Annotated in this window: 58 protein-coding genes and 1 other RNA gene (2 of these 59 only partly in view); 8 read left to right on the forward strand and 51 right to left on the reverse strand. The window is 37.1% G+C overall.

Annotation, left to right across the window (positions count from 1 at the left end; all coding sequences use genetic code 11):
- Positions 1-963, reverse strand: partial view of a F0F1 ATP synthase subunit beta gene (gene atpD / locus BW964_RS01375; RefSeq protein ID WP_034745036.1) — the 5' portion only. 546 nt of this gene lie to the left of the window's left edge; 963 of the gene's 1,509 nt are visible here — the first part of the coding sequence; the start codon lies at positions 961-963; the stop codon falls past the left edge of the window.
- 213 nt (positions 964-1,176) lie between these two features.
- Here atpD and BW964_RS01380 point away from each other — a divergent pair, with 213 nt between their 5' ends.
- The gene (locus BW964_RS01380; RefSeq protein WP_076504104.1) at positions 1,177-2,097 is read left to right on the forward strand and encodes a bifunctional riboflavin kinase/FAD synthetase; all 921 of its coding nucleotides are present in this window, start codon (positions 1,177-1,179) and stop codon (positions 2,095-2,097) included.
- On the opposite strand, the gene BW964_RS01385 is transcribed toward BW964_RS01380, so the two are convergent.
- A complete protein-coding gene (locus BW964_RS01385; RefSeq protein ID WP_076504105.1) occupies positions 2,094-2,447 on the reverse strand; it encodes an MmcQ/YjbR family DNA-binding protein in 354 nt (117 codons plus the stop codon). The two genes, BW964_RS01380 and BW964_RS01385, sit on opposite strands and share 4 nt — an antisense overlap.
- A 158-nt stretch (positions 2,448-2,605) precedes the next feature.
- Here BW964_RS01385 and BW964_RS01390 point away from each other — a divergent pair, with 158 nt between their 5' ends.
- Positions 2,606-3,262 carry an NAD(P)H-binding protein gene (locus BW964_RS01390; RefSeq protein WP_076504107.1) on the forward strand — a complete coding sequence of 219 codons (657 nt, stop codon included), beginning with the start codon at positions 2,606-2,608 and terminating at the stop codon, positions 3,260-3,262.
- Positions 3,263-3,469: 207 nt separating this feature from the next.
- Here the strand turns inward: BW964_RS01390 and BW964_RS01395 are convergent, their stop codons facing one another.
- From BW964_RS01395 to BW964_RS01460, 13 genes are all read right to left on the reverse strand, one after another.
- Positions 3,470-4,045, reverse strand: a complete 576-nt coding sequence (locus BW964_RS01395; protein WP_076504108.1) for a glutathione peroxidase — start codon at positions 4,043-4,045, stop codon at positions 3,470-3,472.
- 89 nt (positions 4,046-4,134) lie between these two features.
- On the reverse strand, positions 4,135-4,797 hold the full coding sequence (locus BW964_RS01400; RefSeq protein ID WP_076504110.1) for a histidine kinase: 663 nt from the start codon (positions 4,795-4,797) through the stop codon (positions 4,135-4,137).
- A 96-nt stretch (positions 4,798-4,893) separates the two neighbouring features.
- A complete protein-coding gene (gene kdsB / locus BW964_RS01405; RefSeq protein ID WP_076504111.1) occupies positions 4,894-5,616 on the reverse strand; it encodes a 3-deoxy-manno-octulosonate cytidylyltransferase in 723 nt (240 codons plus the stop codon).
- A gap of 33 nt (positions 5,617-5,649) precedes the next feature.
- On the reverse strand, positions 5,650-6,249 hold the full coding sequence (locus BW964_RS01410; protein ID WP_076504113.1) for a hypothetical protein: 600 nt from the start codon (positions 6,247-6,249) through the stop codon (positions 5,650-5,652).
- 122 nt (positions 6,250-6,371) lie between these two features.
- Positions 6,372-7,625 carry a pyridoxal phosphate-dependent aminotransferase gene (locus tag BW964_RS01415; RefSeq protein WP_076504115.1) on the reverse strand — a complete coding sequence of 418 codons (1,254 nt, stop codon included), beginning with the start codon at positions 7,623-7,625 and terminating at the stop codon, positions 6,372-6,374.
- A 26-nt stretch (positions 7,626-7,651) separates the two neighbouring features.
- Positions 7,652-8,527 carry a hypothetical protein gene (locus BW964_RS01420; protein WP_167369804.1) on the reverse strand — a complete coding sequence of 292 codons (876 nt, stop codon included), beginning with the start codon at positions 8,525-8,527 and terminating at the stop codon, positions 7,652-7,654.
- Between the two features lie 44 nt (positions 8,528-8,571).
- The gene (locus BW964_RS01425) at positions 8,572-10,287 is read right to left on the reverse strand and encodes a phospho-sugar mutase (RefSeq protein ID WP_076504119.1); all 1,716 of its coding nucleotides are present in this window, start codon (positions 10,285-10,287) and stop codon (positions 8,572-8,574) included.
- A gap of 202 nt (positions 10,288-10,489) precedes the next feature.
- Entirely contained in the window at positions 10,490-10,723 is a 234-nt protein-coding gene (locus BW964_RS01435; RefSeq protein WP_084175508.1) for a four helix bundle protein, read from the reverse strand.
- Positions 10,724-10,757: 34 nt separating this feature from the next.
- On the reverse strand, positions 10,758-11,459 hold the full coding sequence (locus BW964_RS01440; RefSeq protein ID WP_076504124.1) for a GIN domain-containing protein: 702 nt from the start codon (positions 11,457-11,459) through the stop codon (positions 10,758-10,760).
- A gap of 57 nt (positions 11,460-11,516) precedes the next feature.
- Positions 11,517-12,194 carry a DUF3667 domain-containing protein gene (locus tag BW964_RS01445; protein ID WP_076504125.1) on the reverse strand — a complete coding sequence of 226 codons (678 nt, stop codon included), beginning with the start codon at positions 12,192-12,194 and terminating at the stop codon, positions 11,517-11,519.
- An 18-nt stretch (positions 12,195-12,212) separates the two neighbouring features.
- Entirely contained in the window at positions 12,213-12,590 is a 378-nt protein-coding gene (locus BW964_RS01450; RefSeq protein WP_076504127.1) for a hypothetical protein, read from the reverse strand.
- 505 nt (positions 12,591-13,095) lie between these two features.
- Positions 13,096-14,046, reverse strand: a complete 951-nt coding sequence (locus BW964_RS01455) for a glycosyltransferase family 2 protein (protein ID WP_076504128.1) — start codon at positions 14,044-14,046, stop codon at positions 13,096-13,098.
- A 15-nt stretch (positions 14,047-14,061) separates the two neighbouring features.
- On the reverse strand, positions 14,062-14,661 hold the full coding sequence (locus tag BW964_RS01460) for a DUF4199 domain-containing protein (RefSeq protein ID WP_076504130.1): 600 nt from the start codon (positions 14,659-14,661) through the stop codon (positions 14,062-14,064).
- A 130-nt stretch (positions 14,662-14,791) separates the two neighbouring features.
- On the opposite strand from BW964_RS01460, the gene ffs reads away from it, so the two are divergent.
- An RNA gene (ffs, locus tag BW964_RS01465) (signal recognition particle sRNA small type) lies at positions 14,792-14,889 on the forward strand.
- A gap of 105 nt (positions 14,890-14,994) precedes the next feature.
- Here ffs and BW964_RS01470 read toward each other — a convergent pair.
- The 6 genes from BW964_RS01470 to gyrA form a co-directional block, all read right to left on the reverse strand.
- The gene (locus tag BW964_RS01470; protein WP_076505384.1) at positions 14,995-15,681 is read right to left on the reverse strand and encodes a metal-dependent hydrolase; all 687 of its coding nucleotides are present in this window, start codon (positions 15,679-15,681) and stop codon (positions 14,995-14,997) included.
- 315 nt (positions 15,682-15,996) lie between these two features.
- Positions 15,997-16,443 carry an SRPBCC family protein gene (locus BW964_RS01475; protein WP_076505386.1) on the reverse strand — a complete coding sequence of 149 codons (447 nt, stop codon included), beginning with the start codon at positions 16,441-16,443 and terminating at the stop codon, positions 15,997-15,999.
- Between the two features lie 10 nt (positions 16,444-16,453).
- Entirely contained in the window at positions 16,454-17,383 is a 930-nt protein-coding gene (gene menA, locus BW964_RS01480; protein ID WP_076504131.1) for a 1,4-dihydroxy-2-naphthoate octaprenyltransferase, read from the reverse strand.
- 90 nt (positions 17,384-17,473) lie between these two features.
- A complete protein-coding gene (locus tag BW964_RS01485; RefSeq protein WP_076504133.1) occupies positions 17,474-18,310 on the reverse strand; it encodes a 1,4-dihydroxy-2-naphthoyl-CoA synthase in 837 nt (278 codons plus the stop codon).
- Positions 18,311-18,469: 159 nt separating this feature from the next.
- On the reverse strand, positions 18,470-19,495 hold the full coding sequence (locus BW964_RS01490) for a tetratricopeptide repeat protein (RefSeq protein ID WP_076504134.1): 1,026 nt from the start codon (positions 19,493-19,495) through the stop codon (positions 18,470-18,472).
- Between the two features lie 28 nt (positions 19,496-19,523).
- On the reverse strand, positions 19,524-22,112 hold the full coding sequence (gene gyrA / locus BW964_RS01495) for a DNA gyrase subunit A (RefSeq protein ID WP_076504136.1): 2,589 nt from the start codon (positions 22,110-22,112) through the stop codon (positions 19,524-19,526).
- A 148-nt stretch (positions 22,113-22,260) separates the two neighbouring features.
- Between gyrA and BW964_RS01500 the strand changes: the two genes are divergently transcribed.
- Positions 22,261-22,575 (forward strand): DUF4286 family protein, encoded by a 315-nt coding sequence (locus BW964_RS01500; protein WP_076504137.1) that lies wholly within the window; start codon positions 22,261-22,263, stop codon positions 22,573-22,575.
- A 44-nt stretch (positions 22,576-22,619) separates the two neighbouring features.
- On the opposite strand, the gene BW964_RS01505 is transcribed toward BW964_RS01500, so the two are convergent.
- The 3 genes from BW964_RS01505 to BW964_RS01515 form a co-directional block, all read right to left on the reverse strand.
- Positions 22,620-22,853: a hypothetical protein gene (locus BW964_RS01505; protein WP_076504139.1), complete on the reverse strand. Its 234-nt coding sequence runs from the start codon at positions 22,851-22,853 to the stop codon at positions 22,620-22,622.
- 111 nt (positions 22,854-22,964) lie between these two features.
- The gene (locus BW964_RS01510; RefSeq protein WP_076504140.1) at positions 22,965-23,459 is read right to left on the reverse strand and encodes a GNAT family N-acetyltransferase; all 495 of its coding nucleotides are present in this window, start codon (positions 23,457-23,459) and stop codon (positions 22,965-22,967) included.
- Positions 23,460-23,464: 5 nt separating this feature from the next.
- Positions 23,465-23,977: a DUF421 domain-containing protein gene (locus BW964_RS01515; protein WP_076504142.1), complete on the reverse strand. Its 513-nt coding sequence runs from the start codon at positions 23,975-23,977 to the stop codon at positions 23,465-23,467.
- Positions 23,978-24,112: 135 nt separating this feature from the next.
- Here BW964_RS01515 and BW964_RS01520 point away from each other — a divergent pair, with 135 nt between their 5' ends.
- Positions 24,113-24,664: a hypothetical protein gene (locus tag BW964_RS01520; protein ID WP_076504144.1), complete on the forward strand. Its 552-nt coding sequence runs from the start codon at positions 24,113-24,115 to the stop codon at positions 24,662-24,664.
- 51 nt (positions 24,665-24,715) lie between these two features.
- Here the strand turns inward: BW964_RS01520 and BW964_RS01525 are convergent, their stop codons facing one another.
- Positions 24,716-24,850 (reverse strand): bacteriocin-like protein, encoded by a 135-nt coding sequence (locus BW964_RS01525; protein ID WP_076504145.1) that lies wholly within the window; start codon positions 24,848-24,850, stop codon positions 24,716-24,718.
- 206 nt (positions 24,851-25,056) lie between these two features.
- On the opposite strand from BW964_RS01525, the gene BW964_RS01530 reads away from it, so the two are divergent.
- Positions 25,057-25,566, forward strand: coding sequence for a hypothetical protein (locus BW964_RS01530; protein WP_076504147.1), 510 nt, complete (start codon positions 25,057-25,059; stop codon positions 25,564-25,566).
- A gap of 143 nt (positions 25,567-25,709) precedes the next feature.
- On the opposite strand, the gene uvrA is transcribed toward BW964_RS01530, so the two are convergent.
- The 5 genes from uvrA to BW964_RS01555 form a co-directional block, all read right to left on the reverse strand.
- Complete coding sequence (gene uvrA / locus BW964_RS01535; RefSeq protein WP_073336614.1) at positions 25,710-28,541, reverse strand: excinuclease ABC subunit UvrA; 2,832 nt, start codon at positions 28,539-28,541, stop codon at positions 25,710-25,712.
- 274 nt (positions 28,542-28,815) lie between these two features.
- Positions 28,816-29,748, reverse strand: coding sequence for a DUF3829 domain-containing protein (locus BW964_RS01540; RefSeq protein WP_076504148.1), 933 nt, complete (start codon positions 29,746-29,748; stop codon positions 28,816-28,818).
- Between the two features lie 21 nt (positions 29,749-29,769).
- Positions 29,770-31,653, reverse strand: coding sequence for a type VI secretion system baseplate subunit TssF (locus BW964_RS01545; RefSeq protein ID WP_076504150.1), 1,884 nt, complete (start codon positions 31,651-31,653; stop codon positions 29,770-29,772).
- Between the two features lie 25 nt (positions 31,654-31,678).
- A complete protein-coding gene (locus BW964_RS01550; protein ID WP_073336620.1) occupies positions 31,679-32,119 on the reverse strand; it encodes a GPW/gp25 family protein in 441 nt (146 codons plus the stop codon).
- 168 nt (positions 32,120-32,287) lie between these two features.
- The gene (locus BW964_RS01555) at positions 32,288-33,703 is read right to left on the reverse strand and encodes an APC family permease (RefSeq protein WP_076504151.1); all 1,416 of its coding nucleotides are present in this window, start codon (positions 33,701-33,703) and stop codon (positions 32,288-32,290) included.
- A gap of 143 nt (positions 33,704-33,846) precedes the next feature.
- Here BW964_RS01555 and BW964_RS01560 point away from each other — a divergent pair, with 143 nt between their 5' ends.
- Complete coding sequence (locus BW964_RS01560; protein WP_076504153.1) at positions 33,847-34,362, forward strand: DUF4920 domain-containing protein; 516 nt, start codon at positions 33,847-33,849, stop codon at positions 34,360-34,362.
- 74 nt (positions 34,363-34,436) lie between these two features.
- Here the strand turns inward: BW964_RS01560 and BW964_RS01565 are convergent, their stop codons facing one another.
- Complete coding sequence (locus BW964_RS01565; protein ID WP_076504154.1) at positions 34,437-35,546, reverse strand: M14 family zinc carboxypeptidase; 1,110 nt, start codon at positions 35,544-35,546, stop codon at positions 34,437-34,439.
- A gap of 840 nt (positions 35,547-36,386) precedes the next feature.
- Between BW964_RS01565 and BW964_RS01570 the strand changes: the two genes are divergently transcribed.
- Complete coding sequence (locus BW964_RS01570; RefSeq protein WP_076504156.1) at positions 36,387-36,923, forward strand: helix-turn-helix transcriptional regulator; 537 nt, start codon at positions 36,387-36,389, stop codon at positions 36,921-36,923.
- A 57-nt stretch (positions 36,924-36,980) separates the two neighbouring features.
- Here BW964_RS01570 and BW964_RS01575 read toward each other — a convergent pair whose 3' ends face one another.
- The 20 genes from BW964_RS01575 to BW964_RS01670 form a co-directional block, all read right to left on the reverse strand.
- Positions 36,981-38,000, reverse strand: a complete 1,020-nt coding sequence (locus tag BW964_RS01575) for a T9SS type A sorting domain-containing protein (protein ID WP_076504158.1) — start codon at positions 37,998-38,000, stop codon at positions 36,981-36,983.
- Positions 38,001-38,226: 226 nt separating this feature from the next.
- On the reverse strand, positions 38,227-39,393 hold the full coding sequence (locus tag BW964_RS01580) for a proline dehydrogenase family protein (protein ID WP_076504159.1): 1,167 nt from the start codon (positions 39,391-39,393) through the stop codon (positions 38,227-38,229).
- Between the two features lie 64 nt (positions 39,394-39,457).
- Positions 39,458-40,387 (reverse strand): UbiA family prenyltransferase, encoded by a 930-nt coding sequence (locus BW964_RS01585; RefSeq protein WP_076504161.1) that lies wholly within the window; start codon positions 40,385-40,387, stop codon positions 39,458-39,460.
- A 10-nt stretch (positions 40,388-40,397) separates the two neighbouring features.
- On the reverse strand, positions 40,398-41,324 hold the full coding sequence (locus BW964_RS01590; RefSeq protein ID WP_076505387.1) for a mevalonate kinase family protein: 927 nt from the start codon (positions 41,322-41,324) through the stop codon (positions 40,398-40,400).
- Between the two features lie 327 nt (positions 41,325-41,651).
- A complete protein-coding gene (locus tag BW964_RS01595; RefSeq protein ID WP_228432091.1) occupies positions 41,652-43,745 on the reverse strand; it encodes a T9SS type A sorting domain-containing protein in 2,094 nt (697 codons plus the stop codon).
- Between the two features lie 272 nt (positions 43,746-44,017).
- Entirely contained in the window at positions 44,018-44,401 is a 384-nt protein-coding gene (locus BW964_RS01600) for a DUF3060 domain-containing protein (RefSeq protein ID WP_165789198.1), read from the reverse strand.
- A gap of 207 nt (positions 44,402-44,608) precedes the next feature.
- Positions 44,609-46,099 carry an MFS transporter gene (locus BW964_RS01605; RefSeq protein WP_076504164.1) on the reverse strand — a complete coding sequence of 497 codons (1,491 nt, stop codon included), beginning with the start codon at positions 46,097-46,099 and terminating at the stop codon, positions 44,609-44,611.
- 106 nt (positions 46,100-46,205) lie between these two features.
- Positions 46,206-47,384, reverse strand: a complete 1,179-nt coding sequence (locus BW964_RS01610; RefSeq protein ID WP_076504166.1) for an acetyl-CoA C-acyltransferase — start codon at positions 47,382-47,384, stop codon at positions 46,206-46,208.
- A gap of 53 nt (positions 47,385-47,437) precedes the next feature.
- Entirely contained in the window at positions 47,438-47,854 is a 417-nt protein-coding gene (locus BW964_RS01615; RefSeq protein WP_123911998.1) for a hypothetical protein, read from the reverse strand.
- The gene (locus BW964_RS01620) at positions 47,851-48,255 is read right to left on the reverse strand and encodes a hypothetical protein (protein WP_076504169.1); all 405 of its coding nucleotides are present in this window, start codon (positions 48,253-48,255) and stop codon (positions 47,851-47,853) included. Before BW964_RS01620 ends, BW964_RS01615 begins: the two co-directional genes overlap by 4 nt.
- A gap of 149 nt (positions 48,256-48,404) precedes the next feature.
- Positions 48,405-49,502 (reverse strand): OmpH/Skp family outer membrane protein, encoded by a 1,098-nt coding sequence (locus tag BW964_RS01625; protein WP_076504171.1) that lies wholly within the window; start codon positions 49,500-49,502, stop codon positions 48,405-48,407.
- Between the two features lie 81 nt (positions 49,503-49,583).
- The gene (locus BW964_RS01630) at positions 49,584-50,273 is read right to left on the reverse strand and encodes a hypothetical protein (RefSeq protein WP_076504173.1); all 690 of its coding nucleotides are present in this window, start codon (positions 50,271-50,273) and stop codon (positions 49,584-49,586) included.
- Positions 50,239-50,793 (reverse strand): RNA polymerase sigma factor, encoded by a 555-nt coding sequence (locus BW964_RS01635; protein ID WP_076504174.1) that lies wholly within the window; start codon positions 50,791-50,793, stop codon positions 50,239-50,241. The genes BW964_RS01630 and BW964_RS01635 overlap by 35 nt, the downstream gene beginning before the upstream one ends.
- Before the next feature lie 116 nt (positions 50,794-50,909).
- A complete protein-coding gene (locus tag BW964_RS01640; RefSeq protein WP_076504176.1) occupies positions 50,910-52,292 on the reverse strand; it encodes a nucleoside permease in 1,383 nt (460 codons plus the stop codon).
- Between the two features lie 22 nt (positions 52,293-52,314).
- On the reverse strand, positions 52,315-52,914 hold the full coding sequence (locus tag BW964_RS01645; RefSeq protein ID WP_076504177.1) for a bifunctional nuclease family protein: 600 nt from the start codon (positions 52,912-52,914) through the stop codon (positions 52,315-52,317).
- 169 nt (positions 52,915-53,083) lie between these two features.
- On the reverse strand, positions 53,084-54,031 hold the full coding sequence (locus BW964_RS01650) for an electron transfer flavoprotein subunit alpha/FixB family protein (protein WP_076504179.1): 948 nt from the start codon (positions 54,029-54,031) through the stop codon (positions 53,084-53,086).
- Positions 54,032-54,073: 42 nt separating this feature from the next.
- Positions 54,074-54,820: an electron transfer flavoprotein subunit beta/FixA family protein gene (locus tag BW964_RS01655; protein WP_076504180.1), complete on the reverse strand. Its 747-nt coding sequence runs from the start codon at positions 54,818-54,820 to the stop codon at positions 54,074-54,076.
- Positions 54,821-54,971: 151 nt separating this feature from the next.
- Positions 54,972-55,679, reverse strand: coding sequence for an SDR family oxidoreductase (locus BW964_RS01660; protein ID WP_076504182.1), 708 nt, complete (start codon positions 55,677-55,679; stop codon positions 54,972-54,974).
- 77 nt (positions 55,680-55,756) lie between these two features.
- Positions 55,757-56,518, reverse strand: a complete 762-nt coding sequence (locus BW964_RS01665) for a T9SS type A sorting domain-containing protein (RefSeq protein WP_165789199.1) — start codon at positions 56,516-56,518, stop codon at positions 55,757-55,759.
- A gap of 280 nt (positions 56,519-56,798) precedes the next feature.
- Positions 56,799-57,671: the 3' portion of a T9SS type A sorting domain-containing protein gene (locus tag BW964_RS01670; protein WP_076504185.1), read on the reverse strand. The gene runs 45 nt beyond the window's last position; 873 of the gene's 918 nt are visible here — the last part of the coding sequence; its start codon lies off the right edge, out of view — the gene reads right to left on this strand; its stop codon occupies positions 56,799-56,801.

Raw genomic sequence — 57,671 nt, forward strand, 5'->3', positions numbered from 1 at the left:
AGTAATTCTTTCCTGCATCGCTCCCATTTCAGATGCCAATGTTGGTTGGTAACCTACCGCAGAAGGCATACGACCAAGAAGTGCAGATACCTCAGAACCAGCCTGTGTAAAACGGAAGATGTTGTCTACGAAGAAAAGTACGTCTCTACCTTGTCCGCTTTCACCACCATCTCTGTAGTACTCAGCTAATGTAAGACCAGAAAGTGCTACTCTAGCTCTTGCTCCTGGCGGCTCGTTCATCTGTCCGAAAACGAATGCAGCTTTAGATTCTTTCATCGCTTCCAAGTCTACTTTAGAAAGATCCCAACCTCCGTTTTCCATAGAGTGCATGAAATCATCACCATATTTGATAATTCCTGATTCAAGCATCTCTCTCAAAAGGTCATTTCCTTCTCTCGTTCTTTCACCTACACCGGCGAAAACTGAAAGACCTCCGTGTCCTTTTGCAATATTGTTAATCAACTCCTGGATCAATACTGTTTTACCTACACCGGCACCACCGAACAATCCAATCTTACCTCCTTTTGCATAAGGCTCGATAAGGTCGATTACTTTAATCCCTGTAAATAAAACTTCTGCAGAAGTTGAAAGTTGATCAAATTTTGGAGCTGGTCTGTGAATAGGTAGACCACCTTCTTTAGAAATATTTTGAAGTCCGTCGATAGCATCCCCAACAACGTTGAAAAGTCTTCCGTTTACAGCGTCACCGATTGGCATTGTAATAGGATTTCCGTATCCGATTACTTCCTGCCCTCTTTGAAGACCATCTGTAGCATCCATTGCGATACATCTTACTGTATCTTCACCTATATGTTGCTCTACTTCTAAGACTACCTTTTCACCGTTGCCTTTCGTAATTTCTAACGCGTCATAAATACTTGGAATTGCTTCCACATCTGTGAAGACAACGTCGATTACCGGACCAATAATTTGAGAAATTTTACCTTTAATTTGGTTTGCCATTGCTAAATTTTTTCTTGGTGCAAATATAATGATTCTTCATAAACCTACAATTGGTAAAAAAAAGATTTTTATCATACTTTTTTAAAAAAGTATCCATATAATAATATAGCAATTTACCAATACTCACTCAGTAAAGTAAGCAATTTTATTGTTATATGATTACATTGTTATATTGTTACATTATTTCTATATTTGCATTCAAATTTTTCCGTTTTGAAAGTTTTCAAGAATTTTAAAGATTATTCCTCTCAAAAGCCTTTAGCATTGTCTTTAGGAATGTTTGACGGAGTACATCTCGGGCACAAAAGTATCATCGACGAACTGATCAAAGTGGGGACAAAGAATAATCTGGAAACAGCGATCCTCACTTTCTGGCCCCATCCAAGGTTTGTTTTTAATCCGAATGAAGATCTGAAGCTTCTCAATACGGTAGACGAAAAGAGAGACCTGATTGAAAAATATCACATTGATCATCTGTTTCTGAAAGAATTTGATGAAGAATTCAGAAATCTTACGGGAGAAGAATTTGTACGTCAGATCCTGATTGACAAACTGAACGTAAAATACCTTATTATAGGCTACGATCATTCATTTGGAAAAAATAAAAGCGGAAATTTTGAGCTTCTTCAAAAGCTTTCCAAAGAACTGAATTTCGATGTAGAGCAAATGGAAGCCATTAATATTCATGAGAATAACATCAGTTCAACCAAAGTCCGCAATGCTCTTCTGACAGGAAATATCAAAGAAGCCAACGAAATGCTTGGTTATGCCTACTCGGTCTCAGGAACGGTAGTCCACGGAAAGAAGATTGGAAGGACCATTGGCTATCCCACTGCTAATATTGATACTGAATCTATTAAGCTCCTCCCTAAAAAAGGCGCTTACATCGTAGAAACCGAAGTGAAAGGCCAGCAGTATAAAGGAATGTTGAGCATCGGTACCAATCCTACTGTGAATGGTGAAAAATTAACTGTTGAAGTCTATATCCTTGATTTTGATGGTGATATCTATGATGAAAAGATCACGGTAAAATTCAGAGACTTTCTTCATGATGAAATTAAGTTTGAAGGTCTTGAAAAACTCATTGAACGATTGGATGAGGATAAAAGACTTACTCAGGAATTTCAATTCTAACTATTTACAATTTCCTCCCTCGCTTTTTTCGTTAATGAATTAAAAACCAATTCATAGGAGTGATCGATTAATTTAAAGATCAGATCTTTTTTTATACCCTCCAAACGTACTGAATTCCAATGGGTTTTGTTCATATGAAATGCCCCTGTGATCTGCGGATACTGTTCACGAAGCTCTGCGCTCCATTCGGGATCGGTCTTTACATTGATGCCTAAAGGCTGTCTTTCCAGTCCCATGAGCAAAAACATTTTTGTTCCTACTTTCATGACAAGAGTTTCATTATCAAAAGGAAAGGTTTCTGTAACTCCTTTTTTGGCAAGGCAATAGTCTAAAATTTCGTTAGCATCCATATCTTATGAGCAATAAGCAATTGGTAATAAATAATTTTTGGCAGTATCTATATGCTGAAGGAAATTGAAATATCTTTTCCTCCATTAAACCACTAAACTTTAATTCAAATGTAGTAAATTTAAGAAAGAAAATATAATTTATACAAATCACAACTATTATGAAAGCTTTAGTAATCGGCGCTACGGGCGCTACAGGGAAAGATCTGGTTAAGCAACTGCTTGATGATAAGGAGTTTGAGGAAGTCAATATCTTCGTAAGAAAGCCTGTGGATGTTCAGAACGATAAACTGAAAGTTCATGTAGTGAATTTTGAGAAACCGGAAGAATGGAAAGATCAAGTGCAGGGAGATGTTGCCTTTTCATGTTTAGGAACGACTTTAAAAGATGCAGGAAGTAAAGAGGCCCAAAGAAAAGTGGATTTCGGTTATCAGTATGAATTTGCCAAAGCCGCTAAAGAAAATAATGTGGACGACTATATCCTGGTTTCTTCTTACGGCGCAGATCCTGCATCAAAGATTTTCTATTCTAAAATGAAAGGTGAGCTGGAGGAAGCAGTAAAACAATTACATTTTACTAAGATCACTATTTTTAAACCGGGAATGCTTGAAAGAAAAGATTCCGGGAGAACCGGAGAAGTTTTAGGCAGCAGAATTATAAAATTTGCCAATAAACTGGGATTGCTGGAAAGTCAGAAACCTTTGCCTACAGATATTTTAGCTAAAGCAATGATCAATTCTTCCAAAATAAAAAGCAATGGCTATTCAAGCATTAAGCTGGGAAATATTTTCTGTTTTGCAGAGAAAAGTAATGAGTAACTGATTGTAACTCTAGTTAATTATTTACTTTCATCCTTATCCTTTAATCTGTATTGGATTTTCAGGAATAATCATTCAAATAATTGAAGAATATTAGTACCTATTGATCAGCCATAAACACTTCGACTCCGCTCAGTGTGACAATTCTCATTCTATTTTGAGCTGTCGCACTGAGCGGAGTTGAAATGTTATTTTATCCTTTTTATCTTATTTCAGATGTTTGATAATAGCGTCGGAGGTAGGTTTTGTTGTACTTACGAAAGTATCGACCAGTTTTCCGTTTTCATCGATCAGGAATTTGGTAAAGTTCCAAAGGATAGTGGTATTTTTTACTCCATTCAATTCTTTCTCGGTCAGGTATTTAAAAATAGGTGCTGTATCATCACCTTTTACGGATACTTTTGCGGCTAAAGGAAATGTTACCCCATAGTTTTTCTGGCAGAAAGCACCGATCTCTGTATTGGTTCCCGGTTCTTGTCCTCCAAAATTATTGGCAGGAAAACCTACAATGACCAACTTGTCTTTGTATTCTTCGTATACTTTCTCCAGGTCTGCATACTGCGGTGTAAATCCGCATTCAGATGCTGTGTTGACAATAAGGATCTTCTTTCCTTTAAAGTCAGCAAAGTTGATTTCGTTGCCGTCAAGGCCTTCTACTTTGAAATCATATATTGTTTTTCCCATAAGTTCGTTGGTTTTAGCTTGAGAAATTTCACTTTTCTGGTTGGTACAACTCTGTAAAAATGCTACAAACGAAAGCAGCAGTAAAAAAATATTTTTCATTTTTATCCATTTAGCCGGCAATTTTGCCGAAGTTATGTATTACTTGATGTAACGCACTAAACGTTTCATTAAGCCTCTGTTGAATTGAATTAAAACTTAAAAATATTAGGTGGAAATACTTTATTCACATCAATTCTGTTCAGAATCATTACATAATCACCATCTTTTTTGGAGGTTGAAGATTCAATTCTGAAAGACATGACAAGATTTCCTACTTTTTTATAATCTGAATAGATGAGTGTTTCATCTTTTTTGATTTCCTTTAAAAGCATATACGTTTTTACATCAAAATAATAGATGTTCTTATTCACGTTTTTGGTCAGTTCCACTTTGTGACAATAGATCTCTCCTACTTTTTCTTTTCCAAGGTATTTTGCATCAAAACCCTTATTCTCCCAATCGATAAAATCGTTATCAAAGCTCTCGGAAACATATTCTTTGTATTCCTGAAGTTTATTGGTAGCATAGTTCATCGCATAGCCTTTAGTTCCGTCAAAGCCTTCAATTGCCGTTTCTTTTCCATTAATACTGATAACAGTTTTAGTAAGATTGGGACGTTGCTGATAAATTTTTATCGGGTACTCATCTTTGATTCCCAAGATTACTTTTCCTTGCAGCAATACTGAATTCAGAAGCTTCCAATTCGTTAATCCTCCGGACAGTTCTATATTTTTGTCTATAATTTCTTTTGCGGTTTGGGCAAAAGACAACTGCGAGAGTATCAGTACGAATACTAAAAGTAATTTCTTCATTAATCTTATTTATAAATTCAAATATAGGGTGAATTGGGCGAAAAAGCAAAGAAAGCGGAGATCACCATCGGTCTTATTTACCTATTCGTATCATTTTCAAATTAGTTTTCTGGCTTTTTCAAGATCTTCCGGCGTATCGATTCCTACTCCGATGAAATTGGTTTCAATCAGTTTAATCTTCATTCCATATTCCAGATAACGGATGCATTCGATCTTTTCTGATATTTCCAATGGTTTCATTTCCAGTTTGAAGAACTGAAGTAACGCATGTTTTCTGAAAGCGTAGACTCCTATATGTTTGAAATAGCTAATATCGTAAGAAACCTCTCTATGGAAAGGAATCACAGAGCGGCTGAAATAAAGGGCAAATCCGTTGTTGTCCGTGATCACTTTTACGTTATTCGGATTTTCAATTTCTTCTTTTTCCGTGAGTTTTATTTTTAATGAGGCCAGTGAAATTTCCTGATTCTCATCTTCTTTAAAAACGCCGATAAGCTGTTTTAAAGGCTCTAATTTAAGGAACGGTTCGTCTCCCTGAACATTAATAACAATATCACATTCGATGTTCTGTACGGCCTCTGCGATGCGGTCGCTTCCCGTTTCATGCTGTCCGGTCATCACGGCTTTTCCTCCATTTTTCTCGATTTCGTCAAAAATAATTTCTGAATCCGTCGCGACAAATACTTCATCGAACAGTTCTGTTTCCACCACATTCTGATAGGTAGTTGTAATGACTGTTTTTTCGCCCAGCATCTGCATCAGCTTTGCCGGAAAACGGCTTGCTTCGTAACGTGCCGGAATGACAGCTATGATTTTCATGTAATATTTATTATTAAAATTATAAATTAAAAGTTAGGGATTAAGAGTTAAATAATTCGCTAAAAAGATAACTCCGTAAATCCATGAGATATACAAAAAGGAGTATAACAGTCCGAAAGTAAGACTTTTCAGTAAATTTCCTTTACATTTTCCGGAATTTTTAAAGACCAGACGTAAAGCTCTGAAAAAAATCCAGTACAGCATGGCGGCCAATAACAAAATTGCAGCCCAAAAGAAAACACCTAAAAAATAAAGTCCGAAAATAATAACAACTGAAAATAAGATCCACAATACAATGGAAATCAGAATACTGAAACATCCGTCATCTCCCAGATCAGCATCAAATTCAAGGGTATTAAATCCCGGCGAATTATCTGAAAAAGTTTTTATTTTTTTCCTGTTTAAAATACTTCCTACATTCTCTTTCAGTTTTAATCCATAATACAGCCCAGAACTGATAAACAAGAAAAATATACTTGCTAAAATGGACGTGGATAGGATCGAATTCTGAAATAAAGATCTGTGCGAATGTTCTCCTGAAAGCCATACACACAGAATAACCAAAATGATAATTCCTAATGTTGAATAACTCAACACCCTGGTTTCCAGAAACGGTCTTTTGGGAAATTTCACTAATATGACCCTATTTTATTTTATTTTTAATGTAACAATGTATCAATCTAACAGTTTACCAATATTGTAAATACAGGAATTGTTACATTGATACATCGTTATATTGTTACATTAGTTAAAAATTATTTAAGATTATTTAAAGCATTTTCAAGCTTTGGAAGCATTACTTTGATCTCATCAACCGCTAAACCTCCTACAGAAGCACGGAACCAAGGTTCAGATTTTGCTTCTCCAAAAGCAGAGAATGGTACCAATGCCACACCAGCATCATTAATCAGATAAAAAACCAAATCAGAAGAATTTTCAATGACAGATCCGTCCGGTTTTGTTTTTCCGATATAATCCAATCTGATCGTAAGATACAACGCTCCCATCGGCTCAATGCTCTCTACGGATAAACCTTTTCCTTTCAGATCCTGAATTCCACCGTGAAGAACTTTTAGGCTTTCTTCTAATTTTCCTTTGAAATCTTCCACAAAAACGTTCACATTTTCAGGGTTTTCATAGAATTTTGCGGTAGCTTCCTGTTCAGGTTTCGGTGCCCACGCTCCAACGTGTGTCAGAAGCGCTTTCATTTTATCCAGAATGTGAGCAGGACCAAATCCCCATCCAACACGTACACCTGTTGCCGCAAGGCATTTAGAGATCCCGTCGATATAAATGGTATATTCTTTCAATTCAGGGAAAAGAGAAACCGGATCTACGTGTTCTGCCCCGAATGTAAGGTTAGAATAGATCTGATCATACATCAAGTATAATGGTTTCTCATCTGCGCCTCTTTTTTTGTTTTCTTCAAGAACCAGTTCACAGATATCAGAAAGCTGCTCTCTGGTAAACATAGTTCCGGTAGGATTCAATGGTGAACATAATGCCAGCAAAACTGCTCCCCCTAAATGAGGTCTTAGATCGTCTGCTGTTGGCAGAAAGTTATTTTCAGGAGTTGTCTTTACTTCTACTGCGTCTGCGGAAGTAAGGTAAGCATAGTGATTGTTGTTCCAAGACGGTGTAGGATACACTACTTTATCCCCTTCGTCAACGATTGTTTTATACACTGCATAGATCAATGGTCTTGATCCGGCAGTAATTAAAATATCGTTCGGGGAATAATCAAGGTTCCATCTGTTTTTCAGGTCTTTGGAAACTTCTTTTCTTAAAGATAAAAGTCCGTTGGCTGGCGGATAATTCGTCAGATTATTCTGATATGCTTTCTGAATCTCTTCCTTCAGCAATGCCGGAATAGGATATAGATTAGAATTCAGGTCACCAATAGTAAGATTGGCTATCTCCGCTCCTTTTGCTTTTAAATCATTTACTTCATTACCAATTTTTACGATTTCGGAACCAATCAGGTTCGCCGCTAATTTTGAAACTTTCACTTTATTTTTATTTAAATTTACTAATATTATCTTCTGAAATTAATCTTGTCTTCTATTTGATCCACCGGTATATGCGCATCAAAAGCTGCTATCAGTTCTTTTGCTTTTTTTGCTGTCCGCGAATCCGGATATTTTTTGATGATCCTGTTGTATTCTTCCTTGGTGTCATCCAGCAATTTCCCTTCTGTTCTGTCATAAGTCGGGGAGCTGTCCATTCCAAGAATATAATCTAACAAATAATCATTATATTCTCCTTTCGCTTTCTTTATCAACGGGCTTTTAGGAAATTTATTCATAAAATTCTCCCAGGCAATCAATCGGTCCCCTAGTTCTTCCCAGGTTATCATCAGACCTCCGTTGATGGCGTAGTTCTCTTTGCGATCATTTGCCAACTGCAAAATATAACTTTCATAGTCAGGAGTCACTTTATTTTTAAAAACAGAATAATCATATCCGGGCAATGACTGAATTTCGGTAAGTCCTTCTCCCAATACACGAAATTCAAGCCCCACGGTGTTTAGTTTACCGGCAATTTTTTTCACATGATCCGGTAAATTATAAGTATCCGGTTCTCTGGTGTGATAATCAGTATATTGATCTAATATATCTGCATGTAAACCGTTTAAACAATCTGTATACTTTTTTCTTATTTTTATATAATCTTCGTACACTCTATTATTGTGTTCGGGACTGTTTTCTGCAATTTCTTTATCCGTTTTCTCCTTATACCATTGAAGGGCAGCAATATAATCCTCAGTTTTGTTAGCAGGTAAACAAACCGTATCAATCGGCTTAAACAGGTCTTCTTTAGCTCCTGCTTTTGTAATTGAATCTTTCGCTGTTTGGGCTTCCGATACTTTCTGTACTTCTTTTTTACAGGAAAAAACAAGTACAGAGAGCATACAGACTGCTAAAATATTTTTTATCATCTTCTGCAGATCCGCAATTAATCTAATTTCAAATCTTTTCTTACTTCTTCAATTTTAGCTTCTAATGATTTCAGTTTATCTGTAAAATCTGCTTCGGACGTTACCGTATCCTTTACAGAGATATAAAATTTAATTTTTGGTTCTGTTCCTGAAGGTCTTACACAAACTTTGGTTCCATCCTGAGTGTAATAAATCAGTACATTCGATTTCGGAATTTCGTTCATTCCTTTTGTTTCATTTTTTGAAACGATGAAGCTGGTTTGTTCTTTGAAGTCCTTCACTTCTTCTACTAATGATCCAGCCAGTTCTTTTGGTGGATTTTCGCGGAAGTTTTTCATCATATTCTGAATTTCTTCTGCGCCTTCTTTTCCTTTTCTGACGATGTTGACCAGTCCTTCATAGTACATTCCAAGATCTTCATAGATTTCGATCATGTACTGATACATCGTTCTTCCGTTAGCTTTACACCATGCAGCAATTTCGCATGCAATAAGGATACTTCCACATGAGTCTTTATCACGAACGAAATCCCCGGTCATAAAGCCGAAGCTTTCCTCCCCACCACAAATGAATTTTTGTTTACCTTCAGCTTCACGGATCATTTTTCCGATCCATTTGAATCCTGTTAATCCTGATTTGCATTCTACACCGAATTTCTGAGCGATGTCAAAGAAAATATCAGAGGTTACAATCGTAGAACCGATGAACTCATTTCCGGTGATTCTTCCCTGCTTTCTCCATTCATTTAAAATGTAATAAGTCAGGATTGTATTGGTCTGATTACCATTCAGAAGCTGCATTTCACCTTCCAGGTTTCTTACGGCAATTCCCAGTCGGTCACCATCCGGATCTGTTCCGATCACGATGTCTGCGTTGGTAATTCTCGCCAGATCCATTGCCATTTCCAAAGCAGCAGGTTCTTCAGGATTTGGAGATTCTACTGTGGTAAAATTACCGCTTGGAATCATTTGTTCTTTCACCAGATCCACTTTTTTAAATCCTGCTTTTTCTAAAGCCTTTGGAATCGTTGTATAGGTGGTTCCGTGGATAGATGTGAAAACTATATTTAGATTTTCTTTTCCTACATTCTGATAGGTTGAATTTTCAATACAGGCATCGATATAAACGTCATCCTGCTCCTCTCCGATCCATTCGATCAGATCATCATTTCCGTTGAATTTGATTTCTTCAAATTTCACAGAATATACTTCATTGATAATCGCTTCATCATGTGGTGGAACGATCTGTGCTCCATCATTCCAGTATACTTTATAACCGTTGTATTCAGGTGGATTGTGCGACGCTGTCAATACAATTCCTCCGTTACATTTTTTGTCTCTTACGGTAAAAGACAATTCAGGAGTGGGTCTGTGATCTTTGAAAAGCAACACTTTAATTCCGTTTGCTGTTAAAACATCAGCTACGAGTTTCCCGAATTCTTTTGAATTATGGCGTACGTCATAAGCAATCGCTACTTTGATTTCCTCTCCCTTAAACTGCTGGAGCATATAATTGGCCAATCCTTGTGTAGCCTGTCCTAATGTATATTTATTTAAGCGATTGGTTCCTACTCCCATGACCCCTCTCATTCCTCCTGTTCCGAATTCAAGTTCTCTGTAAAAAGAATCTTCCAGATCCGGGGAGTTGCTGTCAATCAATGTTTGTACGGCATCTCTTGTTTCTTTATCGAATGTATCACTTAACCAAAGTTTCGCTTTTTCTAATGTTGTCATATGTGTATTTAAGTTTGGAAGCGGGAAGCTTGAAGATGGAAGGAATTCAATATCCAAATTCATCTATCCTGCTTTTGTTTTACTATTCTGTTTATTTTTGTTCGGAAGATGGAAGCTCGGAGATGGGAGATATTTTTGTCTCAACTTCAATGTTTCCACTTCTTATTTACTTTTATTTATCTGACTTCTAATCCTTAATCCTTTAACTGATTTCTAAAGCTATCATCGGATTCATTACATTATAACTCTCATCATAAAAGGTTTTGAATTCTTCTTCTGAAATATAATTTCGGTTTTTTGCCTTATACAGGCAGGTCACGGTTTCAGCTAAAGAACGGGTTGCATCTTTTGGAAAACTTTGTGACAATTTAAAAATAGTTTCTCCAAAATCCATAGATTTTTGCCAGATCATCAATTTCTCAAATTTGAAACTCAACCATTTCTTTTTTCCTATGATAACTTCCCTTCTACTATTGCAATTTCTTGTTCTCTACCCGGGTTGTTTTATCAATTTTAAAGGCACGAATCGGGTTGTCATAGTAGATCAATTTGGCTGTATTCTGAATATGTCCTCTTAAAGAATCTTTTACGTTAACTTCTGCATAATTCCCGTTTTTAGAATCGATATTCAGGTTTTCTATTTTCCAGTACGGAGCAATCAGACTGGCTGTGTCTGAGATCTTTATCACAGCGTTTTTGGTCAGTCCCAAAAAGTTGGCCCGGCTTTTATTCTGCATGTCCACTTCTGCTCTTCTCGTGTTCACTGAACCCATAAAAGTAGCATAATTTTTTAAATTAAGCCTAAAGTTATCGGTCTTAATTTCGCTGGAAATATTCATTTCTACAGAATCTGCTACCGCTACTTTTTCAAGATTATATTTTGAGTAGATCGTTACATTATAAAAATCTACTCCTTTTGTTCCTCTTTTTTCTTTGATAAAGAGGGTTTTATCTTTTACATCCACATCCAGATTCTTGGCTATGTTAGGATAGGTTTCAATTTCTACAAAATTTTTGTCTCCTCTGGCATAAAATACACGGAACTTTCCTTCCAGATCCAGATTCACAAACTCTGAAACATCCACGTCCTTTCTTTCAATATTTCCCTTCGGAGCAACTTTTCCGCAGGAAACCACCGCTAACAGCAGGGATGTGTATAATACTTTCTTCATATCTAATTTAAAATATTCTATATAAAATTGCAATTATGGCAAGACCTTCTATTCCCATCAAAACATACAGTACCGATACTCTCCAAAGCAAGCCAGGTTTGAGTATGAATTTTTAAATGCATTCCAATACGTAACTGCCGGAAAGAGAATGAAAAGAACGAATGAAGCCTTGTCTAAAATACCGAAAATCTCTGCTGCAGGTTTCCACAGACCGATAAGACTCACCATATCATTAAACAAAAATAGGATTAAAATTCCTAACAGACTTACTGTTCCTACGATAAAATGCTCGGCAATATTCAATTTCATTCTTTTGAAAATAAAAAAAGCATTGACTCCAAGCATCGGGATGATTACAAAAAGAATGGTTTTGGAATATTTAGAAAAAAATTGCAGGATTTTAGCACTGTCTTTCGGAATTTCTGCGGGGCTCAGATCCAAATAAAAATGCATGGTTAACACATTGAATCCGAATAGAATCAATACTAAGGAAAACAGATTGTAATATTTAATTCTTTTCCCGGAAATATAATCCATTGCCATTCTTCCGGGCCCGAACAAGACGTGTTTTAATGTCCGGAAAAACCTTTCTTCTAGATGCCAGATCGATCCCAGAAGATCACTTTTAATCAATGAATGAGGGGTGATTCTTGCTGTATCTGCTTTCTGCCCGCAATGAGGACAAAACTCACCGGAGATCTCATGACCGCAGTTCAAACAGCTTTTTGGGTTCATTGTAAAAATCTGTACATTTTATTTTTTCCTGTAAAACCAGGTTTTCGGATCTTTTCCTGCTGACAGTAATAAATAATCTTTGCTTACATAGGAAATATTCATCACAACAGGATCTACAGCAGCATATTTCATCTTCAGCGTTTTATTTTTTCTTTGATAACTCCCCGATTCTTCCATGGATGTAAAGGAATTATCTTTATTGAAAGTCAAAGTCCCTGTTCCATATTTAGAATCATTTTCCTTGGACTTCAAGGTGTCAATCTCAGTCACTACTCCATCATATAAATCTATGAATTCCCAGGATCCCAGAAGTTTGGATGATGTGCAGGAAGACAGAAAAAGAAAGGAAAAAATAATTAAAATAAATTTCGCCGGCTTGTATTGTTGTGTTACCAATTTTATAAATTACACACAAATATAAAGAAAAATCGCTTCGGAAATGGTTCTGTAATTACGTTTTCTGCTCATATTCTGTATTTTTTAATTTGTTGGATGAAGTTGGTTTAATGTGTTGGTTTTTCGCAAAGGCGCGAAGATTCTTACCTATTTTGCGTTGTTAAGGCGCTAGGATTTTATCCGCGATAAATTAATTACTGCTCAAATCTTTATACAGTAAACCTTGCTTAAATCTTGATTTTCTCAACCGTTAATAAAACCTATAAGGTTTATGGACAGAGCAGCTATATTCTATTCCTGTAAAAATATCAATTCAGTAAACCTTGCTGAAATCTTGATTTTCTTGCGTCTTAAAACAGCATCATTGTAAAACCTTTGCGCCTTCGCGATTACCAAAAAAAGCTATTTAAAATGCTATTCCAGCAAAGAAAATTGCATAAAAAATCCCCAAAAAGTTGAGAACTCTTTGGGGATTTTATCGTTTAATGATTATGGGCTTAACGTATTAAATCACTTCATCAATATTATAATTCTTATGTTCCCTGTTGGTTCTGATGATCATTTCACCTAAGAATCCGGCTATAAAGAGCAATGTTCCCATCAGCATCATGGTCAGAGCGATAAAAAACCATGGATTATTGGTGATCAGATGTCCGTAAATTCCTCTGGCCACATCAATGAGTTTTGAAACGCCCAGCCAAAGTGCAGAAAGGAAACCTACAATAAACATTACCGTTCCTACAGCTCCGAAAAAATGCATCGGTCTTCCTCCGAAGCGGCTTACAAACCAAAGCGTTACAAGATCGAGAAATCCTCTGATGAATCTTTCGGTTCCGAATTTTGAAGTTCCGTAAGGTCTTGCCTGATGTTGTACTTCTTTTTCAGTAATTCTTCTGAATCCCGCATTGGCAGCCAGTACAGGAATATATCGGTGCATATCTCCATACACATCTATTGATTTCACTACCTGCTTTTTATACGCTTTCAGGCCACAGTTGAAATCATGAAGTTCAACTCCTGACACTTTTCTTGCTGCTGCATTAAAGAGTTTTGAAGGAACATTTTTGGTCATGACATTGTCAAACCGTTTCTTTTTCCATCCCGAAACAATATCGAAGTTGTCTTCAATAACCATTTTATAGAGTTCAGGAATTTCTTCCGGAAAATCCTGTAAATCAGCATCCATGGTAATTACCACGTCCCCGTTTGTTCTTTCAAAAGCAGCGTGAAGAGCTTGTGATTTCCCGTAATTTCTGGAAAATTTTATGGCGTGGATCTGAGGGTGCTGCACCTTCATATTTTCGATAATACTCCACGACAGATCTGTACTTCCATCATCTACAAACCAAATTTCATAGGATAGCCTGTTCGAATAACAGACCTTATCAATCCTTGAAAAAAGCTCTTCTAAAGAGTCCTCTTCGTTCAATAACGGGATAACTATAGATAAATTCATTTAATTTTAATAAAATTATTCTTGATTTTCTGTTTCCTGGTACACTGATCTCGTTCTGAAAAACGCGCCAAAAAACACTGACAAAACTACGTAAAATATAAGAATTGCCGCAAAATATCCTGAAAAATGACTTGCCGTAAGCATATCTTTTCCTTTAATAGCTTCCGGAGAAAAGCTTGGCAGCCTCTCTTTGTATTTTTGATCTAATTCATCAATATCTTTCTGATGTTTCATGATCTTCCTTGCCGACTGATACTCAGAATCTAATTCCGTTTTTTGTCTCTGCACATACTGGTAGTTCAAAAGTTTTTTGGCATCCGGATCTACGAAATTCAGGAAAGCATAGATGCTGAAGATGGAAAGAATCCCTCCGATAAACATCGGAACAAATGCTCTTGAGAAGGCATCCTTAAAACGAACCACTCTATTTTTGTTCCAGAAAGTCTTCACAGACCAAAAAGCGCCTCCCGCATAGACAATTGGGAGAACAAATGCATTGATTTTCAAAGAGGTATCAAAATAGCTGATTCCCGAGAAAAAGTAATACGCTACAAAAAAGATGATCATTGTAGCGATAAAAAGTATAATTCCTAATGTTGATGGACTTTTCGTCATGTTAAATTTTTTAAAAAAAGTTGAAAAATTATTGATCTAAATTCCAGCTGTTTAGCTTTAATCCTGCTATTTTTCGACTAATTTTCTTTAATAATATTTTGAAGTTTATAAATTATTCCTACCTTTGCAACGGCAAGTCCTAAACAACCAGCTCCTGAGAACCCTCCAGGGTGGGAACGCAGCAAAGGTAATTGGTCGTAGCGGTGTGATTTAGGTAGCTTGCCATTTTTTTTTATTTTGAGTTGAAGTAAGGTAATTGGAAGATTATCTTTTTTTGTTTCTATACTTTTCAACATATTCAATCTAATTTTCAAATTACGCTTCATTCTTTATTTAAAATTCAAACTCCTCTCCTAATTCAGGAATAACAAGTTCTATGTCTTTATCAGCAAAATGCTTCAGTGCACTTTCATGATTGATCTCAATGGCAGGGAAAGTATCAAAATGACATCCGATCACTTTCGGGGTCTTCAATAATTCTGCTGCTGCAAAAGCGGCTTTTCTAGGGCACATGGTGTAGTGGCTTCCGATGGGAAGGATAGAAAGATCTATGTTTCCATAAAGCCTTGGAAACAGCTCCATATCAGCCATTACTCCTGTATCTCCGGCCATGTAGATATTCTTACCTTCAGGAAGTCTGAAAATATAGCCTACAGGAACCCCTCCATAGCTTCCGTCCGGGAACGAACTTGTATGATGAGCCGGTACCATGGAAATTTTAAGATCGTCGATTTTTGCCGATCCTCCTAAGTTGACATCATCTTTATTCTTTGCCGTTTTAAAGTAAGCACAGATCTCAGGAACTGCAATAACGGTTGCTTCCGGGTGAAACTGTAATACTTCTTCTACATCGGCAATATGATCTCCATGCGCGTGCGTCAACAAGATATAGTCAATCTTCTGCGCTGCGATATCAAAGCCTGATTCCGCTTTTTTGTAATTGTAAAAAGGATCACTTAAAATTGTTTTGTCTTTGTAAGTAAACAAAAAACAGTTTTGTCCTAAAAATTGTATTTTCATTTTTAATTGATTTTTTATTAAGTACATGAAACTGTTGAGTTGAATAACATCTGATACAACAGCAAGCATGTAGGTATTATGACAACGATCTGAAGAATTAATAAATGTTTTTGAGGCTTAATTTTTCCTATCAATAGCAAAAAAGCCAGCACTCCATTGGCAACAACTATCAAAGCGGTTAAAAACGGAAGAAAATCGATCTCAAGGACCGACATGCCTTCGCGTAATTCTCTAATCAAATCGTACATTAGAAATAAAGTTAAAATAACAGATAAACAAGAAGTTACCTTATACACTACATTCCTCATTCATCGTCTATTTCTGAGGAAATTTATCCTCAATCAGATTCAATTTGATTCCATGTTCAAGATAGGCTTTACATCCGTCTAAAACCGTTGTAAAGCCACCTGTATTATCATTAACTGTTCTCAGCAGATCTTCGCCTGATTGGGCGAAACCATAGCTTTTAATCGTAACGAGCGTTCCTTTCTCCATTGTTTTGAATTCATAGTCTACGTTAACAGCAGGGTTTCCCCATTCTGTTTTGATCTGGCGATTGGGAATGATCTGATGAACCTTTACATCGGATTTCACCCCGTACATTTCCCATTCCCAGGTCACCGTTTGCCCTTCTTCAAGTTTTCCGGTAGATCTGGTAAACCAGAACTGAGTGGTTATTTCAGGATGGGTAAATGCTTCAAAAACCTCTTCAATGGGTTTTCTGATAAGCATTTGAGCTTCAACGTAGATATTTGTACTCATACTGCTTTTTTTAGCTAAAAAAATTAAGTCCAAAAGCTGTAAGAACCGCCATTACAAAGGTCATAATCCCCACCTGTTTCAAGTACTGATCTAATTCTTTGGGCTCTCTTACCGTCATAATTTTTCTTCTCAGCTTCATTAGTGGCAACAGAAGGATCATCACAATGAAAACGTAATAATTCTGAGCCTGTATAAAGCCGTTTACTCCTAAAAACATAAGAATTAAGATCAACGGAAGCTGTAGCAGGATCATTTCGTAGATCATGGCATTTTTGAAACCTATTCTCAAGGCCAAACTCTTTTTCCCGGACAGCCTGTCGCTTTCAATATCTCTCATATTGTTAAGGTTCAGCACGGCCATACTCATCATTCCGATAGCGGTTCCGGGCAATAACATATCCCAACTGAAGGTCTTTGTAAACAGGAAATAACTTCCGCATACTGAAACCAGTCCGAAGAATACAAATACAAAAAGATCTCCCAATCCCATGTATCCGTAAGGTTTTTTTCCTACCGTATAACCAACTGCTGCTAAAATACAGGCAACACCCAATCCGATGAAAGTATAGAATTCTTTCATAAAATCAGGGAAAAATGCTACATATAAAAGTCCAACGGTAGCTATCAATGACAGTACCGAGAAAAGAATGACTGCATTTTTCATCTGCTTAGCCGTGATCTTTCCTGAAGCCACCGCTCTCGATTCTGCTTCATTGATCCTTTTGGCATCTGTTCCTTTCACGCCGTCTCCGTAGTCATTGGCATAATTTGATAAAATCTGATATAAAAGCGTCACTAAAAGTGCCAGAGCAAAAATTCTCCAGTCCCATATTCCACCCTCGCGATATAGCCTCCATTTTGCAATGAAAGCCCCCATAATAATTCCGCTTAAGGAAAGCGGTAAAGTTCTTAGCCTTGCGGCTTTTATCCAATCTGACATAATTTTTATAATGTAAAATGTACGATGTACAATGTAAAAGTGTAATGCATTATATCATTAATACATTTTACTTTGTACTTTAATACAGTCTTAAGAGATCCATTGATTTTCTCCGAAGTCGGGTTTTCTTTTTTCAAGGAATGCATTTCTTCCTTCCTGTGCTTCTTCTGTCATATAAGCCAAACGGGTTGCTTCTCCGGCAAACACTTGCTGCCCTACCATTCCGTCATCTGTAAGATTCATAGCGAATTTCAACATTCTGATAGACAATGGGGATTTCGCTAAAATTTCCTGAGCCCACTCATATGCTGTATCTTCTAATTCTGCATGGGGAATCACCGCATTCACCATTCCCATATCCATGGCTTCCTGCGCGGAATAGTTTCTTCCTAAAAAGAATATTTCACGGGCTTTTTTCTGTCCGACCATTTTAGCCAGGTAAGCAGAACCATAACCACCATCAAAACTTGTGACATCAGCATCTGTTTGCTTAAAAATAGCATGCTCTTTACTTGCTAAAGTAAGATCACAAACGACATGAAGTGAATGTCCGCCACCCACAGCCCATCCCGGAACCACTGCGATAACGGCTTTTGGCATGAAACGGATCAAACGCTGAACTTCCAGGATATTCAGACGGTGTCTTCCATCTTCTCCTACATATCCCTGATGTCCTCTTGCCTTCTGATCTCCTCCGCTACAAAAAGCCCAGCCTCCGTCCTTCGGACTTGGCCCTTCTCCGGTAAGCAAAACCACCCCTATTGAAGAATCTTCAGAGGCGTCATAAAAAGCATCATACAATTCGGAAGTCGTTTTGGGACGAAAAGCGTTTCTGAGTTCTGGTCTGTTGAAAGCAATTCTGGCTACACCATTACATTTTTTATAGGTAATATCTTCGTATTCTTTGACGGTTTTCCACTCTATCATATTGTAAAAAATTTTCCTCAAAGATACGGAATTGCAGAGAATTTTTACGGTGAAATTTCACGATAATCGCTGTAAAAAACAGAGTCGTATTTTATATTAAAAAAAACAAAAACCGGAACATTTCTGCTCCGGTTTGTTATCATATTGGATTAAAGAATACTATTTCACTTTTGCTTTAAGCTCAGCTTCTTTAGCTTTTAATTCTTTAATTTTATCCATATTTTTTGTTACGATATAGATTTCTTTTAATGCATTCAATGCATCAAGATTTTCAGGTGCTGCTTTGTACCAGCCTTCAGCATAGGGAAGAGCTTTGCTAAAACGTTCTCTTCTTGCATCGATAAGTTTAGTAGCTTCATCCGGCTTGTCTTTTCTTGTTGCATTAATCTGCGCTACTATTTTAGAATCGTCTCCTACCACTGCATAGACAAGGTTCTGATAAGCATTATCAAAATCTGGTTTGATCTCAATTGCTTTTTTAAATGACGCAATGGCATCTTCTACGGTAGCAGGGGTTTTAGACTGCATTACACCAAGATTATACCAGTTGGTAGCATCGTTCGGGTTTTTAGCTAGTTGTTCCTTAAGTGCTCCAATGAATTTTTCTGTATTTCCTGAATCGTAGTAAGCTGTAGCTTGCGCTTCCTTAAGTTTGGCATTATTTGGATATTTTGCCAGTCCTTTTTCAATGATCACTAATGCTTCATTAGATTTCTTTGCATTAAGAAGCAATGTAGTTAACGTTTCATATAGATCCGGCTCAACACTTGCAGTCTGCTCAGTTTTAAAATCTGAATAATCAGCATTCTTTTTCATCAACTCCCATGTAGCCTTATCTAAAGGTACTATTTGTCCGGTCTTTTTCTCTTTTGCAGTATAATTTGTCTGAACACCTGTAAAACCGGAATTAATAAGATCCGTGTATATTTTGATGGATTCGTCTGTGTTATTTGCCAGAGCATAACTTAATCCTGCATAATACATGTATATCTTATCATCCTGACCACTTGTTTTCAGCAAGTTATAAACTTCTAAAAACTTAGGCGCTGCAACAGTGTAGTTTTTTGCATTATATGCATCCATTGCTGCTTTATTGACTTCCTGCAATTTGGCATTCACATCACCCTTCTGACCGAAAACCAGAGCAGAAGCCACGATTGCTATACCTAAAATGAGTTTCTTCATAATAACTATATTATATTAATTGTACATTTTATTCTTCAGAATCAGAACCTTCATTTTCTTCTGCCGGAGTTTCATTTTCAGCCTGAGGCAGTGTATTGCCTTCCTGGCTATCCGTTACAATTACTGTTCCTTCTTCATTGTCTTCAGAATCTTCCTCTACTACATCTTTATCCATTTCTACTTTTGCAATGGCTGCAATTTCGTCATTTTTCTTAAGGTTGATCATTTTTACCCCCTGGGTATTTCTTCCCATTACTCTCATTTCGTCCATATTCATTCTGATGGCAACCCCGGACTTATTGATGATCATCAATCCGTCTTCGTCTGTTACATTCTGAATGGCGATCAGATTTCCTGTTTTTTCGGTAATGTTCAGAGTAATCACTCCTTTTCCACCTCTGTTGGTAATTCTGTAGTCTTCTACAGCAGTTCTCTTACCGTATCCTTTTTCAGAAACAACAAGTACCGTTTCTTTGTCCACATCATTCACAACAATCATACCAATTGCCTCATCATTGTCATCCATCGCAATACCACGTACCCCAATAGATCCTCTCCCTACTTCTCTTACTTTTTCTTCAGGGAAACGGATACATTTACCATTTTTAGTAGCAATCATGATCTGAGAAGTTCCGTTGGTAAGGTAAGCTCCTAACAACTGGTCATTATCTCGGATCTCAATAGCATTTACCCCATTAACCCTAGGTCTTGAGTATGCTTCAAGAGAAGTTTTCTTGATAGTACCATTCTTAGTAACCATCACTACACTCATCTGGTTTACATATTCAGCATCCTTCAGGTTGTTGGTTCTGATGTACGCTTTGATCTTGTCATCCTGTTCGATATTGATCAGGTTTTGTACGGCCCTTCCTTTTGAAGTCTTGGATCCTTCAGGAATCTCAAATACTCTTAACCAATAACATCTTCCTTTTTCTGTGAAGAACAACATATATTGATGGTTGGTTGCCGATACGATATATTCAAGGAAATCTTCATCCCTTGTCGTTGCTGCTCTGTTTCCAACCCCTCCTCTGCTCTGAATTTTGTATTCAGAAAGTGAAGTTCTTTTAACATATCCTGCGTGTGAAATCGTAAGAACTACTGCTTCATTCGGGATAATATCCTCGATGGACATTTCTCCTCCTGAATAGTCAATAGCCGTTCTTCTTTCATCACCATATTTTTCTTTAATTTCAGCCAGTTCTTCTTTGATGATCTCGAATCTTCTCGGTTCATTAGCCAGGATATCTTCCAAGTTCATGATCTCTTTCATGATCGCGTCATATTCATCACGGATCTTGTCAAGTTCCATTCCTGTAAGACGTGCTAACCTTAAATCAAGGATAGCCTGAGCCTGAATGTCTGAAAGGTCAAATGCCTCGATCAATCCTTCTTTTGCACCCTGCGGGTTTGCACTGTGACGAATAATAGAGATGGCTCTATCTAAGGAATCCTGAGCTCCGATCACTTTCATGAAACCTTCTAAGATATGCGCTCTTTCTTTTGCTTTCTTAAGCTCAAAATGAGTTCTTCTTACAATAACTTCATGTCTGTGCTCTACAAAGTGATGAATGATATCTTTTAAGTTCAGCTGTTCCGGTCTTCCTTTAACCAAAGCAATGTTGTTCACACTGAAAGAAGTCTGAAGTGCTGTATACTTATATAATAGGTTTAAGACAACGTTAGGAATCGCATCATTTTTCAATTCATAAACGACACGCAGACCATTTCTGTCCGATTCGTCTCTGATCTCGTGAATACCTACAATTTTGTCATCTTTAACAAGCTCCGCTGTTCTGGCGATCATATCCGCCTTATTCACCTGATAAGGAACTTCAGTAACGATGATCGCATTTCTGTTTCCGATTTCCTCGAAATTCACTTTTGCTCTCAATACTACTCTTCCTCTTCCTGTATGGAAAGCATCCCTTACCCCGTCATAGCCATAGATAATCCCTCCTGTAGGAAAATCCGGTGCGGAGATATGCTGCATCAGTTCATCGATTGTAATGTCTTTATTATCGATATAGGCAGAAATAGCATCTACAGATTCTGATAAATTGTGTGGAGCCATATTGGTCGCCATTCCTACAGCGATCCCTGATGTTCCGTTTACCAGAAGATTTGGAATTTTTGTAGGCATAACGGTAGGTTCCGTCATACTGTCATCAAAGTTATTCTGAAAATCTACAGTTTCTTTATCTAAATCTGCAAGAATATCATCTGATATTTTTTTCAGTCTTGCTTCTGTATAACGCATTGCTGCAGGCGGGTCACCGTCCATCGAACCAAAGTTACCCTGCCCGTCTACCTGAGGATAGCGTAAGCTCCAAGGCTGAGCCATTCTTACCATTGCATCGTAGACAGAAGAGTCTCCATGCGGGTGGTACTTACCTAAAACGTCCCCAACAATTCTGGCAGATTTTAAATATTTTCTATTAGAAAAAACCCCTAGTCCATACATACCATAAAGTACTCTTCTATGAACGGGTTTCAAGCCGTCTCTTACATCCGGCAACGCTCTTGAAACGATAACCGACATCGAATAATCGATATAAGACGATTTCATTTCATCAACAATGTTGATAGGAATCAGTCTTTCTCCTTCTTTTTGCATAAACAAATTTTATTATAATGACAGTCAGACCCTTAGCTGTGCGTCTGAAAATTATTTATTTCCAATTTTTATTAACGGGCTAATTTACGAAATTTTTACCGATTTTTGTGCTAGAATTTATCCAGAAAATCTTAAAAATTCATAAAATATGAGCTTATTGAGTATAACTTTCCATTGCACGAAAAACAATATTGAAGAATGGGAAAATTATATTGACGAAACACTGGTCCTGATGGCAGAAAACCTGATGGATGTCAAGCAATATATTCTTTCTGACGTACACACCGATTATATTGATGAGGGTAAGAATTATAATCTTCTTCTGATCTTTGAGAATGAAGACCTCAGGGAAGATTTCATCAAAAGTGAAATGCTGAATATTGCAGAAAGGGTTGAGAAAAGATTCGGAACAGAAGTCATGATCTTCAATACATTCCTGAATCCTAAGAAATCCAGATTTTAAATACCAAGCAAAAGCCCTGAAAAATCAGGGCTTTTTTATTTTTTTCAATCTCTGTGATGTTTTTTACCTTTGTGCCTGTGACCACGACCTCTGTCGTCGTTGTCATAGTAATACACTCTTTTTTTGACCTGCCCCGGCGCATAATATCTTGCGCTTCCGCCATATATTTTTTTGGAGTGTCCCGGTGGAACTCTTCTTACATTATGATCATGCACAACACATGATGACATCATGAACAAGACCGTCACAACGCCTGCCACTTTAATTAAACCTTTCATTATTCTACTTTTTCAAATTTCAACAGAGAAATAACAAGGTTAGTGCCAAAACTTGAAAAGAAGTTAGTTTGGAGCATATTTTAAAGTTCCAGACGAATTTCTAACTTTTCATTACTCTATTATTTCGCTTCTCTTTTCCATCATTATAAGATCTTTCCACTGACCATTGAGTTTTCCAATTTTCTTTCTGACACCGATTGTTCTGAAACCGTTTTTTTGATGAAATCTTATGGAAGCTTCATTTTCAGGAAAAATAGTAGCCTGAAGAGTCCAGAATCCGTGGCTTTCGCTGTCCAGAATCATCTTTTTTAACAGAACTGAGCCTAAACCCTTCCCTTGGTAAGTATTGTCGAAATAAATGCTTACTTCAGCGACGCCTTTAAAACATTCTCTTTTACTTACCGGTTTTAAGGCAGACCATCCAACAATTTCACTGTTTTCATTTTCCAGCACCCACCGGCAATCATTGAAATATTCCATATTCCATGCTTCGGCAGTAGGGATTTCTGTTTCAAAAGTGGCTATACCGCCCTCTACTCCCTGCCTGAAAATTTCCAACACTCTTTTTTCGTCGCTGGGAAGCATTTCTCTTAATTCGTAATTCATCCTAATTAATGGTATTTTCTTTTATTTTTTCTTTTTATTCTCGAATAATGGGTTTGTTTTCCGGTTTCATCCTGCGAAACCACACTGATGTTTCCGTCTACTTCAAGGATAGAGAGTTTTACATCTTCTGTTTTTTCCACGCCATGTTCTCTAATAGCTTCTTCCAGTTCATCACGGGTAATCTTTACTCTGTTTAAAGCTGTCTGATCTATTATTCCGTCCCTGATGAGAACTACAGGATCTTCTTCCATAAACGTTTCGAATTTCCGGTTTGAAAACATAAGTCTTTTTAAAATAAAATTGGCCGCAAAAAGAACAAGTGCAGCAATAAGACCGCCTTGCAGTGAGGTATCCGGTCCTACCATTGCATTTTGAACAGCATTGGAGATCAGTAGTAACAATACCACATCCCCTGCATTGAGCTGGGAAAGCTGATTTTTACCAAAGAGACGGATGGCGATGACCATAAAAAGATAAACGCACAAAGAACGTACTACGACATCAAGTATAGGATTCACAGATCAGGATTTATAATCAAATGTATACATTTTTATGATTCGCTGTTGAATTTATTTTAACCCTAAAAATAAAACAGGATGATGAGAGAGTGGCATGTGGTTTGACAGCTTGATTGCAAAAAAACTCTACAAATAATGATGAAACAATTCTTTTTATTTCTAAGTCCACTTCTTTTTCTTACGGCCTGTAAAAAAGAAAAAATCAAAGAATCTACATCTCCCGAAACTGCAGTCATCCAAAAAATTGATGAACTTTATAAAGTGTATGGTAATTCTAATGATGCGCTCTATACGCAATCGTTTTCCAACCATTTGTTTTCTCCAGAACTGAAAAAAGCTTTGGAAGCGGCTGTCAATGTATCAAAAGCTGATATGGAAAAGGTCAGAAAGAGTGATCATCCTGATGAAAAACCACTATTGTTTGAAGGTGCTGTTTTTTCCAGTATTTATGAAGGTTTTAGCGGATATAAAATAAAATCGGTTAAGATCAATTCTGACGGTACCTCAGCGGATGCGGATGTTGATTTTGAATACACAATGGCTCCACCGAAAATCACATGGACTGACAAGGTGCATTTAATCAACCCGGACGAGGGATGGAAAATTGATAACATCATTTTTGACCGTATCGGAAGTGTAAAAGATCTGAAAACCAACCTGAAAGATTTCACTCAGAATGCTCAATAAAAATTGCAACCTCATCATAAAAAAAGCTGCTCTCAGAGCAGCTTTACTTTTTTAAGGGCATTGAGCGATCGGAACCTCGCTGCATACCACTTTGTTTAATCTTTCACAATAGACGCAGTATTTCTTGGGTTCTCCGCCGTAGACTGCCTTTAACTCGGTTTTTGTCAGTTTCTTTAAATTGTTCATATTGTTTTAATTTATAATTGGTCAATTTATAACGGGATTTTCAATCATTTATTACCGTTGACCATTTAAAGCTCACATCATTTGTCGGTATTAAAAAAAGATTACAAATACGATAAATATACCTGCATTGGGCTGGGAAATTTTGTTTAGAATTTATTACGTATCTTTCAGTAAACCAAAAACATCACCCCAAAATAAATAAAAATATGGAAATTATTACAGCAAAAGGTGCTCATGCAGGACAAATGGATGCCGTAAAAAAAACACTGATTTCTAACAGCCTTCTTTCCGGCCATGATGATATGGGCAACTATAACAAAGGCATATGTCACGATGTGGTAGCGTATGCTTTATATATGAGAGGCGCGGCTATATCTCCCAGTGAGCTTGTACAGTTTCATGCGCAGGGATGGCTGAATAAGTTCGATTATTCCGCAGGAGAAAAATGGGATGGCTACTCTGTCATTCCCAAAGGAAAGGCTATAGGGTTTTACAGAGTGAGAGATAAAACATGGTTTCATTCAGCTATCACTACAGGCAGTGGCACAGAGATCAGATCTGTGAACGGATTTTCGTTGGGAACCGCATGGTCAGTTCCTGTTGATATGAAATGGGTTTTGGGCAAGCGTAATGCTGACGGAACTTTTAATTATGATGGCACTAAAATAGAGGTTTATATATCTTCTTTATATTACCGTCTTTTGTCAATGTTTTAAAAAAAAATCATATCCATTGATCAATAGCAAAGAGCGAAAACCTGTATGGATCGCTCTTTATTATTTTTACCCGGATATAGATTGAACCAATAGAAAAGTCACAATGAAAATTGTGACTTTCTGCGGTATTTTAATTCGCTTTTTTATTCCAATTCTCTTTTCAAAAATTTTCCGGTCAAACTTTTCTTAGACTTTACAATCTCTTCAGGAGTTCCCTGAGCAACGATCTGCCCTCCGTGTTTTCCTCCTTCCGGTCCTACATCGATAATATGGTCGGCTAATTTGATTACATCCATATTATGTTCGATGATGATGAATGAGTTTCCTAATTCTACCAGTTGATTGATGGCTTCCATCAGAATTTTCACATCTTCAAAGTGAAGTCCGGTTGTCGGTTCATCTAAGATATAAAGGGTGTTTCCGGTTTGTCTTTTCGAAAGTTCTGTCGCAAGCTTGATCCGTTGTGCTTCTCCTCCTGACAGTGTTGTTGACTGCTGCCCCAGGGTGATATATCCCAATCCTACGTCCTGAAGAGTTTTCACCTTAGCAAAAATCTTGGGGATCGGCTGGAAGAAGTCTACCGCTTCATCGATTGTCATATCCAGTACATCCGAGATTGATTTTCCTTTATACCGTACTTCCAGGGTTTCTCTGTTGAAACGTTTTCCGTTACAGGTTTCACAATGCACGTATACATCAGGAAGGAAATTCATTTCAATCACTTTCAATCCACCACCCTGACACGTTTCACATCTTCCTCCTTTCACGTTGAAAGAAAATCTCCCCGGCTTATACCCACGGATTTTACTCTCCGGAAGTTCTGCAAAAAGATTTCTGATATCGGTAAACATTCCCGTGTACGTCGCAGGATTTGACCGTGGCGTTCTTCCGATTGGCGTCTGGTCTACATCTACAATTTTATCAATATTATCAAGACCCTCAATCTTTTTATAAGGGAGAGGCTCCTGAACTGCTCTGTAGAAATGCTTATTCAGAATCGGATATAAAGTTCCGTTAATCAGTGAGGATTTTCCGCTTCCTGAAATCCCTGTCACCACCACTAATTTTCCTAATGGAATATCAAGGGTAACATTTTTAAGGTTATTTCCTGTAGCTCCTTTTAAGAGGATGTTTTTTCCGCTTCCTGCTCTTCTCTCTGAAGGAACTTCTATTTTTCTTTTTCCATTAATATATTGTGCTGTAATGGTATCTGCCTTTAACAGATCTTTCGGTTTTCCCTGCCACAATATTTCTCCTCCAAATTTTCCGGCTCGTGGTCCGATATCCAGTACCTCATCGGCTTCCAGAATCATATCTTTGTCGTGTTCTACAACGATGACGGAGTTCCCGATGTCTCTAAGGTTCTTCAGCGAGCTGATCAGTCTTTCATTATCTCTCTGGTGAAGTCCGATACTGGGTTCATCCAGAATATACAATACGTTCACAAGCTGTGATCCGATCTGGGTAGCCAGACGTATTCTCTGTGATTCACCCCCCGAAAGCGTTCTGGAGCTTCTGCTTAAACTCAGATAATCCAAACCTACATCCAAAAGGAACTGTAGTCTTGTTTCAATCTCTTTTAAGATCTCGTAGGCAATGATTTTATTTTTTTCCGAGAATTTATCTTTGATGTATGATAACCATTCTTTTAAATCAGATAAGCTTAGAGCATTTACCTCAGCGATATTCTTTCCGTCTATTTTAAAACTTAAGCTTGCAGGCTGAAGACGTGTTCCTCCGCATTCCGGACAGGTTTCTTCAGTGGTGAAATGTCTCTCGAGCAACACCGCTTCATAAGATTCTCTTTCATCAATGATCTCTTCCATAAAAGTGATCAGACCATCGAAGCTTATTTTTATCTTTTTGGTAATCCCTGCATATTTCAGATCTTTATTAAATTCTTTGTGGCATCCGTTATAAATATAGTCCAAAGCCTCTTCCGGGATATCCTGCATAGGCGTCGCCATCCCTAATCCAAAGATCTCAAGGATATTTTTAATTTGAGACAGGATCCATTTATTAGATTTAATATCTTCCAGTGGCAGTAATCCGCCCTGGTTGATTGACAGTTTAGGATTCTCAATAAAATAATCTGTATTGATCTTTTTGATGGTTCCTAATCCTTTACAGTCCGGGCAGCTTCCTTTCGGAGAGTTGAACGAGAATGTATTCGGTTCCGGAAGTGCCAGTGAATGGCCTGTTTCGGCATCCATCAGGTTTTTCGAGAAGTATTCAATATCTGCACCTCCGAGTTTCTGGATTCCTATCACTCCCTCTCCCATTTCCATTGCCGTGCGCAGGGATTTTTCCATTCTCGATTCGGAGGCATTTTCCCCAATAATCCAACGGTCGATAACGATGTCGATATCGTGGGTTTTGTAACGATCCAGTTTCAGGTCGTATTCGATGTCCTGAAGTTCGCCATCGATTCTTGCCTGACCATATCCTTTTTTAGCCATCTGGACGAAAAGCTCATGGTAGTGTCCCTTTCTGGATCGTACCACAGGTGCCATCAGCATTATTTTTTCACCTTTATAATTTTCCTTGATTGCTTCCAGGATCTGATCTTCCGTATAACTTACCAGTCTTTTTCCTGTAGACAGAGAGTAGGCATCGGAAACCCTTGCATATAAAAGACGCAGGTAATCGTATAATTCGGTAACAGTTCCTACCGTAGACCTTGGATTCTTGTTGGTCGTTTTCTGCTCGATGGCAATGACCGGAGAAAGTCCTTCAATCTTATCTACATCAGGACGCTCTAAGCCTCCCAGGAACTGACGTGCATAGGCTGAAAATGTTTCGATGTAACGACGCTGCCCTTCAGCAAAGATGGTATCAAAAGCCAAAGATGATTTTCCGCTCCCTGAAAGCCCGGTAATGACAACCAGTTCGTTGCGCGGAATCTTAACATTAATATTTTTAAGGTTGTGTTCACGTGCTCCGTAAACTTCTATATATTCTGTTGATTTACTCATAATTTGGAGTGACTCTGCCTGAAAATCACAATGTGCAAAATTACGGAATTTTATGGAATTGTGTAAGGTGGAAAGTTTTTATTAAAGTTTAATTTTAGTTAAATTTTTAAGAGGCAAATGTCTATAAAAGCATAGCAGTTTTAATAATCATGAGTAAAATTTCAGTTTCTGCTCAATACAAGGTATTTTATTGATTTTAATTGCTCTTCATATAAGTTCATAAAAAAGACTGACACCATGTATCAGTCTTTTTCTATAAATTATATTCAAATCCTTATTTCACAAATGAATTGTATGAATTTAATACAGATTCATACGAGGAATCAATCTGCTGGATATCGCTGTCGGAAATCTTTCCTGTGCCTTTAGCATCACGGATCAGTTTTCTATAGGTATCCAAAAAGCTGGAAGCAGTTTTATTGAAGCTTTCAAACTGTGATTTCTTGTAAGAATACTGAGGATCTTTCACATTGAAATCTAATTTTGAATTGGCTTCTACCGTTTTGGCCAGCTCATCATATTTTTTCTGAGCTTCCGCTTCGTTGAACTTCCCTGAATACTGCTTATCCAATAGATCAATATTAGAGTCAAGAGAGTTCATTACATTTTTGGAAGAGATGATGTACTCTTTCATCGGGTGATCCTTAAGAATTACTTCTTCGGCAGCATCTGTTCCCGGTTTAATTTTGGCGATTACGCTTTCTCCTGAAGTAAATAAAGCCTGAGCTTCCGTCTCAATATCCTTTGTGATGGCCTCTGCTTTCACTCCTTTATCATCTTTATAATCTTCAGAATTCATATAGGATTTAAGCTCTTCAAACTTTTTCTCAATATTTTCTTTTTTAGCCTTATACATGTTAAAGTCTGCTTCTATGGCTGCTTTATCTTTTCCAAATCCTGAAGGCACCTCCTTAATCTTTCCAAATGCATAATCCATTGAATTGATTACGATAGGCATCATCACGACCCTTTCTCCTTTCGCTTTCGCTGAGGCGGCATCTGCGTATTTAAGTATGCTTTCGATATGTCTGGAGGTACTTTTATAGGAATCTAAAAAATTGTTGTTAAAATCAATAATTGCATTGGCATCATTTGCTCCGCCAAGATTCAAAACAGATTTACCCAGTGTACTGATGTCTTTTTTACAGCTGATGACACTTACTGAAGTGAATGTCAGAGCCATTGCAAGTACAATAATCTTTCTCATATTTTATAGTTTAGGTATTATTTATATTTCGTCAAGATCGATGTCTTCATTGCTTATTTTTACTACATATTCGATCCCGTCAATAGCTTTTGAAATGATTTGGTTCCTAAGGATATTGGCCATATTTTCCCAGTATGCTCTTCCGTAAAAAGAATAGTTCATGGGAATAATTTCTACCTCCACAGTTCTTACAAAACCTTCTTTCGGGCGGTTGCTGATCATGGTGCCTCTTCTTACTCTTACTTCTTTCACCTCATCTTTGAGGATCATTCTGCAATAGTTCTTTACATCTTCCAGCGAAATGATCTTATCTCTTGTAGTCAGGGCATATTTATAAGCCTGAATACTGTCTGTTCCTTTCTGCTCTTCAGAACCACCTATGGTTTCTGTAAGAAGGACCACAGTCTGAGACTTCAGCTGATTGGAAAGTTCTGTTCCCGGACGCATATGATTCGCCAGTGTACAATGGGTCACCCAGAAGGAAGCATACGTATGATCCGTTTTTTCTACGGGCTCCATGATCACATAATTCAACTCCTGTCTTATATTTCTTTTGGCGTTGTTCACTTTCTGCACCATAGTTTTCATTTTGTCAGACATTTCGCTGAGTACGCCCTTAACATTATCTCTGTTTAAAAGTGAAAATGCAGCGATCTCATCTCTGGTCAGTTCCAATACATTGGCAATCATGTCTACCGCATTTCTATTGGTAAAACGTTCCATTCCTCCTTTTCGTACCGTATACAGGCCTTTTTTAAGGTCATCAGCAGGAGTAAAAGGAATCTCGGTATATTTTCTTCCGTCACCATCCTGAACTTCATCCACATAGAGGAAATGTTCTCCTTCGTCTGTAACAAGAGGAATATTGTTTCCCATGATATCCAAACTGTATTCTGTTTTCTTCCAGCCTCTGTTGTAAATGGGAAAAGCATTCACGACAAATGAAAAATTATCCAGAATTTCAGCAGAAAACTGGGGTGGGAATTCGAAAGTAAGCCATAAATAACGCTTGTCTCCGATCTGTTTTCTGATATCTTCTTTTCCATCCAGAAAATCCAGGTTTTGTGGCAGTTTTCCAGGTTCTGAAAAGAGACTGCTTGAAAGTCCTGTGATTTCGATGAATTTATGGCGGTAAATACTTTTAATATCTTCAATGGCCTTATTTCGTATTGATTGCTCTTTGAACATCTGTTCATATCCTTCAGGCTGGCTGTTCGTAAGATAGCTTAATCCTTCTCTTACAAACAAAGGATTTCCATTACTGCTTACTGTAATATAAGGAAGTAGTTTATAGACAAAGTCCATATGTTCAAAAGCAGGATTTGAACAAAATATACTGAGGTATTTAGGGAAACTTTCGCTGGTATATCTGCTGACATCCACTCCTATTGTCACCTTTCTGTAATCTTCCGATTTTCCCTGGAATCTGGCTACAGGTATTTTATTCAGCCTGTCATCTATGCTGTAACAGGTATTTCCTACAAACATTACTGCAGTCTGTACCTTATTGATCCGTACATTTCCTACCGGCGTAAAAGGAATATTCAACTGTTTGTCTGATTCCGATTTCACTGTAGAGGTCATTTGCTTACGGAAAAAGAATTCGGTATGCTCCAACAGGACTTCCGAAGATTCATAGGGCAGCGTAAAAGCAACTGCGTGCGCCGGGATCGGATGAGTGTAAATGGAAGGGGTCAGAAGTTTTGCCAGCTTTTCAAGGATCCTTGCATTAACGGTCTGGATCTCGTTATTGGCCTTAAAGACTTCCGTACTGAACGCGTCTATCAGTAATTTTACAAAGGGATCCAGAGATTGCGGGCTTTTCAGTCCCCATACTTTCGTAGCGTTCTGAAGCATTCTTGCCTTTACGGATTCTTTGGAATATATATTTTGATCTAAGTTCATAAATTTTTCTTGCTGTTAAAAACATTTAGTCAATAGACATCGGACTTAAAAATAATTCTGTAGAAAAGCTGAAACGCTCTCCCGTTGCCTCCATTTTTGCATTGATGGCAATTCTTACTTTCTTTTTGATTTCTGTGTGTTCTTTGGTATCGTAGCTGTGCTCTACAAATTGAATGTGGGCATCAACCTGTGCCTGTACGATCCGTGGCTCATATTCCTGAATCTGCCTTCTCAGGCTTTTGATGAAAACGCTTTCCCATACGGCACTGGTAACTCCGTTATCGAATTCCAGACTCCAGACATCGTTTCCATAGTTATCATCATATCGGTTCTCCCCTTTTTTAGTGGTGATCAGCAACATGATATTGTGCGCAATGCTTTCGCCCATGTCGCAGATATCAATGCTCCCGCCTTCTGTCATGAGTGTTGAAGGTACAAAAGGCATTCTGTAATTTGGTGTATCCATAGTCAGCTTCTTATTTTTACTTCATGGTCTAGTTTACTTAAAAAGAACTACCAAAATACACATTTTCATGAAATAAACAGGAAAAGACCTCAAAAATATTATCAAAAATGAGAGCTCCCAGAATCGTCCGGAAGCCCTCAAGTATTATAAATATGGTGAAATTTTAGCTTATTGACCAGTGTGTTTTTTTCTGTTAATAAAATAATAGACCGGAAGTCCAAGCAGGACCATTACAAATCCAGGCCATGTGTATTGCTGTTTGTAGATCAGAAGCAACACGCAAAATCCTGTTCCGATCAGAAGGTAGATAACAGGAGTTACCGGATACAACCATGTTTTGTAAGGTCTTTCCAGTTCCGGTTTTTTAAACCTTAAATAAATAACTCCGAAAACAGTGATCATATAAAATAAAACAATCACAAAAGAAATCATATCCAGAAGATTACCATATTGCCCGCTCAGACAAAGCAACGAAGCCCAGATTCCCTGCATCCACAACGCATTTTCAGGAACCTCATTTTTGTTATTCTTCTCCGCCGAATTGAAAAACATTCCGTCTTTCGCCATAGTCTGAAATACTCTTGCTCCAGCCAGGATAAGTCCGTTGTTGCATCCGAACGTGGACACCATCACAAGAACTGCAATGATAACAGTCCCTGCACTTCCAAAGATATTCTGTGACGCAGCCACTGCTACCCTGTCATTGGTAGCAAAAGCAATACTGTCTCTGTCTAAAGCGTTTAAGTATACATAATTCACCGCCAAATACAGAATCATCACTGCTGATGTTCCATAGATCATTGATTTAACAATATTTTTTTTTGGATTTTCCACTTCTCCGGAAACGAATGTAACACTTTCCCAAGCGACAGAGCTGAAAACAGATCCTACCATGGCAGCAGCAATACCTCCAAGTAGAGTCATTCCACCAATTGGCTCCCATCCTTCTTTAAGGAAATTACCACTGATGTCCTTTTTTAAATTATTAAATGAATCAGATCCGAGACTGAAGTTTTCAGACAGATGGGAGAGATCAACCAGAATAAATCCGGCTGCTATCAAACCTAATAAAGCAATGATCTTTGAACCCGTAAATACATTCTGAAGCAGTTTTCCACTCTGAACACCTCTTGTATTGATATAAGTAAGTAAAAGGATAACGGCTATTGCCAGAATCTGTATCCATGTAATTTTAAATTCTCCACTCTGGAAAAGCGGTGCAGCATCATTCAATGAGGGAACAAGGTACGCCGTAAATTTACCGAAAGCCATCGCTACTGCTGCGATAGTTCCAGTCTGGATTACTGTAAACAGTCCCCAACCATAAAGGAATCCCATCTTTTTACCAAAAATCTCTTTGAGATAAGTGTATTGTCCGCCTGCCTTTGGAAACAGTGCTGAAAGTTCTCCATAGCTGATTGCTGCGGCTACAGTCATTATTCCCGTAATGACCCAAACGATGACCAGCCAGAAACCGGATCCCAGATTCCGCATCATATCGGCACTTACAATAAATATCCCACTTCCAATCATAGAGCCCATTACCAGCATAATGGCATCCCAAAGTTTCAGTTTTTTCTGCATAGTCAAGTATAGACGTCAAATATAAACAAATCTGTCATTCATTTTGAAATTTGTTTAAAATTTACAGCACCACCTGTTTTTTATCAACTTATTACCGAATTATTATTCAATTTTAATTAGTACTTTTGAAAAAAATATTAAAAATGAAATTCAAGGCTATATTATTTGCAGCAGCTGTAAGTATTTCTACTTTAGCTTTTGCACAGGAGACCTCACAGAAAAAATTTGGACCACCGGCAGGAAATGCTGTTGTAGGTGATACTTACGGATCAGGAGTGGTTTCAACTTCAGAATCAAAGGCCATTACAGTAGATAAGCTGAGCAAGAAACTAAAAAAAGACAACAAAAAAGTAGAAGGCGTAGCAGTGAAAGGAAAAGTAACCGATGTATGTGAGAAAAAAGGATGCTGGCTAACCATCCAGACTGAAGATAATTCTCAGTTTTTCGTAAAAATGAAAGACTATGCATTCTTTGTACCTACCGCTTTAAAAGGTAAGACAGTCGTACTGGAAGGAACAGCAGAAAGAAAAGTGACTTCTATAGATGAGCAGAAACATTATGCGGAAGATGCCAAAAAACCTCAGGCCGAAATTGATGCCATTACCTCTCCTAAAGAAGAGATCAGGTTTGTAGCCAATGGAATCAAAGTAGTGAACTAGTCTTTTAAAAATAAATAACGTCCTCAAAAAGTAGTACTTTTTGAGGACGTTTTGTTTATGTATATTAATACCATCTAATCTTCTATTGTAAATTCTGCCTGGGCATCCAGCTTGGGATACTTAGTAGCAGCGATAAACTTCTTCCCTGTACAGTCCACTTCAAGCCAACCTTTTTTACCTTTTACATCTCCTACTTCCATCACAAACGGAACGAAAGATATCTCATCTTTTCCTTCTTCTATCATTTCGCGGTACTGAATCGCAACATCCAGAATACATTCATGATCCGTGTTCAATTTTACATTCCTGTAAATAATATCATAATGCGTTTCCTGGTTCTCCGGAATTTCAAGATACTTTTCCCAGCCTTCAATATCTGAAGCCAATTCACTGATGGCTTTCAATGCATAATATAATGCAACAGTGTAATACTTTCTGGTCCCCTTTCTTGTATAGTCATCTACAAAATGACCACCTTCAAATAAAATAGTGGGCATTCCTGCCTTAATAAAATTATCTCCTGTAGAGGTTGGATAAAACTCATCAGAATATCTTCCGATCTGATTGGGAATTAATTCTTTTAAGTTTTCATATACCCTTCCTATGACAGCCATACATTTTTTTCTGTTTTCCGTCACTGTACGTTCTACATTTTCTGACGGAGCCAGAAAAGAAAGCGTCGCCGGATGGATCCCGTCTGTGGTGAAAATGGTTCTCTGCTCATGCAGATTTAACGCATAGTCGTATGTATCTGAAGCCACCGCCTTTTTAAGAAATTTAATCTCCTTACTGGACTCATTATGGAAATCTCTATTCAGATCAATCTCTGCCGCATTAAGCCTTGTCCATCTTTCCGATCCATCAGGATTGAGCATGAAAATAAAATCCAGCCTGACCTTACTGAAAAGATCTTCTTTCATTTCCGGAGCTTTATTCAAAGTTTCAAGCAGATCGAGCATCGCATGCGTAGCGTTTGATTCGTTACCATGCATTTGTGACCAGGCAAGAACTTTAATAGTTCCTGTTCCGATGCTTAACTGAAAAATGGGTTTATCTAAATATGATCTTCCAATCTCCTGAATGTAACCGCCGAGATTGGCCTGTAAGTAAGAAAATAATTTTTCAGGAGAAATATAGCGGTTTAAGAAATTAGGGTTTGGAATATAGAGCTGTTCAAAATTCATTATCAATAATTTACAAGAGTCAAATTTAATGATTTTTATACAAAAACAGACAGTTAACATTTGTAACTGAGCTAAACATCACACGCTGCCATTTTGTCTGTGGATAAAATTGTTAATTGAACGAAGTATAAATCCATAATTACAATAATCATTAAATCAGATACTTACAAAGTTTATATCAATTATATTCACAACATTACTTTAACGTCATAAAAGCCTGTATATCGATAAATAAGTATAATATAATTAAACAACCTAAATGTGGAAAACTTCGTCTTTTTCAATTGCATACAAATGTAAAATGCAATTTTTAACCATTTAACGCTGAATTTCAGAGAGATTTAAAGTTAAAAAAAGAACTCATATGAATTCATAGAATGGGCATTTATCAATAAAATAAAAACTACATGGTTATAGCACAACAGCCTTATAATCAACCAAATATTCTATTATTTACTTTTGTATACAGAGTTAAAGTACCCTTTCCCGTTTATATTAGCCTATTATCAGAATAAAAACAAAAAATTTACAATTTACATTTGAAAACAACTGTAATTAATTGATTTTATGGTATTTATCGTTTGTCATTTATCTCCATGGGTGTCTACTTATCAACATACTGCTTAATCATTTGATTTAAAGGAATAGTTAACATAAAATTATAGTTTACTTAGTTAAATAGACAGAAAACAAAAGAAACAATTGTATAAAAATCTATCTGTTAAGTAATTAAACACCATTTACAATTGTATACAAGTGAAACAAACATGATTTACTTTTGTAATTTGTTTTTGTAAACTATATTATTTACATTTGTAAAACAATTGACAACTTATTCTTATGAGTTTAAACGAAAGAATTTCCAAAGTTATAGAGTATTCCAATCTGAGTTCTTCTGAGTTTGCAGATGAGATCGATGTACAGCGCTCTTCCATTTCCCATATTACTTCCGGAAGAAACAAACCGTCTCTGGAATTTATTATCAAGATAAAATCCCGTTTCCCTGAACTTCTTTGGGACTGGCTGGTTACTGGTGAAGGGGAAATGCTGAAATCAGAATTACCGGAAGTGGAATCTTCTCCGGAAGAGAAAACAGATGATGAGAAAGGAAGACCTACTCCTCTGCCCGATCTATTTACCATGATGAAGGATGATGAAGATTTTGGAGCAGAAGAGGAAATTGAATCCTTAAAAGAGAGTCCACGAGAATCGTTTATACCGCCTCCTTATAAGACCCAGAAAAATATATCCGATTCTCAGCGATTAGAAAAATCCAATAATGAAATAATAAGTCAAGTAATTGGTAATCAATCTAATAAAATAAAAAGGATTGTTCTTTTCTATGAGAACGGAAAATTCGAAAGTTTTGAACCATAAAAAACCTGGCCAAAGAAAATGGCCAGGATAAAAAATATTTGAAGAAGAAAACTAAAGCTATTGCTTTATTAATTTTGTCATTTTTGTAAGCCCGCCTTCATTCTTTATTTTCAGAATGTAGTTGCCTTTCGGCAGATCAGAAACATTGTATTCTTCGGAACCTTTCAATGTTTTTACCAACTTCCCGGAAGCATCTATAATTTCCACGCTGCTTATTTTAAGTTTTTCAGGATTATTAATTCTGAAATTTTCTTTTGTCGGATTAGGATACACCTGAACTCTGTTGTCATATTGCATCGTCTCCTGCGTACCCAGCGTAATTGCTGTAAATGTAATCACAAATGGCATATCCAAAGGATAATCCGGAGCGGCGGCAGGGTTTCCTAAATCTACAATAGGTACCCAAGTGCCTAAAACAGCATCAAACTGTTTAGCATTATAAGCAGGAAGTCCTCTGTTTCCAACAATTGTAACCGGTGGTAAAAAGCCAGCATTGGCAGCCACTACATTTTGCAGCTGATATTTCACCCAATAGGTTCCTGCACCTAAAGTCTTAGGAGTACTTGCTGTAACTTTCCATATCTTTCTTATAGTGGTAGGTACCGCAACAGCCGGTACCGCAGTATTTCCTGTTCTGTACATATTGGCATCTGCTCCAGCACTGAATCTGTTGGTGGTATCATCTCCATATACACTTACAGCCCCCGCTACAGAAGGGTCTGAGCTGAAAATATTCACCCTCACTGTATTAAAAGGAGCAGTTGTTCCCGCATAATTGGTTTGATAGGCAAAGAAATCAATAGTAGAAATCTGCCATGTAGATCCAACAGGAATTGTAAAGTCATCAGCAATAAAAAAACTTGCTGTTGCCGAACTGAAAGTCCCACCCAATCCCAAGCTGGTATTGGATTCTGTAGTATTTCCGGTATTATTCTGAAGTTCAGACCAAGTATAGCCAGCAGGTGCTGCAGTACCGCCCTTAGTGGTTGCGCCTGTACTTAAACCTCCATTATTGTAGGTTTGGGAGAGGATAAAGTTAACCGCCATCAAGGCAGCAACGAGTAATGTTTTTTTCATGTATTAGTTTTTTATGGTTTAATCAAATATAGAAAATAATAATAAAATAAACAATAAAAAGTTAATAATTTTAAAACATACGTAACATAAAGTTAATTTTACAAAATTATCAATAATAGAATAAGACTATTGAAATGGATAACGAACAGTACTTTTTCCTATAAATATATCCCACAAAAAAAGACCTGCATTACTGCAGGTCAGTTCTATTTATAAGAGGATATTCTTATTTTCTCCTTCTTTCAAGTTCTTTTTTGATCAGCCCAAGCTCTCTTCCCGTCTGTCCTGCTACAGAAGTATTCTCTCTTGCTCTTCTGGTAAGATAAGGGACAACATCTTTTACAGGTCCATATGGAAGGTATTTAGCTACATTATAGCCTTTATCCGACAGATAGAATGAGATATTATCACTCATGCCGTAAAGTTGTCCAAAATAGATATTCGGATTGCCATTTTCCAAAGATTTTTCCTTCATTTTATCCATGATCAGTTCTGATGAAATCTCATTATGGGTACCAAAAAATGCAGATACTTTATCTAAATGATTCATCACAAAATCAATACCGGCATTATAATTTTTGTCTGAAGCTTCTTTAGTAGGCTGAATAGGATCTGCATATCCTTTTTCTGCAGCTCTTGCTCTTTCCTTCTCCATATAGGCTCCACGAACAATCTTATATCCGATGAAATAATTCTTTTCTCTTGCTCTCTGAAGATTTTCTTCCATATATTCCAGTCTCCCCGTTCTGTACATCTGGATGGTATTCCAAACGATCGGTTTTTCTTGGTTATATTTCTCCATCATCTCTTCGCAAAGTTGATCTGCCGCATCCTGCATCCAGGTTTCTTCGGCATCGATCATTACTTTTTTATTATTTTCATGACACAGTTTGCATACTTCATCAAATCTTTTTACGACTCTTGTCCATTCTTCTTTCTGACTAGAAGTAAGTTCAGCACCTTTTCCTACCGCTTCATAAAGATCAATTCTTCCAAAAGCAGTTGGTTTAAATACAATAAAAGGAATTGCCGGATTTCCTACCGAAAACCTGATAATATCTTTAATCTCCTTGCACACTGCATCAAACGTCTCTTCATCTTCCTTTCCTTCAATGGAGTAATCGAAAATACTTCCTACCCCTCTTTTGAAAAGCTGTTTTACCACTTTCATACTTTCTTCACGGGTTTCTCCTCCGCAGAACTGCTCAAACAAAGTGCTTTTTACAATTCCCGTTACAAAAGGAAAATTGTTGTGTACTGTAAAATTAAGGACAGAAGTTCCAAGACTGGTAAGAGCAGGCTGTTCAATCATTTTAAACATCCAGTAGGCCTTTCTCAATTGTGCATCAGACTTGTCTGCAAATGCAACTTTAGTATCGTTAAAAATGGGCATTCCTTTTTATTAAATTTAGTTTTGCAAAGGTAATAATAACCTCAGTTTATTTAAAGAAATTTTTCTATAATTTATTCTCAATTCCGTTCAATAGCATGGCTATAATTCCTATAAAAACCCAAAATCTTAATATATTGAGGGTAAAGAACTTACTTCTTCGGGAAGAACTTAACAAAAGATAAATACAAAGAATCATCACAAACAGCCCTCCGGCAAAATAATAGGCCATAAATCCAGAAACACCGGTTTTGGCAATAAGCTTCATAGAAACAGCCATGGTGATCATCAGTAGAGAAGTAATAATGATCTGGGTATTTCTGTTTTTAAAATAGTTAGGAATTGTGATGTACCCAAATGCTTTGTCAACACTTTTGGTAAGCATATCTTTGACAATATCGATGCATAAAAGGATAAGGAAAAGAAAAATAGCCATCAGCATTACCTTCTTGGAAAAGGTTTCATAATACACCATCATTCCGAAAAAAGGATATAATGTGAGGCTTACAAAAGTAAGATTATTGATGATCAACAGTCTGCTTAATTTGTGGCTGTAAAACCACATAAAAAACTGATAAACCACAAAAAATACAAATACTTTATGGGAAATCATCCAGGCTACGCCAAGAGAAATAGCACTGAGGACAAGATAAGCATATAAAAAGTATTTCTGCTTGATAAAGCTTTGAATTCTGGTACGGAAAGGTTTTACTACATGATCTTTTTCAAGGTCATAAAACTGGTTGATAATTCCGCCCGCCAGAATGGTAATTACTGTACAGAAAATGATGCCGTGTACTTTAAAGTCAAACACAAATTTTCTGAAGGTTTCATCCTGATTGAAAAGGAAAAAAGTAGATACATACAAAGCAAAGGTAAGCAGTATCGCGACAAAAAACCGGGCACCGATCAGAAAGCCCACGAATTGTGAAAACCTGTAAAATATAGATTTCGGGATATCGTTTTTGGATTGGAAAGTTTCTTTTTCAGAATTCATTCCAGGCTTTTTAAAATCTGTAAATCACTTCTTTCTGGAAGCCTTCAAGCATTTTTTCTGCTTTCGCATAATCTTTGGTAAAGCCAAGTATATATCCACCACCGCCACTTCCGCAGAGTTTCAGGTAATAAGCATTGGAATCGAGCCCTTTTTTCCAGATGTTGAAAATACTTTCCGGAATCATAGGACGAAAATGTTCATAGGCCCAATGAGAAAGTTTTTTCAGATTTCTGAAGAAAGGATTCATGTCTTTTTTAAGGAAAGATTCGATGCATGCGTTGTTGTAACGGATGAACTCCTCTTTTAGCGTTTTTCGGAAACCCTCGGTTTTCATTTTTTCAAAGAAAATCTGAATCATGGGTCCTGTTTCTCCGGTGATACCACTATCGATAAGGAATATTGCTCCTTTTCCTTCCTCTCCATCCGGGATGGAAACTCGGTCAAGGTTTTCTTTATTTTCGATAAGAATCGGCAGATTCATATAACAGATTAAAGGATCCATTCCTGAACTCTTTCCATGAAAATAGCTTTCCATTTCCCCGAAAACAGTTTTTAGTTTTTTAAGATTATCTTTTGAAATCTGTTCAGGGTCTAATTTTCTGATGGCATATTTTTCGAAAATAGCAGCAACCAAAGCTCCTGAACTTCCTACTCCATATCCCTGAGGAATATTGGAATCAAAGAAAAGTCCGGATGAAATATCGTTTTTAAACTGCTTAATATCTAACTTGAAATCATCAGAAAGATCAAGCGTAGCAAGAAAATCAGAGTATTTCTGCAGATGTCTGTTGGATTTAAGTTCAAATTCAGAACTCAAATCTGAGAATTTTAAAGTTCCTTTGTAGAAACTATAAGGCACTACAAGCCCCTGGGAGTCTTCAATCATCCCATATTCTCCGAACAGAATTATTTTTGCATAAAATAGAGGGTTCGTCATTTTGACAATAAATCTTTTTACAAAGTTAAAATTATTCCGCTGAATATAAGCAAAACCCAAGCCGAAATGCAATTTATTTGCATAGAAAAATTATTTTCCTTTTGATTAAACCCAAAAAAGCATGCTATTTTATTTAAATAAAGCAAAAAGCCTGAATTCATCAGGCTTTTACTATTAGGTTTGAAGAGGCGAAAATGCATCTCAGAAGTTACGATTAGACCTGCCATTTTCTTTCAGTTGATAGAATTTGGTGAGACCACCTAAAAAAAATGAAAACAGGTGGTGTCTACTCTATTTTAGACATCAATAACTTCCCTACATCTATCATTATTGTTTGATTAATTTTTTATTGACAGTCTGCTTATCTGTTTCCACGGTTACAATATAATTTCCGGTCTGAATAGATGAAACATTTACTTCCTGTTTATTTCCTTTCAGTGAAGATGCAGACATCACAAGTCTTCCTGCTTCATCATATATTTTATAAGATCTTAAGACGTCTTTCGACGAAATAACGATCATATTTTTAGCCGGATTCGGATAAATACGTATCACATTATCATTTTTAGTGACCTCATCAATCCCCAGAACATTGCATGAAAAATTAACTTTCCATCCATTATCCGTCACCCCGGGATCAGATACAAACTTTACCGTAATGGCTCCGGAAGAATGAGTAGAAGTGAAAGGCCCAGGTATTGTGCTCCCTGTAAGATTATTGCCATTAGCAAATACAGGAGAAGCAGTAGAAGGTCCGTTATAGATAGACATAAAATCATAGTCCTGCTCTAAAGCAAATTCTGTAAAATTCATCGTCAGCGCTCCAGAAGAAGGATAAAATGTTTTAACAATGGTTTCGTTATTTTCATATCCTGCAGTCTGGCCTCCTGTATCTGTAAACAATGCGCCATCACACCATGCTCCATCGGTAAGAAATAGTTGAGTTCTCTCATAAGCATTGGATCCGGAACAGTTCGTGCCTACCGATAATTTGTAATACGTTGCAGGCTGAAGGTTGCTAAAATTAAGTGCCTGAGCATTTGTATTTCCTGATTGTACAAGGGAACCGTCTGTTTTGGTCAGTTTATATTTCCACGATGCCGACACTGCATCATTAAATGCTGCATTAGCGGAAACCTGTGTAATATTTGATATGTTCATTTGCGTAATGGTAGATTCACATGCGGTGGTACAATTGGTTCCCAGACATGGTTTTGACTCAACTGTGTTTCTGATCAAAGCAGCGGGCTGCGGTCCGAATCCATTATTAAAACTAATTCCTACTCCAGAAACAAGGTGACAGTAGCTCATGATAGATCCTTTAACCGCAGTTGAAGGAATAGGCCCCGTGCATCCTTCGCTATAACCAGCCTGAGCTCCGCATCCGTCAATTGCGGTATTATTTCCGTTCCATGCACAGGCATGTGTATGCGGAGATCCTAAGCTGTGTCCCATTTCATGGGTCATCGCCTGAATAGTCCATGAATATACCGGAACATTAGAATAGGTTTGTGAAATTCCTGAATAGGCATGTTTGTATGTTCCACACAAAGAGTTAACATAAGCTACGCTGGTAGTGGCCGGAGCATTAATTAAATGGGCAAGATCACCGTTAAAGGTCTGTCTGTTATTTCTGAAATTAGAAAGATTATTATTGGGAGTTCCGGTGTAAGGGTCCTGAGTAGTCCAGATAAAAATTTCATTCAGGGCTACTTTGATCTCATCATTGCTGTATAGTGTTGCAATATTGTTATGGATAGCTGTCAGCCAGTTGGTGGTATTGGTTACGTCGGAATTATTATTTTGATAAGGTTTAAAACAAACTTCATAATAGATTCTCACACAATTCTCCGTCATGGCTTTTTTGCCAGCAGCCGGATTGAATGAAATATTTTTCGCCTGATTTTCTTTTAATTCATCTACACCACACACAAATGGGTTAGCTCCTGTCAGTTTTGATTCTGAATAGCTTACAAATTCTTCAGCATTTTTCGCTTTTCCAACAACTACATTTCCAAGCTCAGAAGTAGAAGCCACCCCTACAATATCACCGTTAAAGAAACTGAAAGCTGCAATCGAAGTATTATCTCCTTTTACAATTCCCATATAGTAGGCTCCAGGAGTATAGTTTACTATTTCTCCCTTATTGGTCACCACTTTGAAATCATTGGTGAAAATCTGATTTTTATAAAGCTCTACAGTAATCTGCTTATCTCCTTCAAAAGGAAAGCTTATTTCAAGGTATTCGGGTTTTTCATTAACCAGTCTTTTCAGCTCTGCAGATCTAACATTCATGACGGTAATGTCGGTCGCAGCTCTTTTGTACTCGGAGCGCTTTTGTGGTGCCTTGTTCACGTCAAACAAATCATACTTTTGAAAAGTATTTTTCTCTGCATGATCATCTGAAATTTTTTGTGCCACCGGTCTCAATTTTTGAGGAAAACCAAAAATAATGCATTGCACCAGGCATAACAATAGGATTTTTTTTATCATATTCACTTAATTAGATCTACAAATAAACAAAAAAAATCAAAGTATAGTGATAAATAATTATATTTTCAGGCCAATCTCAATGAAACCGGCAGCAAATATGAATATGCTATTCTATTTCTAAAATGGAGACCCTATAAAATAAAAAAGGAACTGAATTTAAACATCCGGCCCCTTTGCTATTTTTAATTAAAAAATCTTTGTTATTTTTTCTGAACACTATTTCCTACTCCTGTTATAGAAGTATTGGGTTTACCTGTTTTTGTAGGTGACTCTTTATAAAAAACTTTATTTGTGGTTCCTTCCAGGACAACGCGGGTTACCTTATCTACATAGATCGTATTACCCGAACCGGACACTTCAAGTTTCGCGGCAAAACCCTTGATCGTCACCACATTATTTACCCCAGAAACGGTAGCATTACCACCATCTGATGAAAAGCTCTGATTGTGTCCTACACCGTCAATTTCAATGTTTTTCCCTTTCTGAGTACTTGTTCCAAATTCAGAATTTGCTTTCGAATTTTTTTGAGCCTGTGTTAAACCTATTCCTATAAAAAGAATAGATACGATAAGTGTTTTTTTCATAATATTCATATTAATTTTGAGTCAAAACTGCTACAATTAAAATGCCAATCATCTGATTAACAATAATAAAAAGAATTAACACATGTTCATATTTTAAAAGATAAAGTATTAAAATATCTATTCTGCATCACAAAAAAGGATGTCTTAAGGTAAGACATCCTTTTAATTGTTATTTTGCTAAAATTATATTCAGTATATCAAATTCTTTTATAAAGTATCCCTGTCTTTCAACATATTAACTTTTAAGAATCGGATCAGGACAAGTCCCGTTGCAAAAAATAAAGTCATTGAAAGTGCTGCGATACGCATATTATTGAAATGTTCAATTAATGTTGCAAAAATAAATGTCCCGATAATGATTGCTATTTTTTCCAATACATCATAAAAACTGAAATAAGTGGTATTCTCCATAGAATCTTCCGGAAGAAGCTTTGAATAGGTAGATCTGGACATTGCCTGAAGTCCTCCCATCACCAATCCCACTACAGCCGCCACACCATAGAACTGATATTCTACAGTAGGATTTTCTTTGTTCAGGAAGTAGGCCCAAAGACAGGCTACAATCCATAATACAATTGCAATAGAGATGACGTTCTTGTTTCCAATCTTTCTGGATAATCTGGAGAATATAACGGCCCCGATAATGGCTTCAATCTGAATTACCAAAAGCGTTCCGATAAGTTTATCCTGAGCCAGATTGATTTCACTTTTTCCAAATAAGGTTGCCATTAAGAAAATGGTCTGCATTCCGACACTGTAGAAGAAGAAACTGGAAAGGAAAAACTTTAAATTTTTATCTTTAAACAATACCCCACCTACTTTAAACAGCTCATGAAAGCTTTCTTTAGCAATGTCTTTATAAAAGCTCATGTTGTCTTTCAACACCTCAAAGAAACCTCCCTGTTCTTCATGTCTTTTAAAGATATTCTTATAGTTGAGCAGCACCAGGTCTTTGGGTAATTTCTCTTTAACATCTCCAAACTGAGGAAGGTGCTTGAAAGTATACTGGGAAAAACCGAACCACCAGGCACCGGTCAACAGAAAGCTTATTCTGGTGAACAAAAGCTGTTGTGCCGCTCCTTTAGCAAAAACCTGAATCAGTACCAGGCAGATCACCACAAGCACTACAGAGCCCAGATATCCGTACACATATCCTTTGGCGGAAAGTGCATCCTGCTTATCCCGAGTCGCAATATCCGGCAGAAAGGAGTTGTAAAAAACCAGACTTCCCCAGAATCCAACACTCGCGGTAATACTGAACAGAAGGCCTAAAAATACATTATGCATTCCTGTAAACATCGCCAGCCCCATACATGAGGTAGCTCCAAGATAACAGAAAAACTGCAGGAATGATTTCTTATTTCCAATGGTATCAGCCAGTGAAGACAGGAACGGAGACAGCAACACGACAATAAAAAACGATATCGTCAGTGAGTATCCGTAGACCGCATCAGGCTGATATTCTCTCCCGAATATTTTTATCATGTGTCTTACCGGAACATCAATCCACGATTTTGTTTCTTCCACATACTCCTTTTTCTCGTAAGCAGTAGTGAGTATGGAATAGTAAATAGGGAAAATGGTAGAGGTAATAACCAATGAGTAAACAGAATTCGCCCAGTCGTATACCGCCCAGGCTTTCATAATCCGTGGATTATTTTTTATGTTTTGAGGTTGTTGATTCTCAATTTCAGACATTTCAATTAAATATTAGTAGCACAAAAATAGAAAAACCATTAAGAAATCGATTAGAATTTAGAAAAATTATCGATTCCTTAATGGTAAAATATTCTTTGAGAGTATATTACATATTTTCAATCACGATAGCAGAAGCTCCTCCGCCACCGTTACAGATCGCTGCAGCGCCGTATTTTGCATTATTCTGCTTCAATACATTGATCAGTGTCACGATGATTCTGGATCCTGAACTTCCTAGTGGATGTCCGATCGCTACTGCTCCTCCGTTGACGTTCACTTTCGATGCATCCAATCCTAAGATTTTATTGTTGGCAAGACCGACTACAGAGAACGCTTCATTAAATTCAAAGAAATCAATATCTGAAATCTCTAAACCTGCTTTTTTAAGAGCGATTGGTAAAGCTTTTGCAGGGGCCGTTGTAAAGTTTTCAGGCTCCTGGGCAGCATCAGCATAAGAAACAATTTTAGCTAAAGGCTTAAGCCCTAATTCTTCCATTTTTTCTTTAGATACAAGGATCAAAGCAGAAGCTCCATCATTTAATGTAGATGCATTGGCTGCCGTTACCGTACCATTCTCTTTCTTGAATACTGTCGGAAGCGTAGGAAGTCTGTCAAAATTAACCGCTTTATACTCTTCATCTTCTGAAAAAACAATGGGATCACCTTTTCTCTGAGGAATTTCTACAGGAACTACTTCTTCAGTAAATTTACCTTCGCTCCACGCTTTTGCTGATCTTTTGTAAGATTCTATGGCAAAATTATCCTGATCTTCTCTTGAAATGCTATAATCTACCGCACATTTCTCAGCACATACTCCCATATGAACTTTACCGTAAACATCCGTAAGACCGTCCAGTACCATCCCGTCCAGCATTTTGATATCGCCTAATTTAGTGGCTACTCTTGCGTTATAATAATGGGGAACCAGTGACATGTTTTCCATACCTCCGGCAACGATCACATCAGCATCCCCCGCTTTAATAGCCTGTGCAGCCATCGTAACGGCTTTCATTCCTGAAGCACATACTTTATTTACTGTAGTAGAAGGGGTTTCAATAGACAATCCTGCTCCCAGAGCTACCTGACGGGCCGGTGCCTGGCCTTCTCCTGCCTGCAGTACATTTCCCATATAGATCTCCTGAACATTTTTAGGATCAAGATTGATTTTTTCTAATGCTCCTTTTACAGCAGCAGATCCCAGCTTTGTAGCAGGAACCGTTGAAAGGCTTCCCATAAAACTCCCTATTGGTGTTCTTACTGCGGAAACGATGAATACTTCTTTCATGTGTATTATATTTTACTTATTTTAACGGAATTCAGCCTTACAGCTTTATTGTCCTATTTGTTTTTTTCTTTGATATAAATGACCTCGAACTGATTGCTGTCAATTTTGGACTGTATTTTCACCAGATTATCCTGAGTTTCTACAATTTTATTGTTGAAAACATCTCCTATCTGTACAGGATCATTTTTATCTGACTTTTCCAAAACGATGGACTTATAGTTACAGTCATCTATAAAAACAAGGGTAGATTTTATGTAGTCTTTGCCATTGTTGAAATATTCCGTCTGAACATTATCTTTAATGGTCATATAAAAAATTCCCTCCGGGTAATTGGCGCGCAAAAACTTTCCTGCTCTTATGCTTTTGCACTTGGCAGGCTGATCAGGCTTTTCAAACTCTGTATTTTGCGATTTCGCCTGTGAAAATACCAGCATCAACAGAGCGACTGATGCTATTTTTAAATGCTTCATATTTGTGTTCGTTGATTTATTTTTTTATTACCTACCGCAAAAACCATTAGAAAAGCTCCTAAAAACTCTACAATCCAACCCCATTTCAACTTTACCACTCCGGCAAAAGCTTCTTTCCAGGATTTAAAGGGCAGAAAGCTGAAATACTCCAGAGACTGCATTTTGACTGCTACTAATGTAAAAGCAAACAAAAGGATCAGCAGTACCCCAAAGAACCGCACTATTTTCGCACTGTTATTCACAATTCCAAAAACAGCGCATGCAGCAAAAATCCAGCATGCAATAGCCAGATAATGATCTAGTTTCCAGTAGTTCCAATTTCCTATAATAGGGACATGAACAAGAGGCATAAAACTTCCCGCCACGACCAATATCAATCCTAATAACTGAATATTTTTCATATTTACTAAAGTGCCAAAATACAAAAAAAAACACACTTTTAAATAGTGTGTTTCAAAAACGGCTGATTCCCGTACAAACATTTGTTAGTATTAATAAAAACTGATTAAAATTACATTATATTCAATTAAATGCTCTTTTTATTATTTAATCAGAAAATGATATTAACGAATTCAACCCCGATCTGTACTCCATATTTATTCTTCAGAACTGCACTATCATTGAATATCGGTGTAAAATCTTTCTGAACAAATACTTTAAAGCTTCCGTAGCTGATTCCAAATTTTCCACCTACGATAAAATCATTCACCCCATCCATTATTCTTTCTCTTTCTACAATTCTTTTTGAATTTTCATTTGAATATTTTATATAGTTTACGCTTCCTACTTTCACGCCACCATATATTCCCAGCACGAGGCTCAGCTGTCTTTTTTTATTATCAAGATATTGAACTCCCTCATATTCTAAATATTTTGGATTCAGTACAAATCTTAAGTCTACTGGGATATATAAGTATGTATTATTGAACTGGGTTTTCCTTAAATTACCTCTGTCAAAATCATCTACAAATAAAGTGTTCTCTTCCTGTTTAAAGACTTTTCCGTATTTAGGAACATACTGATCGAATCTGACCCCTAAGCCTACGCGGTAAAATACTGGGCTTTTAAAGCCTCCGACCTGACCTTCATATCTCAATGCCATCTGTGAAGAATTAAGGATTGTATTTCTGGTGTCGGAATTTTTATCATAAAAGTTGAAAGGTTCATCTTTTGAAGTCAGTCCACTTCCCATCATACTGGCAGAAAGTTCTACGGTTTGTAAAGAGTGTTTTGGACTTTTCTTCTTGTTCTGGCCTAACTTCATATTAAGACCATTAAGTCCTACCCACATTTCGTTTCTATGGCCATTGGCACTATCCCGATCCATAAAAACGGCATTCTTCACCATCTCTTTGGTGGCAGACTGCAATTCGCTCTGCTGGGCATCTACTTTTTCATTGATGGTTTGCTGATATTTTGAAGCAATTTCCAAACGTTGTTTCTGCTTCTCTTCTGATGTGATTTTCTTTTCTTTAAAATCTTTATCAACGATATCCAGTTCTGCATTCATTTTGGATTTCTCTGAAACCACAATGCTATCAATTTTCTTGGAATAAAGTTTAATCTGCGGATTTCTATCCGGATTTTTCTGCGCAGCCGTATACGTAAAAGCCATTACAGCAGCCATGAAGATTAATTTTGTTTTCATATTTTTTATTAATTTTTAGACCCTATTGTACCTCTGTCCGTATTTCAGGACAGTCTGTTGATTGTATAAAAAAATTCAGATTTATTTAGATTCCAGATAAACGGTTACTCCCAAAACGGTTACATTTCCTACGTTGGGAACAACGTTATCAAATTTGAAAGCGCCTAATTTACGGTCATCTTTACGTGACTTTTCTCTGGCTTTATCAAACTCTCTCCCCAAAAGAAGTTCATCAGGATTGATATAGTTTGATTGTTTAACTTCTGCAATGACAGGAGCATTCATGATGCCTGTATTTTCAATTTTTTCCTGATTAATTACCGCCTTTTCGGGCTGATCAGGAGTATTGAAATACACTTTATTTTCGGCAACCCGGTTATCGGAAATTTTGGGGATCACAATTTGAGCCGGATGATTTTTTTCGGCATCTTTACTTTCCATTTTTACTTTATTCTCCTCAATCGATGGATTATTTGAAATAATGGATGGGTTTTGAAGTTCAGCAGGCATTGGCTTTACTGTTTTTTCAACTATATAATCCTCTTTCTGATCATCCCACTGCGTTTTATATTGATTAAAATAAATAAAAGTTCCCATAGAAATTAACAGCACGATGACAGCAGCATATTTCCACCACTGAAAAGAGGGTTTTAAAGGGATTTGAGATGCTTCGTCCAACTTCTCGTCTAATCTGTCCCAAAGATCTTCAGAGGGCTTTATTTCGAGCCTTTCGTAGTCAGACCTTAAGTGTTTCAGTATCTCTTTTTTCATTTTCTTCTGTTTTTAAAAATTCTGTGAGCCATTTTTTTGCTTTGCTCAACTGGCTTTTGCTTGTTCCTTCTGAAATATTAAGCATTTCGGCAATCTCCTGATGCTTTTTTTCTTCAAAGACATATAAATTAAAGACCAGTCTGTATCCTGCGGGCATCTGTGAAAATATTTCTTCAATATTGAGTTCCTCCAGTCTTTCATCGATATCTTCATCAGAATAATCATCTGCAATTTCTATATCGGCATAAAGAATATTCCTGTTTTTCCTGATAAAGCTTATTGAATCGTTCACAACCATCTTTCTCAGCCAGAAAGGAAAGCTTTTCCAGTCTCTGCATTCATCAATCTTGGTAAAGCATTTCATAAATGCACTGATCAGGATATCTTCTGCATCATGAAGATTATGGGTATAAGAATTTGATATGGCCAGCATTCTAGCAGAAAACATCTCGTAAAGAGCTTTCTGTGCTCTCCGGTCCTGCTTTTTAGCCAGTAAAAAATTCTTCTCAAGGTTCTCCATGGATCAGTTTCTATCTATAAGACGGAATTTATTATAAAAGGTTGCCCGAAAATAAAAAAAAAATGCACTCTTTTTCAAAAGTGCAATGTAATATTTTAATAATCAGCTCCGTAGAGTTAATGTTTTATTGAGGAAATATCTTCCGGATTATGCTTGTGTCTGAATAAAACCGCAAAAAACACTGCAAGAATTAATGCATAAATAGCAAATGAAAGCCATATATTCTGCCAATCTTTAACCATTACAACAGAAGAAAGCGTTCCGTCAGCATTTACGGCTGAATTGAAACTATTTTTAAGGATCTCCAGAAAAGTTGGATTGTCGGGCGTTGTATCCAGGTAGGTGGAAAGATCTGAGACATTCGTAAATTTATGGGTAAAAAACTTATCGATCGCCCAACCAGCGATATAACTTCCAAATAAAGCTCCAAAACCGTTGGTCATCATCATAAATAATCCCTGAGCAGATGACCGTATCTTTTTATCGGTCGTCGTTTCTACGAAAAGAGAACCGGAAATATTGAAGAAATCAAATGCCATTCCGTATACAATACAGGAGAAAATAATCAGTGAAAGTCCGAATCCGTCGGGAACGCCATAAGCAAAGAACCCAAATCTCAATACCCAGGCCAGCATTGACATCAGCATTACTTTTTTAATCCCAAATTTCTTCAGAAAGAAAGGAATTGCCAAAATAAACAAGGTCTCCGAAACCTGAGAAATCGACATAATAATCGTAGATCTCTGTACAACAAATGAATCTGCATATTTCGGGAAATGTGAGAACTCACTTAAGAATACGTCTCCATAAGCATTGGTCAGCTGAAGTGCTGCCCCTAATAGCATCGAAAATAAGAAGAACAAAGCCATTTTATAGCTTCCGAAAAGCTTAAATGCATTCAAACCTAATTGCTCAGATAAGGGTGCACTTTTATCAATCAGTTTCTGTGGCGGACATTTTGGTAAAGTCAGCGCATAAATTCCTAATAATATAGCAATCGCTCCACCAATGTAGAACTGTCCTTCTGTTGCTTTATTTCCTGTAAGATTGGTAATCCACATGGCAACAATAAATCCAATGGTTCCCCATACCCGGATTGGTGGAAAATCTTTCACCACATCCAGATTACTGTTTTTCAGAATCGTGTAAGAAATGGAATTCGCAAGGGCAATGGTTGGCATATAAAAGCACATAGCCAGAAGCATCAGTGAGAAGAAAGAATTGGGATCAGCAGAATGAGGCAGTATAAAAAGTACTACACCATAAAGGATGTGAAGTACCGAAAAGATGCGCTCGGCATTGATCCAGCGGTCGGCAATTATTCCGGTAATGGTCGGCATGAAAATAGAAGCTATTCCCATGGTTCCGAAAACGGCTCCAAACTGGGTTCCGTCCCAGTGTTTTGTACCGAACCAAAAATTAGCCATCGTAATCAGCCAGGCTCCCCAAACGAAAAACTGGAGAAAGCTGAGGATGGTCAGTCGTAATTTTAAATTCATAGTTTAGTATAAAGTATCTCTTTTAATCAATTTTCTTTTTTCTCCTTTTAATTTCTTCCTGAATTTCCAGAGCGGTATCAAAATCTTCTTCTTTTACGGCTTCATCAAGTAATTTTTGAAGTTCTTCCATAGAAACTGCCTTCAGATTATCTTCTGATGGTACGGTTTCTGAGAAGGGTTGTTCTTCTTTTGAAACGTCTTCCAGTTCCAGAAGAATACCTGCTTCATTCAGCACCTGTTGTGTGGTGAAAATAGGTGCATCGAATCTTACGGCCATGGCCACCGCGTCAGAAGTTCTTGCATCCAGAATCAGCTCTTCATCGTTAGCTTTATTTTTGAAATTAATATTAGAAAAAAATACGCCGTCTACGATCTGATAAATGATCACTGAAACCAATTCATAATTGGCTGAAACTATAAATTTTGTGAATAAATCATGGGTAAGCGGACGAGGCGGATGGATGTCTTTTTCCAGTCCTAATGAAATGGACTGAGCCTCGAAATTTCCTATGACAACAGGTAATTTTATATGTGTCTCTTCATGTTCCAGTAACAAAGCGTACGCCCCCGATTGGGTCTGACTGTACGATATTCCGCGAATAATTAGCTGCTTATAATCCATAGCTACAAATATAGATTAATTTTTTATTGTGATTTCAGTTTTACGCAAAAATAAAAGCCCGGAAAAGCCCGAGCTTTTATTTTTTATGTGAATTGTAAATGGTGAATTACTTCGTGTCAATTTTAAAATTCACGATTGACTTTCGAAGCAAAATTCACTATTGACATTTTTACCCTTTAATTGCTTTAATTTTCTCTGTTAATGCAGGAATAATCTGGAAAGCATCTCCTACTACCCCGTAATCTGCAGACTTGAAGAATGGTGCTTCAGCGTCATTGTTGATTACGACAATCGTTTTAGAAGAGTTGACCCCAGCTAGGTGCTGGATCGCTCCTGAAATACCTATTGCGATGTAAAGGTTAGGTGAAATTGCTTTACCTGTTTGTCCTACGTGCTCTGTGTGAGGTCTCCAACCGATATCAGAAACAGGCTTAGAACAAGCTGTAGCAGCTCCAAGAACGTTAGCCAGCTCTTCAACCATTCCCCAGTTTTCAGGACCTTTCATCCCTCTTCCTGCAGAAACAACAACTTCTGCTTCTTTCAGGTCTAGTTTACCTGAACTCTGTTCGTGAGAGATCACTTTGGTATCTTCATTCGCTACGGATAAGTTTTTAACTTCCTCAGAACCTGACACTGCATTTTCTTTTACTCCGAAAGCATTCTGAGAAACTGTGATAATCACCCCGCTTCCTTCTGCTTTTGCATGCATAAATCCTTTTCCTGAGAATGCTCTTCTTTTCACCTGGAATGGAGAAAGGCTTTCAGGAGCTTCCAATACATTGGTAATTAAAGAATAGTTCTTCATTACGGCAAGCATTGGAGCAACAGAAGAAGCATCTGTAGTGTGAGGGAACACAATCGTGTTTCCGTCTGCTACTTCACTTACAGCCTGAGCAAATGCTTTTGCCGAAAAATTCTTAAGACCCTCGTCTTTAATATTGATCACATTCGATGCTCCATATTTGTATAATAAATCTGAAGAATCTGTAGGGTTTACAGAGATTGCTGTAACGGTATCTCCTGCCTGGTCTGCCACCGCTTTAGCATAAGAAACTGCTTCAAAAGCTGCTTTTTTGTAAACTCCGTTTATATTTTCTGCGTATACGAATACTGCCATTTTTTTAAAATTTAAAGATTAAAAAATTTAAGGAATAAAAGATTAGATAACTTTAGCTTCTTCATGAAGTAATCTTACCAACTCATCCAAGTTATCTGGAGAAACCATTTTTACAGCAGCTCTTGGCGGAACGCTGTCATAAGATACTCCCTGAACTTTCACTTCAGAAGAAGTAGGCTCTACTACTTGTAAAGGCTTCGTTCTTGCAGACATAATTCCTCTCATATTCGGGATGATAAGATCTTTCTCATCTACCAATCCTTTTTGTCCTGCGATCACGGCAGGTAATTTTACTGATATTGTTTCTTTTCCTCCTTCAATTTCTCTTATAGCAGTAGCTTCGCTTCCGTTTAGATCTAATCCTACAGACGCGTTGACGAAAGGTTGGTTTAATAACTGAGCGACCATTCCCGGAACAGATCCACCATTGTAATCAATGGATTCTTTTCCGCAAAGAATAAGATCATATCCTCCATTTTGAGCTACAGCTGCAATTTCTTTTGCTGTAGAATAACTGTCTTTAGGATCAAGATTTACTCTCACCGCATCATTGGCACCAATAGCTAATGCTTTTCTGATTACCGGTTCTGTAGCAGCATCTCCTACGTTGATCACTGTTACAGTTGCACCCTGAGATTCCTGAAGTTTAACCGCTTTTGTTAATGCAAATTCATCTAAAGGATTGATTACCCACTGAATTCCATTTTTGTCGAAAGCAGATTTGTCTGCCGTAAAGTTAATCTTGGAAGTAGTATCCGGAACACTACTGATACAAACTAATATTTTCATGTGTACTATTTTATTTTTTCCCTTTTGTGCATAAAAAACCTTACTGTTTTATGCTGAGATTTTGTTATATTTTACTTTTGCTAATATAATTAAAAAATATATTATGCATGCATAATACTTATTTTTTTACTATTCAATACATTAAATGCATTTAGCGGGCTGGTTTTGTTGCCCTAAACTCTATCTTGCTGGGCAAAACCCGTGGATTCATTTTTAAAATATCCAGTACCAGATTTCCCATATCTTCAGGCTGAATCTTCCAGTTATCTTTTTCTGAAGGGACATTTCCGTTGAAATTTGTGGCTACAGATCCCGGCATAATAACGGTAGATTTGATGTTGTATTTTCGGAGGTCAATCATTGCTGCCTGAGTAAACCCGACTACTCCAAATTTTGACGCGTTGTACCCCGTTCCGTTTTCAAAGAAGTTGGCTCCTGCAAGGCTTGAAACCGTGATATAATACCCTTCGGTCTTTTTTAATTCTTCGACTGAAGCCTTTAATGTATAAAAAGCACCGGTCAGGTTGGTTTCTATCATATCGTTCCATTCCTGTGCAGTCAGCTCATCTACCGGTTTGAATATTCCCAGTCCGGCATTGGCAATGACAAAATCCAGTCTTCCGAATCTGGCTACTGTAGATTTTACAGCTTCTTCTTCACTTTCAAGATTTCTTACATCTGAAACAACTCCAAGGACATTTTGTGAGTACTGTCTGAGCTGTTCTTCAGCTTTCTCCACATCGTTTGTTTTACGCCCGGAAAATGCTACTGAAATACCATTTTCCAGTAATATTTTCGCTATTCCAAAACCAATGCCTTTGGTTCCTCCGGTTATATAAGCTACTTTATGATCTGACATATATTTAAATTTTAAAGCTCTAAAATAACAAAAACGCTCCAATTGGAGCGTTGTACTGATATAAGATTTATCAGGTATTATTTTTTGATGAATTTTTTACTGAATTTTTCTTTTTCTGTATCGATGATCAAAATATAATTTCCAGCGTTTAATTCAGATACGTTAATAGACAAATCATTCTTCTTATCACTGCTTAGTACGGTTTTCACTGCTCTTCCAGTTATATCAACAATACTCACCAAATTGATTTTAGAATCTTTTGATGTTACATTCACTACATCTGCTACAGGATTGGGATATACAGTTACTCCAACGTTAGATTTTTCTGTAATTTCTGTTGTACCCAAAACCGATGTAGAAACTCCGTTTAATGTAGCCGTTATATTGGTCCATGTCCCAGAATTTGTCGGTGGGTTTGCATTGGCATAGCCATTACCTATACGTACACTGTATAAAGGATTAGAAGTAAAGTTAATGGGAGTATCAAGTGTATAAGTACCTGTTAATACTGTTCCTATTGTACTTGATCCTCCGGTAGTCCATGCTCCTGTTTCAAGAGCGCCGAAATCACTGTCCCCTCCAACTTGAAGTATAGGAGTTCCACTTAATGCACTTGTTGGCATAGTAATGATGGTTAAATCATTGGCCCAAGTCGTTCCTGTTTGTGCAGATAAAGTAGCATTCAATGACACACTGGTCAATGTACCTTGCAGCTGACCACTGTTATGCAAAACAGCAAATGACGCTCCCCCTGCTGTAAAAGTAGGAATGGTAGTTGTAGCCTGACCCAATGCTAAAGCACTTATCGCTATTAATCCAGTAAGTAAAATTTTCTTCATGATATTTTTTTTAATTAAACAGCCGTAAATATAGAACATTTACTCTAATTAAAAAAAATATCAATGAAAAATAAAGATATATAGCAACAATTTAACTCAATCTGTTTTAATGTATTAATTTTAAGGTTTTACAATAAAAACAGGTTTAAAATTATTTTTCTATAAATCTACCACCAGATAAATATTTTAACTACAAAATCGCTAAAACACAATAAAATTCACCAATTAATGATATATTGTAAAAATCATTGCAAATTCATGGTTTATAAAATCTTTGTCATTATTTTTTGATGAATTTCTCAGAATAATTACGATTTTCTGTTTTTATGTTCACAAGATATACTCCAGCAGGCAGCTGAACAATGTCTACTTTATTATTTTCCAGCTTAATCTGCACTTTTTTTCCTGCAGAATCATACATTCCGATACTTTTTATTTTATCCGGAGAACTAATCGTTATAAAATCCGAGGCAGGATTAGGATATATGGCAAACTTCTTCTTATCCAAAGCAATATCTGATGCAGATAACAAGGCTTCACTATATACCTTAAGATTATCAATATAAGCTGTACCATCTGCATTATCATGTACAAAACGCAATTGGTTCATCCCCATTGATTCTGCTGCTGTACCGGAATAAATTAAAATTCCGTTCAGATAATATTTAACATCTGCTGAAGTTCCTATCACGGTAAGTCTATACCAGAGATTGGGCTGCCAAGTTCCGGATGTAGCCTCCATCACGGAAGTGCCTGAAAATGATTTCAGGACTTTAACATTTCCAGTATTATCAAAATCAAGCCTTACTACATACTTTTCTTCTGCACTGCTTAATCCCTGGAAACTAAAAACTGAACCATTAAGCTGTGACATATTGATATCGAAAGAAACTGTAAAATTGTTGTGAGGCAGCATCATTGGAAGGTTGTCAAATGCTCCGATAATCGGAACAGGCTGCGTTCCGTAGGTGTTTTCTTTTACAATCTTCAGGGAATTCATCCCGTCCGTTGCATTGTCTGTACAAATAGTCTGATTGAGTATATAGGGAGGTACATCCCCTGTTGGCGTACTGATCCACGTTCCCTGTGTATGAATATCTCCTGTATAAAATCCATCCAGACTTTCGAATGAAATGAGCTGTTGTGCCAGGGA

The sequence above is a fragment of the Chryseobacterium shigense genome (assembly GCF_900156575.1).
GTDB lineage: Bacteria > Bacteroidota > Bacteroidia > Flavobacteriales > Weeksellaceae > Chryseobacterium > Chryseobacterium shigense.

Bases quoted from the DNA above. Each gene is read 5' to 3' on its own strand.
- kdsB (WP_076504111.1), bottom strand. From the start codon at position 5,616: ATGAAAATCATAGCTGTCATTCCGGCACGTTACGAAGCAAGCCGTTTT.
- BW964_RS01635 (WP_076504174.1), bottom strand. From the start codon at position 50,793: ATGGAGAACCTTGAGAAGAATTTTTTACTGGCTAAAAAGCAGGACCGG.
- BW964_RS01660 (WP_076504182.1), bottom strand. From the start codon at position 55,679: ATGTCAGATCATAAAGTAGCTTATATAACCGGAGGAACCAAAGGCATT.
- BW964_RS01555 (WP_076504151.1), bottom strand. From the start codon at position 33,703: ATGCAGAAAAAACTGAAACTTTGGGATGCCATTATGCTGGTAATGGGC.
- BW964_RS01560 (WP_076504153.1), top strand. From the start codon at position 33,847: ATGAAATTCAAGGCTATATTATTTGCAGCAGCTGTAAGTATTTCTACT.
- BW964_RS01485 (WP_076504133.1), bottom strand. From the start codon at position 18,310: ATGATAGAGTGGAAAACCGTCAAAGAATACGAAGATATTACCTATAAA.
- gyrA (WP_076504136.1), bottom strand. From the start codon at position 22,112: ATGCAAAAAGAAGGAGAAAGACTGATTCCTATCAACATTGTTGATGAA.
- BW964_RS01650 (WP_076504179.1), bottom strand. From the start codon at position 54,031: ATGGCAGTATTCGTATACGCAGAAAATATAAACGGAGTTTACAAAAAA.
- BW964_RS01580 (WP_076504159.1), bottom strand. From the start codon at position 39,393: ATGCCCATTTTTAACGATACTAAAGTTGCATTTGCAGACAAGTCTGAT.
- BW964_RS01510 (WP_076504140.1), bottom strand. From the start codon at position 23,459: ATGAATTACGAATTAAGAGAAATGCTTCCCAGCGACGAAAAAAGAGTG.
- BW964_RS01525 (WP_076504145.1), bottom strand. From the start codon at position 24,850: ATGAACAATTTAAAGAAACTGACAAAAACCGAGTTAAAGGCAGTCTAC.
- BW964_RS01490 (WP_076504134.1), bottom strand. From the start codon at position 19,495: ATGAAGAAACTCATTTTAGGTATAGCAATCGTGGCTTCTGCTCTGGTT.
- BW964_RS01550 (WP_073336620.1), bottom strand. From the start codon at position 32,119: ATGGATACACCAAATTACAGAATGCCTTTTGTACCTTCAACACTCATG.
- BW964_RS01500 (WP_076504137.1), top strand. From the start codon at position 22,261: ATGAGCTTATTGAGTATAACTTTCCATTGCACGAAAAACAATATTGAA.
- BW964_RS01585 (WP_076504161.1), bottom strand. From the start codon at position 40,387: ATGAATTCTGAAAAAGAAACTTTCCAATCCAAAAACGATATCCCGAAA.
- BW964_RS01575 (WP_076504158.1), bottom strand. From the start codon at position 38,000: ATGAAAAAAACATTACTCGTTGCTGCCTTGATGGCGGTTAACTTTATC.
- BW964_RS01640 (WP_076504176.1), bottom strand. From the start codon at position 52,292: ATGAATTTAAAATTACGACTGACCATCCTCAGCTTTCTCCAGTTTTTC.
- BW964_RS01545 (WP_076504150.1), bottom strand. From the start codon at position 31,653: ATGAACTTAGATCAAAATATATATTCCAAAGAATCCGTAAAGGCAAGA.
- BW964_RS01645 (WP_076504177.1), bottom strand. From the start codon at position 52,914: ATGGATTATAAGCAGCTAATTATTCGCGGAATATCGTACAGTCAGACC.
- BW964_RS01440 (WP_076504124.1), bottom strand. From the start codon at position 11,459: ATGAAGAAAGTATTATACACATCCCTGCTGTTAGCGGTGGTTTCCTGC.
- BW964_RS01610 (WP_076504166.1), bottom strand. From the start codon at position 47,384: ATGAAAGAAGTATTCATCGTTTCCGCAGTAAGAACACCAATAGGGAGT.
- BW964_RS01520 (WP_076504144.1), top strand. From the start codon at position 24,113: ATGATGAAACAATTCTTTTTATTTCTAAGTCCACTTCTTTTTCTTACG.
- BW964_RS01600 (WP_165789198.1), bottom strand. From the start codon at position 44,401: ATGAAAAAAACACTTATCGTATCTATTCTTTTTATAGGAATAGGTTTA.
- BW964_RS01565 (WP_076504154.1), bottom strand. From the start codon at position 35,546: ATGAATTTTGAACAGCTCTATATTCCAAACCCTAATTTCTTAAACCGC.
- BW964_RS01445 (WP_076504125.1), bottom strand. From the start codon at position 12,194: ATGAACCCAAAAAGCTGTTTGAACTGCGGTCATGAGATCTCCGGTGAG.
- BW964_RS01530 (WP_076504147.1), top strand. From the start codon at position 25,057: ATGGAAATTATTACAGCAAAAGGTGCTCATGCAGGACAAATGGATGCC.
- BW964_RS01400 (WP_076504110.1), bottom strand. From the start codon at position 4,797: ATGAAGAAATTACTTTTAGTATTCGTACTGATACTCTCGCAGTTGTCT.
- BW964_RS01570 (WP_076504156.1), top strand. From the start codon at position 36,387: ATGAGTTTAAACGAAAGAATTTCCAAAGTTATAGAGTATTCCAATCTG.
- BW964_RS01455 (WP_076504128.1), bottom strand. From the start codon at position 14,046: ATGAATTTATCTATAGTTATCCCGTTATTGAACGAAGAGGACTCTTTA.
- BW964_RS01395 (WP_076504108.1), bottom strand. From the start codon at position 4,045: ATGAAAAATATTTTTTTACTGCTGCTTTCGTTTGTAGCATTTTTACAG.
- BW964_RS01615 (WP_123911998.1), bottom strand. From the start codon at position 47,854: ATGAAGCATTTAAAAATAGCATCAGTCGCTCTGTTGATGCTGGTATTT.
- BW964_RS01420 (WP_167369804.1), bottom strand. From the start codon at position 8,527: ATGCTCTCTGTACTTGTTTTTTCCTGTAAAAAAGAAGTACAGAAAGTA.
- BW964_RS01625 (WP_076504171.1), bottom strand. From the start codon at position 49,502: ATGAAAACAAAATTAATCTTCATGGCTGCTGTAATGGCTTTTACGTAT.
- BW964_RS01390 (WP_076504107.1), top strand. From the start codon at position 2,606: ATGAAAGCTTTAGTAATCGGCGCTACGGGCGCTACAGGGAAAGATCTG.
- BW964_RS01470 (WP_076505384.1), bottom strand. From the start codon at position 15,681: ATGAAAATACAATTTTTAGGACAAAACTGTTTTTTGTTTACTTACAAA.
- BW964_RS01540 (WP_076504148.1), bottom strand. From the start codon at position 29,748: ATGAGAAAGATTATTGTACTTGCAATGGCTCTGACATTCACTTCAGTA.
- uvrA (WP_073336614.1), bottom strand. From the start codon at position 28,541: ATGAGTAAATCAACAGAATATATAGAAGTTTACGGAGCACGTGAACAC.
- BW964_RS01425 (WP_076504119.1), bottom strand. From the start codon at position 10,287: ATGACAACATTAGAAAAAGCGAAACTTTGGTTAAGTGATACATTCGAT.
- BW964_RS01630 (WP_076504173.1), bottom strand. From the start codon at position 50,273: ATGAAAAAAGAGATACTGAAACACTTAAGGTCTGACTACGAAAGGCTC.
- BW964_RS01620 (WP_076504169.1), bottom strand. From the start codon at position 48,255: ATGAAAAATATTCAGTTATTAGGATTGATATTGGTCGTGGCGGGAAGT.
- BW964_RS01665 (WP_165789199.1), bottom strand. From the start codon at position 56,518: ATGAAGAAAATTTTACTTACTGGATTAATAGCGATAAGTGCTTTAGCA.
- BW964_RS01475 (WP_076505386.1), bottom strand. From the start codon at position 16,443: ATGAGTACAAATATCTACGTTGAAGCTCAAATGCTTATCAGAAAACCC.
- BW964_RS01460 (WP_076504130.1), bottom strand. From the start codon at position 14,661: ATGACGAAAAGTCCATCAACATTAGGAATTATACTTTTTATCGCTACA.
- menA (WP_076504131.1), bottom strand. From the start codon at position 17,383: ATGTCAGATTGGATAAAAGCCGCAAGGCTAAGAACTTTACCGCTTTCC.
- BW964_RS01655 (WP_076504180.1), bottom strand. From the start codon at position 54,820: ATGAAAATATTAGTTTGTATCAGTAGTGTTCCGGATACTACTTCCAAG.
- BW964_RS01385 (WP_076504105.1), bottom strand. From the start codon at position 2,447: ATGGATGCTAACGAAATTTTAGACTATTGCCTTGCCAAAAAAGGAGTT.
- BW964_RS01590 (WP_076505387.1), bottom strand. From the start codon at position 41,324: ATGACGAACCCTCTATTTTATGCAAAAATAATTCTGTTCGGAGAATAT.
- BW964_RS01505 (WP_076504139.1), bottom strand. From the start codon at position 22,853: ATGAAAGGTTTAATTAAAGTGGCAGGCGTTGTGACGGTCTTGTTCATG.
- BW964_RS01605 (WP_076504164.1), bottom strand. From the start codon at position 46,099: ATGTCTGAAATTGAGAATCAACAACCTCAAAACATAAAAAATAATCCA.